This is a genomic window from Alloprevotella sp. oral taxon 473 str. F0040 (assembly GCF_000318095.2).
GTDB lineage: Bacteria > Bacteroidota > Bacteroidia > Bacteroidales > Bacteroidaceae > Alloprevotella.
The window spans coordinates 1-57671 of record NZ_KB290714.1; the positions used below are offsets into that span (position 1 = coordinate 1).

The 57671-nt window shown below is 47.5% G+C and carries 39 protein-coding genes (1 of these 39 running past the window's edge); 14 read left to right on the forward strand and 25 right to left on the reverse strand.

Annotation, left to right across the window (positions count from 1 at the left end):
- Positions 1 to 541: 541 nt before the first annotated feature.
- From HMPREF9999_RS02705 to leuS, 9 genes are all read right to left on the reverse strand, one after another.
- Positions 542 to 1381, reverse strand: a complete 840-nt coding sequence (locus HMPREF9999_RS02705) for a hypothetical protein (protein ID WP_009436782.1) — start codon at positions 1379 to 1381, stop codon at positions 542 to 544.
- Positions 1382 to 1804 (reverse strand): hypothetical protein, encoded by a 423-nt coding sequence (locus HMPREF9999_RS09875; protein WP_009436783.1) that lies wholly within the window; start codon positions 1802 to 1804, stop codon positions 1382 to 1384.
- A gap of 83 nt (positions 1805 to 1887) precedes the next feature.
- Entirely contained in the window at positions 1888 to 2379 is a 492-nt protein-coding gene (locus HMPREF9999_RS02710; protein WP_009436784.1) for a DUF2141 domain-containing protein, read from the reverse strand.
- A gap of 47 nt (positions 2380 to 2426) precedes the next feature.
- On the reverse strand, positions 2427 to 3431 hold the full coding sequence (locus HMPREF9999_RS02715) for a DMT family transporter (protein ID WP_009436785.1): 1005 nt from the start codon (positions 3429 to 3431) through the stop codon (positions 2427 to 2429).
- A 246-nt stretch (positions 3432 to 3677) separates the two neighbouring features.
- A complete protein-coding gene (locus HMPREF9999_RS02720; protein WP_009436786.1) occupies positions 3678 to 3944 on the reverse strand; it encodes an HU family DNA-binding protein in 267 nt (88 codons plus the stop codon).
- Positions 3945 to 4149: 205 nt separating this feature from the next.
- Positions 4150 to 6537 carry a hypothetical protein gene (locus HMPREF9999_RS09880; protein WP_052316470.1) on the reverse strand — a complete coding sequence of 796 codons (2388 nt, stop codon included), beginning with the start codon at positions 6535 to 6537 and terminating at the stop codon, positions 4150 to 4152.
- A gap of 50 nt (positions 6538 to 6587) precedes the next feature.
- A complete protein-coding gene (locus tag HMPREF9999_RS02730) occupies positions 6588 to 7166 on the reverse strand; it encodes a non-canonical purine NTP diphosphatase (RefSeq protein ID WP_009436788.1) in 579 nt (192 codons plus the stop codon).
- Between the two features lie 213 nt (positions 7167 to 7379).
- Positions 7380 to 8393, reverse strand: a complete 1014-nt coding sequence (locus tag HMPREF9999_RS02735) for a YitT family protein (RefSeq protein ID WP_009436789.1) — start codon at positions 8391 to 8393, stop codon at positions 7380 to 7382.
- 208 nt (positions 8394 to 8601) lie between these two features.
- Positions 8602 to 11436, reverse strand: coding sequence for a leucine--tRNA ligase (gene leuS / locus HMPREF9999_RS02740; RefSeq protein WP_009436790.1), 2835 nt, complete (start codon positions 11434 to 11436; stop codon positions 8602 to 8604).
- 561 nt (positions 11437 to 11997) lie between these two features.
- On the opposite strand from leuS, the gene HMPREF9999_RS02750 reads away from it, so the two are divergent.
- From HMPREF9999_RS02750 to HMPREF9999_RS02780, 7 genes are all read left to right on the forward strand, one after another.
- Complete coding sequence (locus tag HMPREF9999_RS02750) at positions 11998 to 14778, forward strand: hypothetical protein (protein WP_009436792.1); 2781 nt, start codon at positions 11998 to 12000, stop codon at positions 14776 to 14778.
- Between the two features lie 1446 nt (positions 14779 to 16224).
- Entirely contained in the window at positions 16225 to 19251 is a 3027-nt protein-coding gene (locus HMPREF9999_RS02755; RefSeq protein ID WP_009436797.1) for a SusC/RagA family TonB-linked outer membrane protein, read from the forward strand.
- 20 nt (positions 19252 to 19271) lie between these two features.
- Positions 19272 to 20714, forward strand: coding sequence for a RagB/SusD family nutrient uptake outer membrane protein (locus tag HMPREF9999_RS02760; RefSeq protein WP_009436798.1), 1443 nt, complete (start codon positions 19272 to 19274; stop codon positions 20712 to 20714).
- A gap of 84 nt (positions 20715 to 20798) precedes the next feature.
- Positions 20799 to 21533 carry a DUF4843 domain-containing protein gene (locus HMPREF9999_RS02765; RefSeq protein ID WP_009436799.1) on the forward strand — a complete coding sequence of 245 codons (735 nt, stop codon included), beginning with the start codon at positions 20799 to 20801 and terminating at the stop codon, positions 21531 to 21533.
- Between the two features lie 5 nt (positions 21534 to 21538).
- The gene (locus tag HMPREF9999_RS02770; RefSeq protein WP_009436800.1) at positions 21539 to 23029 is read left to right on the forward strand and encodes a PKD-like family lipoprotein; all 1491 of its coding nucleotides are present in this window, start codon (positions 21539 to 21541) and stop codon (positions 23027 to 23029) included.
- A 213-nt stretch (positions 23030 to 23242) separates the two neighbouring features.
- Positions 23243 to 25927: a zinc-dependent metalloprotease gene (locus tag HMPREF9999_RS02775; protein WP_198144610.1), complete on the forward strand. Its 2685-nt coding sequence runs from the start codon at positions 23243 to 23245 to the stop codon at positions 25925 to 25927.
- A gap of 9 nt (positions 25928 to 25936) precedes the next feature.
- Positions 25937 to 28630 carry a zinc-dependent metalloprotease gene (locus HMPREF9999_RS02780; protein WP_009436802.1) on the forward strand — a complete coding sequence of 898 codons (2694 nt, stop codon included), beginning with the start codon at positions 25937 to 25939 and terminating at the stop codon, positions 28628 to 28630.
- A gap of 274 nt (positions 28631 to 28904) precedes the next feature.
- Here HMPREF9999_RS02780 and dacB read toward each other — a convergent pair whose 3' ends face one another.
- The 9 genes from dacB to HMPREF9999_RS02825 all read right to left on the reverse strand — a co-directional run bounded on the left by dacB (position 28905) and on the right by HMPREF9999_RS02825 (position 38698).
- Complete coding sequence (dacB, locus tag HMPREF9999_RS02785; protein WP_157049590.1) at positions 28905 to 30212, reverse strand: D-alanyl-D-alanine carboxypeptidase/D-alanyl-D-alanine-endopeptidase; 1308 nt, start codon at positions 30210 to 30212, stop codon at positions 28905 to 28907.
- Between the two features lie 189 nt (positions 30213 to 30401).
- Positions 30402 to 30911 (reverse strand): OmpH family outer membrane protein, encoded by a 510-nt coding sequence (locus tag HMPREF9999_RS02790; RefSeq protein WP_009436805.1) that lies wholly within the window; start codon positions 30909 to 30911, stop codon positions 30402 to 30404.
- Between the two features lie 149 nt (positions 30912 to 31060).
- Positions 31061 to 31579 carry an OmpH family outer membrane protein gene (locus HMPREF9999_RS02795; RefSeq protein ID WP_009436806.1) on the reverse strand — a complete coding sequence of 173 codons (519 nt, stop codon included), beginning with the start codon at positions 31577 to 31579 and terminating at the stop codon, positions 31061 to 31063.
- 173 nt (positions 31580 to 31752) lie between these two features.
- Positions 31753 to 32682 carry a hydrogen peroxide-inducible genes activator gene (locus HMPREF9999_RS02800; RefSeq protein WP_009436807.1) on the reverse strand — a complete coding sequence of 310 codons (930 nt, stop codon included), beginning with the start codon at positions 32680 to 32682 and terminating at the stop codon, positions 31753 to 31755.
- Positions 32683 to 32714: 32 nt separating this feature from the next.
- The gene (locus HMPREF9999_RS09885; protein ID WP_198144611.1) at positions 32715 to 33683 is read right to left on the reverse strand and encodes a glycosyltransferase family 2 protein; all 969 of its coding nucleotides are present in this window, start codon (positions 33681 to 33683) and stop codon (positions 32715 to 32717) included.
- Between the two features lie 175 nt (positions 33684 to 33858).
- Entirely contained in the window at positions 33859 to 34080 is a 222-nt protein-coding gene (locus HMPREF9999_RS02810; RefSeq protein WP_009436809.1) for a DUF2795 domain-containing protein, read from the reverse strand.
- Positions 34081 to 34228: 148 nt separating this feature from the next.
- The gene (locus HMPREF9999_RS09890; protein ID WP_157049591.1) at positions 34229 to 35041 is read right to left on the reverse strand and encodes a hypothetical protein; all 813 of its coding nucleotides are present in this window, start codon (positions 35039 to 35041) and stop codon (positions 34229 to 34231) included.
- 86 nt (positions 35042 to 35127) lie between these two features.
- On the reverse strand, positions 35128 to 36474 hold the full coding sequence (locus HMPREF9999_RS02820) for a transglutaminase domain-containing protein (RefSeq protein WP_009436811.1): 1347 nt from the start codon (positions 36472 to 36474) through the stop codon (positions 35128 to 35130).
- Between the two features lie 76 nt (positions 36475 to 36550).
- Positions 36551 to 38698 carry an HD family phosphohydrolase gene (locus tag HMPREF9999_RS02825; RefSeq protein WP_009436812.1) on the reverse strand — a complete coding sequence of 716 codons (2148 nt, stop codon included), beginning with the start codon at positions 38696 to 38698 and terminating at the stop codon, positions 36551 to 36553.
- A gap of 161 nt (positions 38699 to 38859) precedes the next feature.
- Here HMPREF9999_RS02825 and rpoN point away from each other — a divergent pair, with 161 nt between their 5' ends.
- From rpoN to HMPREF9999_RS02850, 5 genes are all read left to right on the forward strand, one after another.
- Positions 38860 to 40353, forward strand: coding sequence for an RNA polymerase factor sigma-54 (gene rpoN / locus HMPREF9999_RS02830; protein ID WP_009436813.1), 1494 nt, complete (start codon positions 38860 to 38862; stop codon positions 40351 to 40353).
- A gap of 51 nt (positions 40354 to 40404) precedes the next feature.
- Positions 40405 to 41043 carry a hypothetical protein gene (locus HMPREF9999_RS02835; protein WP_009436814.1) on the forward strand — a complete coding sequence of 213 codons (639 nt, stop codon included), beginning with the start codon at positions 40405 to 40407 and terminating at the stop codon, positions 41041 to 41043.
- 105 nt (positions 41044 to 41148) lie between these two features.
- Positions 41149 to 41652 carry a 5-(carboxyamino)imidazole ribonucleotide mutase gene (gene purE, locus HMPREF9999_RS02840; protein WP_009436815.1) on the forward strand — a complete coding sequence of 168 codons (504 nt, stop codon included), beginning with the start codon at positions 41149 to 41151 and terminating at the stop codon, positions 41650 to 41652.
- Positions 41653 to 41795: 143 nt separating this feature from the next.
- A complete protein-coding gene (locus HMPREF9999_RS02845; RefSeq protein WP_009436816.1) occupies positions 41796 to 43664 on the forward strand; it encodes a 4-hydroxy-3-methylbut-2-en-1-yl diphosphate synthase in 1869 nt (622 codons plus the stop codon).
- 85 nt (positions 43665 to 43749) lie between these two features.
- Positions 43750 to 45684 (forward strand): LTA synthase family protein, encoded by a 1935-nt coding sequence (locus HMPREF9999_RS02850; RefSeq protein ID WP_009436817.1) that lies wholly within the window; start codon positions 43750 to 43752, stop codon positions 45682 to 45684.
- Between the two features lie 91 nt (positions 45685 to 45775).
- Here the strand turns inward: HMPREF9999_RS02850 and HMPREF9999_RS09895 are convergent, their stop codons facing one another.
- The 5 genes from HMPREF9999_RS09895 to HMPREF9999_RS02875 form a co-directional block, all read right to left on the reverse strand.
- Entirely contained in the window at positions 45776 to 47737 is a 1962-nt protein-coding gene (locus HMPREF9999_RS09895) for a zinc-dependent metalloprotease family protein (protein ID WP_198144612.1), read from the reverse strand.
- A gap of 66 nt (positions 47738 to 47803) precedes the next feature.
- The gene (locus HMPREF9999_RS02860) at positions 47804 to 48412 is read right to left on the reverse strand and encodes a Crp/Fnr family transcriptional regulator (protein ID WP_009436819.1); all 609 of its coding nucleotides are present in this window, start codon (positions 48410 to 48412) and stop codon (positions 47804 to 47806) included.
- Between the two features lie 27 nt (positions 48413 to 48439).
- Positions 48440 to 49195, reverse strand: a complete 756-nt coding sequence (locus HMPREF9999_RS02865) for a YaaA family protein (RefSeq protein ID WP_009436820.1) — start codon at positions 49193 to 49195, stop codon at positions 48440 to 48442.
- 12 nt (positions 49196 to 49207) lie between these two features.
- Positions 49208 to 49687, reverse strand: coding sequence for an S-ribosylhomocysteine lyase (locus HMPREF9999_RS02870; protein ID WP_009436821.1), 480 nt, complete (start codon positions 49685 to 49687; stop codon positions 49208 to 49210).
- 167 nt (positions 49688 to 49854) lie between these two features.
- A complete protein-coding gene (locus HMPREF9999_RS02875) occupies positions 49855 to 50556 on the reverse strand; it encodes a 5'-methylthioadenosine/adenosylhomocysteine nucleosidase (protein WP_044063066.1) in 702 nt (233 codons plus the stop codon).
- A 181-nt stretch (positions 50557 to 50737) separates the two neighbouring features.
- On the opposite strand from HMPREF9999_RS02875, the gene HMPREF9999_RS02880 reads away from it, so the two are divergent.
- Entirely contained in the window at positions 50738 to 53443 is a 2706-nt protein-coding gene (locus tag HMPREF9999_RS02880) for a YfhO family protein (RefSeq protein ID WP_009436823.1), read from the forward strand.
- Positions 53444 to 53557: 114 nt separating this feature from the next.
- Positions 53558 to 54526, forward strand: coding sequence for a leucine-rich repeat domain-containing protein (locus HMPREF9999_RS02885; RefSeq protein WP_044063007.1), 969 nt, complete (start codon positions 53558 to 53560; stop codon positions 54524 to 54526).
- 1232 nt (positions 54527 to 55758) lie between these two features.
- On the opposite strand, the gene HMPREF9999_RS02890 is transcribed toward HMPREF9999_RS02885, so the two are convergent.
- Together HMPREF9999_RS02890 and HMPREF9999_RS02895 are read right to left on the reverse strand one after the other, a co-directional pair.
- Positions 55759 to 57417: a nucleoside kinase gene (locus HMPREF9999_RS02890; protein ID WP_009436827.1), complete on the reverse strand. Its 1659-nt coding sequence runs from the start codon at positions 57415 to 57417 to the stop codon at positions 55759 to 55761.
- A gap of 233 nt (positions 57418 to 57650) precedes the next feature.
- Positions 57651 to 57671, reverse strand: partial view of a C1 family peptidase gene (locus HMPREF9999_RS02895; protein WP_009436828.1) — the 3' portion only. 1386 nt of this gene lie beyond the right edge of the window; the window shows 21 of its 1407 coding nt (coding positions 1387-1407); its start codon lies beyond the right edge, outside the window; its stop codon occupies positions 57651 to 57653.

Below are 57671 nucleotides of genomic sequence, written 5' to 3' on the forward strand. Positions count from 1 at the left end.
AAGACTTTCTATAAAAAAATCGGAGGAAAATTTTAGATGGCACCATTTTGCTATGTATACTACGCAAGTTCCACCCTTATAGCCCATTTTTCACACCCACCCCACTGGAACGAGATTTTACCCTTTTCTATCCCCTTTGATGGCGTTTGAGGGTGTCTCATGCTATCATCGCGCTTTGCGGTCTCTAAAATGCTCCACTATCGGCAGTTGTTCTCCACCAATTCTCCGCTTCTCTCGGACCTTTCTCAAAAAACGTGGGAGATTTCCCCAAAAACGTTGGAGTTTTTTTCAGTCCCCTCCGAAAGAATATTTCTCACAGCAAATAGAAACACAAATAAAGCAGGAAATGGAAGAGCTGCAAGCTTAGAAGTTCAACCTTTAATTGCGAGAATAGACAACTTTCAAGCATAGACAAAATAATAACGCGCGCGCGTAGAAAATGATTCATACAGCAGTGGCGAAGGTGATAATCCTCCATAAACGAATCGATACACTTGCGAAATAGGCTTGTTTACCCTAGAGCAGACGTAGCTAGGAAGAATTACTTGAATCTTTTGAGCAAGAAACGTGGATGGGCTCGTAAAAACACACCAAAAGAAAAAGTATGACGCAGGGCGGCTGGATCTATGGCACCATTTTTCAACAACAAATGTCCGGCATCAGTAACATAACCATTGGCTTTTGCCCCAAAAACATAGTCGCGAGACAAAGTTCGCACAAATTCCACACTCCAAAAGGCAGTGTTCATGTGAGAAAAACGCGCACCTTCGTTTTTTAGAGAAAGCGTGTTGAAGAAAGGACTACCATAGAGTGTGACAAAATCTTGCGTTTTCCACCATCCGAGTTGAAGTCGGAGAGCATGCCACAGATTGAGCGAACCACTGACCCACATGGCAGCACCATTGTTGAAGGGCCACAGTTTTCCAGCTTGCTGATAGGCGCCAAGTGCGTGCATCTCTAGTGCAGCCTCATTGAAAACACGATGATGCAGAGTTTTTCGTAACTGCAGCCCAACACTAGCATTGCAGAGTGTTTGCACTCCCAAATCCGTATCATCTTGTTCTCCTCCGCGGTGTTGCACCATCATTTGCACTGGCAAATCGAGCGACCATCCATGAGCATGCGGGTGGAGAAGATGCAGGATTTGCGACATGCCCACCGTGAAAGCCTCTTGATGCTTGTCCATCTCGTAGATGAAACTTTGCCAATCAATCCACGCATCCATCTTCCAGTGACGCGTGCGAATGATGGTTTGAAATCCTTTTTCGGGATCAGTGGTGAGTAGAGTCTCGGGGTTATAGAGCGGAAGAATTAGATTATGATTTGCTCCCCCGTAGAGGTCACCCAACACAAGAGTGGCAGCTCCCATCTGCAGTGCCACTCAAAAAAAGGGCAAAGCGTGTGCAAATCCTTGATAAGCATTGCCCTTCCAGGTGACGATGTCGTGAAAGGCATAGTTGGGATAGTAGTTGGTGCCGTCATAGCAGAGTGCGGTGAGTCCCAGCTGCAAATTCAAATTGGGTAGAGGTCGATAAGCGAGATACGGAGTAAGGCGCACTCCAGGGAGGGTGTAGCCTTTGGCAATGTTTCCATCGAACTCGTTGTCTTTGAAGAAAGCAAGAGCATCAACATCAAGATAAAGCGTTTTGATTTCAACGGAGTCTGTGTCGCAACGTGCAGTGAGTTGATGACACAAATCGGTTTCAGCTGTTTGCGCAAGGGCTACTCCGGAGAAAAAGATTCCCCCCAAGAGAAGAAAAAGACCACTCAAGCACGGCAGAGCGAGTGCGGACATGTATTTCATAAATGATACAATAGATGAATCGGCGAATCATCAGGTATTTGAGCGACAACCAATGTGGAATAAGGTACAATGACAAAGGCTGTTCAATGCAAGAGAATCGTAGTGTGGAGATTTCCCTCAAGTCGAAAAGCGCATCTTTTGAAACTAGGTGGACCCATGACAATGCGGGGATTATTGCTAAACCCACCTAATTCGGTGGGAATCCCCATGAAATTACGATCTATTTTTCCATTTCCATTGGCATCTTGATAGATGGTGATAGCATAAGTGCCTGCTGGCAGTGCCACAGAGATTCCATGTTGTTGAGCAGTGGCCGTGGCCACACGCAGCACCTGAAGGGGTTGTTTGCGATAGTGCTCGGGATTATCATAGACAGAAAGGACGATTCTCCCCTTGCTCTCCTTTATCCCACTGAAATGTACAGACAAAGTAGCCTTGGTAGTGGCAGTAGACTGCTGATCTTTGTGATGAAAAGCGAAGCTGATTCCACTAAAGCAGAACAAGAAGAGTAGAAAGGTACAACAAAAAGGCAAAATACGAGAAGACTTCTTGCGGAATAATAAGACTCTGCTCATATAAAAAAGTATTACGTAAGAAATAAAACAGAACGAAGGGTTCAGCACTAAGACTGTTCTTTTGAGGCCGCTTGCAGTTCAGATAAAGACGAAGTAGAGGAGGCTTTGGCACGCTTTTCTGCTTCTAGCAAGTCGCGGCGCGACTTGGAGAGTGTCACAAGAGCTACTCCCGAAAAGATGAGTGCCACGGCCAAGGCGTGGGTGAGCGTGAAGACTGCAAGCCCAAGAATAATACTAACAATGACAGCTACAATGGGCTGCACATAGTTATACATACTTACCACAGTTGGTCGCAACACTTGTTGACCTCGAATCATCAATATATAAGCTAGGAAAGTTCCTCCGACGACGACATAAAGAATTTCGCCGAGCGTGACAGCAGAAAGAGTGCTCCATGGAGTTTGCCACACATGATATGCAGTAAATGGCCAAATGATACAGGTGGCCGAAAGGAACATCCACTTATTCACCGTGAAGATACTGTAGCGTTTAGCCAACCACCCGAACACAGTGAGGTAAATGGTATATGATATCTGAGCCGCAAAACAGAGGAGATCCCCACGAATGTCGCCCATGCTCAAAGTGCCTACCGCAGCACTTCCAGAAGCAGCACGCACGCTCGACATCACCAGCAAGACTGCACCACAGCATCCCAAGGCTACACCCAGTGCTTTGCGCAATGTTATAGGTTCTTTAAGGATTATCGCCGAAAAAATAAGTGCTGAAATGGGCATGGTTGTGGTGACAATACCAGCATTGACAGGCGAAGTGAGGCTAAGCCCAATGGTGAAGCAACACTGATTGCCTACGAGTCCAAAAACTGCAGCAAGGCACAAAAGAGCGATATGTTTTCGGGAAATTGATTCACGAGGTGCAAAGAGAGAGGAAATCCAAAAGAGTATAGCACCTCCCATGACTCGCAGTGAAACGAGCGTGATGCCATCAATGCCATGTTGCATGGCATCTTTGCCCAGTGGCGACATGAGCCCCCAACAGATTGCTGCACCTGCAAGGCTAAAATGAGCTAGAAGAGGAATTCGATTAGTAGACATTGAATGTTAGAGAGTAGACATTAGACATTAGAGAATCGATAATCATGGCTGTAGATCAAACCTCTTCTCTACTTATGCTCAAGATTTGTCTTAGCATTCGCACTATGACAGAGAAACTAACAGAGCGATAAAAATACCACTACTTCTTTCGCCGACTATCTATAAATTAGGAGTCCGTGCGAAGCCAAAAAAAGCACGACACGCCGTATAGGTATGTCGCGCTTATGTGGGGTTTCGAAAGAAGTATTACTTCACTTCGAGAGCAGAACCAGCCTTGAACTTAACCACCTTCTTAGCAGGAATAGTGATCTTTTCTTTAGTAGCGGGGTTGATACCTTGACGTTCAGGACGCTCTGTAACAGAGAAAGTACCGAAACCGAGGAGGGCCACCTTGTCACCTTCCTTAACGGCAGCAGCGATAGCATCGAGAGTAGCTTCTACAGCGGCCTTAGCCTGAGCTTGCGTCAAGTTGGCTTGCTTAGCCACTGCGCTAGAGAGTTCTGTTTTGTTCATATTAGTGATGTATTTAAATGATTATTCAATTCTATAAGAGTGATTTTTCCAGAAATTAGTGTTTCTTTTCCCTGCAAATATATTGTAATATAGTGGGTTGCACAAATAAAATTCTCTTTTTTTGATAGAATCTCCTCAAAAAAGTGGATTTTATCGAGTTTACAGGCTGTTTTACCTATAGAATAAGGTGATTTCCCTCTACGATTTATCGTACAAGAGCCACCTTCGCTACGACACTCTGCGCGCCCCCTTGTGCAGCGACATAGAAATAGTAGACTCCTGATGCTGCCTTCTCGCCTCGGGCTGTTCGTCCATCCCATGTGAAACTTCCTCCAAGACTCATGCCACGCGTAATCAGGCGACCATCCGAGCTCACCACACGAACTTCTGCATCCGCCACAAGACCATCCAGGGTGATATTTCCTACATAATCTGGACGAACAGGGTTAGGATAAACCCGGATATTTGAAGTCTGAAGTGATGTGGCAGGAGCAGAAACACCTGCTTGATAAGAAAGAAGCCCTGCACTAGTACCAATCATCACTTCACCAGAAGATGGATGACATGCTATACTCCATATTTCATTGGAGAAAAGTGGAGAGTTATCTGTTGTAAAATGTTGTTCTACGGTGAGTGCATCTGCTGAAAGAAGATACAAACCATCGTTGAGTGTACCCACCCACTTGCGATTGGCCCCATCCACAGCAATGGCCGAGATGCTCGCTCCAGCCAACAGATAATCTGCTAAATTACTTCCGTCATTACGAGGCACCTTAATTTGAGTGACATAAAAATCTCGATTACTCCAGGTGTTAGGATTGTCCACTCGGAATAAACCTTGATTCGTCCCTAACCAAATGGCACTATCACGGTCTTCCGCAATGGAAGTAGCAAAAGTGAAAATGATTTTTTCCCCATCTTGATTAGAAAAAGAGGAACGGAAAGTAGACACATCATCTCGTGTATTTGTGGGAGTTTTATTATAATCTAAACACAAGAAACCACTATTATAATCCCCTGCAGAGCGACGAGAAAGCATCCACAATCTACCTTTAGAGTCAAACATCGTCTTTTCCAATGTCGGAGCATTATCTAGCGCACTCAGGTATATTTTACCCCAAGTGCCTTGGGGAGTTATAACATGGAGAGCTGTATCTGCACTACTGTTGAGCAAAAAGAGATTACCTTGGGCATCATATATAGCTCCATCAGTACGGACATAATTCTTAAAAGCGTTTTCATTGCGCTTTTCAGCTGAAACAAGGGGAGAATTCGTGTAAGTATATTGCCTACTGATATGATTTCCCTCATAAAGATATAGCCCCGTACGGGAAGTTGTCACTGCATATTGCTGAGAATTCAGAGGATTGCGATCGATGCAAGTGGCATTCTGAAACGCAGTACCCACATATCCTTCTGAAGCAGAGGGGGTGTCTAGAAAGTTCCAAGACTTCCCATCGTAAATTTCAGCCATCTGAGGATAGGATACCCTATCTAGAGGGTCTAGGCGACCACAAGCGACCAACAAATCACCTCCGCGATAACGCATAAAATAGGCTAAATCGTAACGTGGCCCCCACCCACCAAAACGCTGTGAGGCTTTTTCGACAGTCCAATCCACAGCATTAGCTGGACGATGCGCAATTCCTTTATCACTAAATCCTAGCCACCATCCTCCCTGACCATCTGTCTCTGCGCACTGGGCTTCGGCTGGAAGTTGGGTACGAACAAGCGATGTCTGTTCTGTAGGAGATACTAATACGGCTTGCCCTCGCTGAAAGGCCAAAAGCCTACCTTCAGCATCTATGTGCAGGTCATTTCCTCGATACTCTTTGTCAAAGTGCACCCAACCAGCAGAGGGGTTCACCTGCGCAGCCATAGTCTCTAAAGAAGATGTAGAAGGAGCTGAAATACTCCAGAGTCCGGCATTCACACCTTGGTCTGGATCAAGTGCTACAAAGAGGGTTTTACCAGAAGGTGCAATAGCACTCACATGAGCATCGAGAGCCAGAGTCCAAAGCGAGAGGTCATTAAAGTTGCTTCGTCTATTGATTTGACGTAGCTTTCCTCCAAAAGCAGCAAAGATTTGTCCACCCCATTGCACCACATCGAGACATTGTCCCACGGCAAAATGCCCACGCACAAGAGCCTGCCCCACATCTATCCAAAGAAAACCCGCATTGGTGGTGACAAAAGCATCATCATCCTGCACTCGCAAACGCTGGACAACAAGTTCTTGTTGTTGATAATTGGCAAGATGCGGGAGATGCTCCACTGTTCCAGTCTGCAATCTGAGCAAATCTACATTACCATCTGCATAAAGAAGAATCAGAGTACGATGCTTGCGAGACAGCCCAATGTGAGCAATAGACTTGCGAGCAAGACCATGCGACATACGGGTGATGGGAGTGGAAGTGCGGGCCACAAGGTCGCAAACCAGAAGATTCTCACCCATCAGAGCATAGAGATACCGCCCATCACGCACCACCTCCTTCCCATCGTAATAGGAAAGATGAGGTGTCCATCGAGAGAAATCAGCTGCTTGAGCAGTGACACTAAAGCAGAGAAGGAGATAAATGATAAGTTTATACAAATCTTGAAGTATTAAAAACGCAAACTCAAACAAAGTCTGCGAGGTTAGACTTATTGAACAGTAGCTAGGAACTTAAGCAATTGAGCAACTGCTCTTGCTCTGTGAGACAAACTATTTTTCACTTCAACCCCTAATTCAGCAAAGGTCTTGCCTGTCTCCTCTGGAGAAAACACTGGATCATAGCCAAAACCATCGGTTCCTCGACGTTCTGGTGTGATGTAGCCTTCTACTTTTCCTTCAAACAGATATTCTTTTCCATCCAAGATGAGCGCAATAGCCGTACGGAAGGCAGCTTTTCGATTGGTCTTCCCTTCCATCTCGTGCAACAACTTTGTGACGTTGGCCTCAGTATCGTGGCGATCAGAAAAAGCATAGCGTGCCGTATGCACCCCAGGCTGCCCATTGAGAGCCTCCACTTCCAGCCCAGTATCATCCGCAAACACATCAAGTCCATAACGCTCGTGCACAAAACGTGCTTTAAGCAGAGCATTCTCTTCAAGCGTATCGGCCGTTTCGGGAATGTCTTCGTGGCAATTGATATCGGCCAGTGACACAATCTTAAATCTATCTCCCACGACAGCACGAATTTCTTCAAGTTTGTGGACGTTGTTGGTAGCAATAACAAGCATTTTTAGTAAGTTAAGAATTAGAGCTTTGAGACTATCTGTTCATAAAATCTTTTCTACCCTTTATCCTCCGCGAAACCATAAACGGCTCCTATATTATAGAGAAGACATAGTATGAGAAAAAGAGAGAGAAACCTCCATGTTGATAACGGAGATTTCTCCAAAAAAGTGTGTGATGAAGAAGGGGAAACTCTTCTTACATCACACTAATAGAGACTACCGACGTGAATTAGCTTGGTCAGTAGCTACTTTAGCTTTCAACTTTTCCATTTCGGCACGTTGTTTTTGCTCGGCATTAGCCTTTACCTTGATGCGGTCAAAGCCATAACCGAACACGCCACTAGCCAAAGTCTGACTCACGAAAGCATGAGGATCGACAGCAGTAATGATACGGAATATCGTACTCGCCTCGCGTTTCTTTGCCAATACGACAAGCACCTTGCGCTCCTGTTTCGTGTACCACCCTTGTCCATTGAGCACTGTGACACCACGATTGAGGGCATTGATTTCTGAAGCGATTTCCTCGTATTTATTAGAGAAAATGAGGAACTGCACCGATTGTCTACCACTATTCACCACCAGATCTACCATCATCGTGATAATGATGAGCGTGGTGTAGCCATACAAGAGTTTCTCAAGATTGCTATTAGGCAAGAACAGCGAAGCGGTGATAATGCCCACATCAGAAAGTAGAATGAGTGTACCGAGCGACATATCGCGATATTTGTTGATCATCGCAGCAATCACATCAGTACCACCTGTCGAACCATTGCGCAGAAAAACAAGTCCCATGCCCAATCCCATAATACCCGATCCAAACACAGCACTCATGAACGCGTTACTGGTAACGATGGGCAATCCCACAGCTTCATTGAATCCTGCGGGAAAGAACTCAGGTTTAACTTCCCAAAGATAGCGCAGTACGTTTTCTACCCCAGCGAGGAACACAAAAAGCATTGCAATAGCAAAGAAGGTCTTCAGACAAAATTTCCAATCTAGCACCTTCAAAGCCACAGAAAGGAGTATCACGTTGGCTATAAAAAATGTCCATTGTGGTTTGAACCAGCCTGTCGCATAAAACACCAAGGATCCCAGACCTGTGGTTCCTCCTGGGGTGACCTGGTGAGGCACAAGGAAACAATAATAACCGATGGAATAACATAACAATCCAAGAGAGATAATGATCAAATCCTGAATTTCGAGCTTCCAGTTGATTTTAAGATTAGACATTTGATTGAGACATTAGGGGGCACAGCCCCTATTTAGAGGTTAGGTATTAGACCTTAGTAATTAGAGGTTGGAGGTTAGACGTTAGAAATTAGACGTTAGCCTCTAGCATATAGGACGTAAAGATGCAAGATTCTAGAGATTAGACGTCAGACGTTAGAGGTTAGAGCCTACCAGCAGCCCATAACGTCTAACGTCTTCCATCTTATTTCTACTTGACCACAATGTTCACGATACGACCAGGCACTACAATCACCTTCACCACAGTCTTACCTTCGAGGTGCTTCGCACTATGTTCTGACTCGAGTGCTGTTTTTTCGATTTCCTCCTTAGAAGCTTCAGCGGGAAAGTCGAGCGTGAAACGTGTCTTACCATTGAAGGAAATACCCAGTGTCACGGTGTCTTCCTTGATGTGCGCCTCATCAAACTTAGGCCATGTAGCATCACACACCGTGGTGGTGTGACCCAGTGCGTGCCACAACTCTTCTGCCACGTGAGGAGCGAAGGGAGCGAGCAGCACCACGAGCGACTGAAGCACTTCCTTAGCGGAGCACTTCTGTTGCGCCAATTCGCCCACAGCAATCATGAAGGCAGGCACAGACGTGTTGTAAGAGAACACCTCGATGTCATCGGTCACCTTCTTGATGAGTTTGTGAAGGGTCTTGAGGTTTTCCTTGGTAGGAGCTACATCAGTAGGCAAGAACTGCTCGTCTTTGTAGAAGAGATTCCACAACTTTCTAAGGAAACGGAAGCAGCCATCGATACCATTGCTATCCCAAGGCTTACTTTGGTTGATGGGGCCCAGGAACATTTCATAAAGTCGCAACGTATCTGCACCATATTTCTCAACGATGAGGTCAGGATTCACCACATTAAACATCGACTTCGACATCTTTTCCACTGCCCAACCACAGATATACTTTCCATCTTCGAGGATGAACTCTGCATCTTTATATTCAGGGCGCCATGCCTTGAAGGCTTCAACATCAAGCACATCGGCAGAAACGATATTCACATCCACGTGCAGAGGAGTCACCTCGTAGTTGTCCTTCAAACCAAGACTCACAAAGGTGTTCGTGTCCTTGATGCGATAGACAAAGTTGGAACGACCTTGGATCATACCTTGGTTCACCAACTTCTGATAAGGCTCATCTTTGGGACAAACTCCAAGGTCGAAGAGGAACTTATTCCAGAATCGTGAATAGATCAAGTGACCAGTAGCATGTTCTGAACCACCCACATAGAGATCCACCTGTTGCCAATAGTTGACAGCGGCCTCACCTACCAATGCTTCATTGTTGTGGGGATCCATATAGCGGAGATAGTAGGCAGAAGATCCTGCGAAACCAGGCATCGTGCTGAGTTCAAGCGGGAACACCGTCTTGTGGTCGATGCGGCTATTGTCAGTAACGCAGCGATTCTCCTCGTCCCACGCCCAGTGTGTGGCATTGCCAAGAGGAGGTTCACCCGTTTCAGTGGGTAAGAACCTTGTCACTTCAGGCAATTCGATGGGGAGACAGTCTTCTGGCACGAGATAAGGCATCTCGTTTTTATAGTACACGGGGAAAGGCTCACCCCAATAACGTTGGCGAGAGAAGATGGCATCGCGCAAGCGATAGTTGGTCTTCACACGGCCCAACTTATGTTCGGTCACGAAAGCCTTCGTTTTAGCAATCGCTTCTGTCACGGTCAATCCATTGAGCGAGAAACCATGGAGGGCTGTTTCGCCCGCCTTGGGAGAATTCGTCACAATACCTTCCTTAGCATCAAAGCTCTCTTCGCTCACATCGGCACCTTCGATAAGGGGCACGATGGGAAGATCGAAATGACGAGCAAAAGCATAGTCGCGACTATCGTGAGCAGGCACTGCCATGATAGCACCGGTGCCGTATCCAGCGAGCACATAGTCTGACACCCAGATAGGTATTTCAGCTCCAGTGAAAGGGTTCACTGCATACGCCCCAGAGAACACACCGCTCACCTTGCGATCGCTGATGCGCTCACGCTCCGTGCGCTTAGCCGTGGCTGCCACGTAAGCATCCACTTCGGCACGCTGAGCATCGGTGGTGAGTTGTGCCACGAGTTCACTCTCAGGAGCAAGCACCATGAAGGTCACACCAAAAATCGTGTCGGCACGTGTGGTGAAGATGGTGAAACTGTGGTCACTGTCTTTCACACGGAACTCCATTTCCGTACCTTGCGAACGACCAATCCAGTTGCGTTGTGTTTCCTTGAGCGAATCGCTCCAGTCAAGGTGCTCTAAGCTGTCGAGCATGCGACCTGCATAAGCACTCACGCGCAAGCACCATTGCTTCATCTTCTGTTGCACAACGGGGTGTCCACCACGTTCAGACACACCGTCCACCACTTCATCATTAGCCAACACCGTGCCAAGCGCAGGACACCAGTTCACCATCGTCTCACCGATGTAGGCAATGCGATAGTTCATCAAAGCCTGCTGCTGCTCCACTTCATTCATGGCTTTCCATTCAGCAGCCGTGAAGTGCAGAGCTTCAGTCTCAGCCACATTCAGCCCTTCTGTGCCGTTGGCTTCAAAATGTTCGATCAATTCGCTGATAGGACGTGCCTTTTGTGCGGCATTGTCATAGAAAGATTGGAACATTCTGCCAAATGCCCACTGTGTCCATTTGTAGTAATCAGGTTCGCACGTGCGCACCTCACGACTCCAGTCGAAGGAGAAACCGATTTTGTCGAGCTGCTCTCGATAGCGCGTGATATTCTGCTGAGTGGTCACTGCAGGGTGCTGTCCCGTTTGGATAGCATATTGTTCAGCAGGCAATCCATAGGCATCATAGCCCATAGGATTGAGCACATTGAAGCCGCACAAACGTTTGTAGCGGGCATAGATGTCGGAAGCAATGTAACCAAGGGGATGCCCCACATGAAGTCCCGCTCCAGAAGGATAAGGAAACATATTGAGCACATAGTATTTTGGGCGATCACTCCCCGTTTGCGCGTGGTAGGTACCTTCTTGCGCCCAGGTTTCGCGCCATCTTTTTTCAATGTCTCTGAAGTTATATTCCATGTCAGTGGTGGATTGTATATGCTTTTAGGATTACAAGAATCATCCTATCTCCTACATTTTCAAATAATTACATATTTTTCAGCAGGAGCAAAGGGCAGCTAGCAGACCTATTCCGCCCAAGTTAAGAACGATCTTCCTGCAAAGTTACGCGAACGACAAAGAAAAAACAAGAAAAGCCGTATGTTTTTTCCTCCCACTTCTTTTTATATACATGTAGAGTAGACCTGCAATTATCATTATTCTCTTATCAAACTCATATTCTTTATAGAAACCCACTGCAATACAACAAAATATTGTAATTTTGCTATTAGAAAGTATGAGCACTACTTCTTCAGAAGATTTCTGATTTTCAACAACTAACAAATGTAAACAATATTCCCTTAAGGCTACCTCACAAATATTTATTAAGCATACAATAAGAAAATCCTCATACAACATTGGGATAACATGCTTTCAGGACTCTAGAGATTAATGAAAAGCCTTAACACAAAGATTGTCTCTAGTATTAACAGAACTATACACAGTATATCTTTTTATCCATCAGAATATCTTAGTAGAAACATGAAACATACTATTGTCACCAGAATTATATGGCTAGTTATCTTTCTAAGTTATCAAAGCTTTATACTTTCCGCACAATGTCCTAGTGATGTAATATTCACAGCAACCATCACTCATTCAGTTGGCCCTAGCGATGGTGCGTTCAACATCAACACTAAGGTTGTAGGAAGTAATGACAACATGGTTACTTATGTTTTTGAGACAATACCCCTCACACAAGGTGCTTCTCACCCAGCCCCTACAGATAATCCTGTGATTAACAACTTGGCACCTGGAACCTATAACTTACTCATGAAAGCCACTTGTGTCAATGACAACTCTAGAATAATTAGCAAAACACTTACGAACCTTGTAGTGAAGGGTAGTTATATTCTACCCAGCATCACAGAAAGCAAACTAAAACGAGGGTCATTCTCGGCTTGCCCCTTGGGCATTCTTGCAGTCAATGTCAAGAATGGAGGTTCCACTTTTACGTGTACACTTAAGGATGCTCCAGCTGGCGTTTCTTTAGGCATAACACCTTTCACTATAAAACCAGGCGCGAATGGTTCAAAAGAACTTGTGCTTAATGGATATTACCCCGCCGGCACTTATAAGCTAGATATCCGAGACCAATATGGGAAAGGGCGCGAACTAAACATCACTTTGGCACAACTCACTGTAGACAACTTACCCACCATTGTTCCACCTGCCACTTGGGTGCATGAACGATTTACCCCTGGTTCAGATTGCAATCACATCTTCTTTAACTACTTAGGTCTCTATGATGCACAGTTTTCCAACGAAGACTTCAAAAAGTATTATGACCAAGAAGAGTTTGAAATAGCCATTGCTCCCACTGGAGAAGTCCCTAACCGTTGGCAAACAGTTATCGTTCCTTCTCCTTACCACCCTGCACAACTTTTTGACATAACGCCCTACACAATAGGAGAGCTTCACACAAAAGGTGTGTCTGTCTTCGCTCGTTTAAAAAACTGCCCTAACGTCTTCAACGAATGTAAGATCAAACTCCGCAAACCAGAATTCCAACACGAAGGTTCTCAAGATCAATGTGAAAAATATGGATGGAGAATTTACGAAGCCAAGTTCCAATTTAATAGTCTTTGGTGCTTCCCTGTAACCCTCACCTTACGCGAAAAGAACAAAACGGGAAATGTGGTAGGAACCTATACCATCAATTCTGCGAAGGACAATGTAACAATGCTCGTTGATTATAACAAACAGTGGTATGTCCAAGCCACTGATGGCACCAATACGTGGGAAGCAACAACAACTCCCGAGAGGTTTGTCGATTATGAAAAACTTCCTCGCCAAACGTTCTGCGACCATTGGCGGAAGTTCTATAACCTCAACACCTTTTCGGCTTGTGTGCCTCTCATCGTGAAAATCGAACGCGAAAGCGATGGGCACGCCCAGAGCGTGCAGGTCATTAAAAAGGCGACTGATTTCAATTACTTTGGAACAACAAACAATAACAGCAATGACAAGGCGTCCAACCCTCTTGAATATGGGGTAGATTATCGGCTCAAGGTCTACAAAGCCGATGGCACAACCCTCCTATGGTCTGCACCCACCACCTTCCATCAAGACGCCCGGAGCGATAAATTCGAATTCCGCCGCTGGAACCCCAGCTCATGCGGTAAACACATGGGCAGTCTGTTTCTCCGATTTGGAGAAAATGGACTAGAACCCCCTCTACGAGATGCTAAAGGAGAAATCATGGTGTCTTACCGCATACTAGACAGTAAAGGCAAAGAAATACCAGGCACCTTCAATACGTATAAATCTTATACTGGTACTTACTTTAGCACCACAACGACTCCAATGCCTCCAGGCACCTACACCCTCGAGGAGACCAACCTCTCCCTACCCATAGGAGATCCTTGTCGTGTACGTTTTCTCAGTGCCAAATGGGAAGGTCTCTATGATGTGCAAAACTTCACTTACACTTCAACTACAGAATGTGGAATCCTACGTCTCAAACCTCAAGGTAAGATTATGGACAAAGGCGTTCTTCTTGACGGGAATAAAAAGACCAGATTCTCCATTCTTTCTGGTGTAGCAGGAGGCTATACTCCCAAATTTCTCGTAAAAGAAGGAGATATCATCGAGCTTACTAAACCAGGAAACTACGTTCTTGGGATAGGTGATGATCGAGTAAGCCCCACCTGCTATCTCGACACCCTCCATGTGCATATTGAACCTCTCAATTTTGAAATCTCACGTCCCCATTTGAAGGCTTATAGTTGTATGAACTCGTCATCTTCTGTGGGACATATTGAAGTAAAGGGCATAAAAGGCAAAGAACCCATCACTTATGAACTTCGCAAAATGGATGGGGTCACTGTTGTAAAATCGGCTCCAGACGATATATCCTCCGATGGAGTAGCTCACTTTGTAGCTGGCGTCACAGGCGATCAATTCATGGTCTATGCGAAGGATGCTTGTGGGCAATACTTTCTTGAACCTGTCACTGTTGTGAGTGCTCGTAGCATGCTCCTCCTTCCTACGAGCTACATCCGTGCCTGCCCTAATAGCACCATTCACCTTCAATCAACTTACGAATTGGACACCTACGAATGGAGAGCTCCTGATGGCACAATCATCTCCACCGACCACAGCTTTGACATCGTTGATGCCCAACCATCTCAAAGCGGACGCTATCATTTTACCACCAAACTTCGGAATTGTGATTACAAACTTGAAGCAGACGTTGATGTGCAGATATTTCCTTGTGTAGTGTTAGTCAACCCTCACCTCATTTCACCCGTCATCCCTTAATTAAAGAGAACATTTTTACAGAAGAATAAGAAGAAACTCAAGCATATTGATTGAGTATTTACTGACCACTCTCCTTTATACGCATAGCCCCCTATTATATACTGGGTTGAAATGGGCCAAAAGAGAGAAAATCCGCGTTAAATGATGTCAAACCGCTCCATTTTTCTGCATTTTTACTCGAAAGTCGGATGCTACAGCGCACACAGTCTTCGAACAGACCTCTCTGACTTTTCTCAAATCAGTGGAAAAACTGGCCTTCCCCTGCTTCCATGCCCTTCTCTTCTACAAGCCATGATTCCAGTGTCTCATGGAGTATGTTTCTCACGCGTGCGCGTCGCACGCGCCTTCCCTGGGATTTTGACTTTTTCTCTTTCACAACCTTCACAAAAGTCGACAACAACTTATCTTGTTCCCCTTCCGCAAGTCACTCATACGTGATGTGACTTGCGGAAGGCAAAAGCAGCATTTTTCGATACAAAACTCACCATTCTGTTAAAAATTGTCCGAAAAACACGTGTTATTCTCTGTAATACAACTCATTACAGACAAATCGGTGAAGGTTGTGAAAGCAAAAACATCAACTTTGCTGTACGTACGCGCGCGAGAAGGAGTCAAACCCCAGGTGATTAACATTCATTTAACCAATGATAACTCAGACACGACTGGAGAAACAATCTCACCGAAAACTCTTCACCATTTGCAGTCGTTAAGAAGCATCCTCCTAAGCAATGCATCCATGTGCTACACATTGTTCGAAAAAAGTAGGTGAAATGCCAACGAAATGTCGCAGATTTTGGTGCAAAAAGTCCGAGTTTCTCTCAAATATCTCCGAGATTTTCTGAAAAAACTCGGAGATATTTTCGTAAAAATCCGACAAAACTTTGCCAAAACTTAGAAATAGATTGCATCAAAGTATCACCATTTAGTGTAGAATAAAGCCCCAAAACACGGAATACATGAAAGGGTAAAACAGAAACTTTGTAGCAAAAAGTGCTCTTTAGGCTTAGCAGAAATAAAGACAAAACACAACAGAGACTGACAAAAGCAAGAAAATGAATGAAAATCGAAGAAAAATACGTCTATCACTTTGTTGTTTAATTAGATTACACTATATTTGCAAAATCCCCCCTTAGCATCTGCACACTTAGAGCAAAGCATCTAAAAAGTGCTGTACGCTGGCCAGACGAGAGCGTCTGTGACGACTGGCATAAAGCTCAGCGTGATGGCTATTTGGTTATAGAAATATGGTGCACCACAGAAGCCCTTGTTGTCAAGCCATCTAAATTTGGGGGTATCACAGAACCAACCCCGTGCTGCCCATCTACCGGCAGCCTCATTTCGATGATTTGCGCTGCATGGAAAGGTTCTCCTCTCCATTCAAAAATGGATGATGCAAACATCGCTCAACACTAGACAATATACCTATCACCCATCCAACTTAAGCACATGAGGTTAGTATTAATTCCACTAAGCACCCTGCTGGCTGGCGTTAGCTTGACAGCAAGCGCGGCACATGCCCTGCCCCCTATGCCTGTGGCACAGACTGCGCAGCAAAATGACCCAACGGGTAAAGTCATCAAAGGCCGTGTCATTGATGGCAAGGGCGAGCCCCTCGTTGGTGCAACGATCAAACTCAAAGGTGGCAACGGTGTGTACTTCACCGACCACAATGGTAATTTTGAGATCATCACCAAAAAGAATCGTGAAGAAATCACCGTGACCTATATCGGACACGTCACCCAAACACTCTTTGTGTTCCCTGGCAACGATACTACGATTCCTTTGGCAGCTGACAACACCTCACTCAGTGAAGTCGTGGTCACTGGCTTCGTGAACAAATCTAAGGTGAGCTTTACTGGTTCGCAAACTACGGTGCAAAAAGACCAACTGCTCTCGATGGGTACTAAAAACGTGTTGGAGAGCTTGCAGAGCTTTGTGCCTGGCCTTGTGATTGCAGAGAACAACTTGGCGGGCTCTAACCCCAACAGTCGTCCAGAACTCAGCATCCGCGGTCGCGCCACTTTCGATGGTTCGGCCAACATGCCCCTCTTTGTCGTAGACGGCACAGAGGTGAGTGCAGACTATGTGTATGACATGGACATGAACGACATCGAATCGGTGACGGTGCTCAAAGATGCTTCAGCATCTGCCCTCTACGGTTCTAAGGCTTCGGCAGGTGTGATTGTGATCACCACCAAAACGATGAAGCCTGGTCGTCTGCGCCTCAACTATAGCGGCACCTATCGTCTGTCCACTCCCGACCTAACGGACTATCGCATGCTTAATGCTGCACAAAAGTTGGAATTCGAGCGTTTGGCAGGTCTTTACACGGACAATAACGACAGAGAACGTCAATATCGTCTCGACGCTGAATACAATCGTTTAGCTCAAATCGTGCGTAGCGGAGTCAACACCGACTGGTTGGCAAAGCCCCTGCGCAATGGTTTCTCACAAAACCACAGCTTGAGTATCGATGGTGGTGACGACTATGCACGCTACAACCTCGGATTGCGCTATGCCACTGACGATGGTGTGATGATAGGTTCTAAGCGCGACCGCCTCTCACTCTTCTTCAAGTTCTCTTACAACAAGCCTGGTGCGTTCTCTGTGAACAACTCTACCACTTTGATGACGGTAGACTCTGAAGATTCGCCCTATGGTTCGTTCTCAGACTACACGCAGCAGAACCCCTACGAGTCGCCTTACAACGAGGATGGTTCGTTGCGTAAGAACTTGTCAAACTTTATCAATAACCCTCTTTACGAAGCGCAAGCTGGCAATTTCAAGAAGTCGGAAAATGTGAACATCCTCAACACGACGACGTTGCAGGTATGGTTCTCCGATGCTTTCCGCCTCAATGGTGACTTCTCCTTCACCAAGGACATGACCACGAGCAATCGCTTCACTTCTCCCCTCTCTTTCAGTGAACTCAGAAAGACCGATATGTCGCAACGCGGTAGCTTGACCGAGAGTCACAGCAACCTAGTGCGCTATGCTGGTAAGTTGATGTTGTCGTACAACAAGAATATGTTTGGCAAACTCTTCACGAGTGCCACCGCTGGTTCGACCATCGAAGCCAACAATGGTGACAACACTTCCTACACTTCCATTGGTTACTACTCTGCCAACCTTTCTCACCCCTCTTTCGCAGCAGCTTATCAGGAAGGAAAGCCTAGCGGTTCGGACAACATCTACCGCACTGTGGGCTTCTTTGCCAACCTCAACTCAATTTGGGACAACAAGTACTTCCTTGACTTGATCTACCGCTACGAAGGTTCGTCTAAGTTTGGTAAGAACACTCGCTTCGCTCCTTTCTGGAGTGTGGGTGCTGGTTGGAACATTCACAACGAATCGTTCCTCCAAGGCAAGGCCATCGAACTGCTCAAACTCCGTGCGAGCATCGGTTACTTGGGTAACATCTCGTTTGAGCCTTACCAAGCTATCACCTCATATAACTACGCTTCCGGCTACAACTATGTGAAGGGTATCGGTGCGATTCCTAAGACCATCGGTAATCCCGACCTGCGCTGGGAACGTACGCTCACCTCTAACGTGGGTATCGACCTCACCATGTTCAAGGGACGTTGGGATTTGACTTTCGACGCTTATGTCAAGAACACCGACGACTTGCTCGTCAATGTGACCAAAGCTCCTTCTGTGGGTGTGACTACTGCGCGCGAAAACCTCGGTGCCATCGAGAATAAGGGTGTGGAACTCCGCACTCGCGTGATGCCCATCAAGAACAAGAACTTGCAATGGTCGATTTCTGCCACTTACGCTTACAACAAGAGTAAGATTAAGCAAATCAGTAATGCACTGATGAGCAAGAATGAGGAAAACCGCAACGCAACGGGCACGGCTCCTCTTCCCATCTACGAAGAAGGTGGTTCGCTTACAGCAATTAAGGTAGTGCCTTCTGCAGGTATCGATCCTGCCACTGGTCGTGAAATCTACATCAAGCGCGATGGCACTTACACCTTCGACTATGATGCTCGCGACAAGGTGACCTTTGGCGACGAAGCTCCTTGGGCTCAAGGTAGCTTGAGTTCTTACCTCACCTACAAGCAATGGTCGGCCTCTGCTTCATTTGGCTACTCTCTCGGTGGCTTGGTCTACAACCAAACTCTCGCAAGCCGCGTGGAAGGTGCAGATCCTAAGTACAACGCAGACGAGCGCGTGTTTAACGACCGCTGGAAGAAGCCTGGTAACTATGCCAAGTATCGCAACATCGCAGACTACTCCACTCCACAACAGACGAGCCGTTTCGTTCAAGTGAACAATTACCTCACACTCCAATCTCTCTCGGTGGCTTATGAATTTACACCTTGGCAGATTCGCAAACTTGGTTTGACCCGTTTGCGCTTGGAATTGCTCACCAACGACCTCTTCTATCTCTCTTCTATCAAACGCGAGCGCGGACTTGACTATCCTTATGCCCGCAGCGTGGAAATGTCAGTGAGATTCTCATTCTAACCCCTTTGCCCATTACTGCAATGAAGAAATCACTCATCAACTCAATATGTGTGGCAGCCTTCGCGCTGTCGGCAACATCTTGCAACGACTTCTTGGACGTGCAGCCTAAAGGCACGCTCACGGAAGATGTACAGTTTAATAGCGCACAGGGTTTCTATGACGCTATGTATGGCGTATATAGTAAGATGGCTACCGCCAACCTTTACGGTGAAAACCTCTCCTACGGATTCACCGACAAGATTGGTCAACTCTTTGGAAAGCTCAATGTCAACGATAAGGACAACGAGATTCTTAAATACGACTATCAGAATGCAAAGGTGCGCCCCATCATCGACAACATTTGGAATTCACAATATGAAGGCATCTCGTATGTCAATAATATCATCAAGAACGTAGAGGCAACTTCTTTGCACGACAGCCACCTCCAATTGGTACGTGGCGAAGCCTATGGCTTGCGTGCCTTCCTCCACTTCGACTTGGTGCGCCTCTTCTGTCCTGACTATGTGACGAATCCTAACGCACAATATGGTGTGCCTTATGCCGACACTTACAATTTAGCTAACAAGACCGTACCAACGTTGAAGGGCACTTATGAGCGCATCCTCCAAGATCTCAACACCGCTGAGAACATCTTGGCCAATGATACCGTGGTGACTCCCATCGTCGATGTACTCAACGACTACAACCACGGACGTGCCCGCCAATTTAACCTCTATGCTGTGTATGCCACCAAGGCGCGTGTGTATTACACCATGGGCGACAACGAGAATGCCGCAAAGTATGCGAAAAAGGTGATCGATGCGAAAAATAACTTCTCACTCACCGAGTCTCGCGATTTTGCCAATGTTCGCCGTTTCCCTGCCGACAAGGAGATGATTTTTGGTCTCAACAATAGAAATCTGTCTCAAAGCATCTACAACATCTTCGTGGGTGTGACCCAAAGAAGTGGTGTCTTTACAGAAGGACGCCGAGATGTGGAAACTCTCTACGAAACGAAGACCTTCACTTCCAACAACATCGATGTAAGATACGCTGCTTTCTACCGCATGGAAGTAGGTGCCTCTATCTTCTTGCGCTTTGTCGCCAACGAATCTGAAATCCGCACTAACGCACTTCAAGGCTTGACCTTGATTCGTCTGCCCGAGATGTACTACATCCTTGCAGAGTCTTTGTATGACACTGATGCCACTGCTGCCAAAGCTGCTTTGGACGAAGTGCGCAAGAGCCGCGGTCTTCTACCCGTGGCCGATGCCAAACTCTTGACCAAAGATGCTTTCTTGCAAGAAATGCTCAATGAGCGCATGCGCGAAATGCCTGGTGAAGGTCAGGTGTTCTTCGCATTGAAGCACTACAACAAGCCTTTCAAGGCACTGGATGGCAGAACAACTATCGAACCTTCTACCGCACGCTTTGTCTTACCAAGACCAGATCGTGAAACAGAATTCGGTAATAAGCAACAATAATCGGTTTTTCATGGCAGTAGAATCAGTGCTCGACGCACTGACTTCTGCTATGAGCAACAAACCAGTTGATAAAAACATACGAACATGAAGCACTTTTTCCAGATATTGCTACTGCCTTTGCTCGCAGCCGGGGTATTAGGTTCATGTCAAAGCATCGTTTACGACGAAGAATACAGCAAAGATGGGTTCTACCACTCCCAAAACGCGGTATATTTCCATTATCCAGAGGCACAAGACACCGTGAGATTCTACTCTTTTGGTGCGCTCCCTGTTGAGACTCAAGAATATGTGATGAAGATTCCCGTGCGCCTCGCAGGTGTGCCCCAAAAGCAAGCACAAAAGTTTAAGCTGATGGTGGATCCTTCATCAACCATGAAAGAGGGCGTGCACTACAAATCACTTAATCTCGAACAAGAGATTCCCGCTGACTCGGTGAATACCGTGGTGCCTGTGACTTTGCTCCGCAGTGGTCTTTCTCCTGACAAGGATACGCTCAAACTTGTCCTCCGTTTGGTAGAAACATCCGATTTGGCCTTGAAATTCCCCAATGCTCAAAAGGTGGAGATACAAGCCACTAACGTGCTCACCGCACCTATCTACTGGCAATACTTTGAAGTTTACTTTGGAAGATTCGAACGTCGCAAATATCTTATGATGTTAGCGAACTACCACTCTAACGAAGCTGAGTTATGGGAAGCTATGTCAAGAGACAGCAACCAGTTCTTCTTGAACTTCATGAAAGTGTATCGCATCTTGAAAGACGATCCTACTTACGACAAATCATATCTCCCTGCCAATCCCTATAACCCCTACAAATAAAGCTCATGAAAAGATTTAATCAACTATGCTTCTTCTCGCTGGCTGCTACAAGTATGCTGGGGGTATCTTCATGTATTTCAGACGACTCAGTAGGCGTTGTCAACCAATTGTCTTACCTCACAGTGAACAAGACATTGGCGGAAGAATACAAAGCCGACCGTTGGGATACACTTCACATTGCTGCGCCAGAGGTGCAACAAAGCAATGCGAACAAGCCACTTTCCTATCGTTGGGAAATCAATGGTGAGGTGGTGTCTACCGAAAAGGATTTGGCCTACGAATGTAAAGACTATACGAAGGATAAGAACAATCCTTTCCTCTGCCGCTTGACAATTTCAAACGAAGACGGAAGCTACTACAAGACCTTCAAACTCCACGTGCAATATCGCTATCGCACTGGCGTATATGTCCTTGCAGAAGACAATGGTAAGGCTATCATCAGCTACATTCGCCCTGATAGCGAAAAGCCTGTCGTAGAGCGCGACTTGCTCAGCAAGAACAATGCTGAAGTCACTTTCAGTGGTGCTCCCACAGCAGCCACCATCATCGACTATTATGGTAAAAACGATATTTTCTTTGCTGCGGGTTCTCCCAGCCAAGTGTATCGTTTGGATGGCAACACCATGCAGTTGGTCTCTACAGCTAAGGCAGCAGGCACGGTGTCTTACCTCTATCCTAACAAACTTGGTGCACTGAACAATGAGCAGTCAGGCGGAAAGCTCTCTGTCATCGAAGACGGAGAAATCTCTGACATCAAAACTTCAGACCTTTCTTTGGTAATCACAAGTGCTACATCTCGCGATATCGCAAAGGTTATCCCCAAGAGTAACTTGGCTCCTGCTGTATTCTCTTGGGCAGACATCGGTATTGATAACTATACAGGTCTTGCACTCTACGATAACTCTCAAGGTTTCGTGACTTATTCTCCCGATGCAAAGGTTTCCACCAAGGACAATCTCCAAAAGACGAAGCTCACCTACCCCGAACAATTCACAGGACTCCAGCTGCTTGGCATGGTGCCTGTAAGCAAGAACCACGATGTAGCTCTCTTCTTGCAAGATGCTGCCGCTGGTAAATACTATCACGTATGGCTCTACCCAGGAAGCTACAACGACCGTGTGAAGCGTCAGAATTCAGAACCAGAACTCAAGCAAGCGAAGATTGAAGTGCCTGCTTCTGCTGGATTTAACGCGAAAACGAAGTTTGTGGCAGCACAGTCTACCAACCTCGTTTACTACTCTTCTGGCAATAAGGTCTATGCTTACAGCGTATTGTCAAAGGGTAATTTCCCCACCACACCTGACTTCACTTGTGGAGAAGGCGAAGAAGTGGCAGCCATGGTGCTCAATGCCGATGAAAGCGAGCTCATCGTAGCTACTAACTCCACCACTTCCAAGCAAGGCAATGTGTATTCCTTCAATTTGCACGACAAGAAACAAAGCTGGAAATACCAGAATGCCACTGGCAATGTGGTTTCTTTGATGTTCAGAAAGTAAACAGCAGCCCAAGACTGAAATTGTTGAATCCGACATTAAACAAGAGCGTAAGACGACTTACACTTTTATAGCATCAACAATGTACACTCTGTCTATACACTATACTATCACACCTCATCAAGAAAGTGGCTTTTGCTACTTTCTTGCAGGGGTGGAGATTTTGCGTTAATGCCCCTCTATAATTCTTATCCACTAAACAAGACATATCAAGCGATGAGGAAAAATCTTATTCCCCTCTTATTTGGAGCTGCGTTTGCCGTGGTAGGTGCTTTTCAGTCGATGACGGCAATGGCCGACAACAAGAAGCCCGCCTCCGACAGCACTGCTGTTGTCACAGCCACAGACAAAAAGCCCGAAGCTCACAAGCCTTCTAAGAAAGAGAAGAAAAAGAGCAAGTATGCTAAGTTCTTTGAAAATAAAAAGTACGATTCTGCCAAAGGTAAGTTCATCTCCTTGTACAAGACCGATGGTAAGGTGTACTTTGAACTTCCTCTAAAGTATCTGGGTCGCGAAATGCTCCTCGGAGCCACTATCTCTTCGGTGTCCGATCCCACCTATCTCAGCACAGGACTCAAAAACAGCACCCCTCTCTATCTCCGCTTTGAACTCCAAGACAGTAGCATCGTGGCAAAAGTGCCCAACTCTAACTACTTCAAACATGGACTCACGGAGCGCGAAAAGAATGTGCTCGCCCTTAACTACCGCGATCCTTCTTTCCAATCCTTCAAAATCGAATGCTACACACCAGATAGCACCGCAGTGCTTATCGATGCAACCTCACTCGTGGGACGTGCAAACCCATTGCTCAACGTAGTACCTGCGAAATCTGGCAACTTCACTCTCCGCTCTACTCCTACTTCGGAGCTCACCTTTGTGAAGCAACTCAAAGCCTTTGACAACAACGTGAGTGTGAAGGTGGAACTCAACTACAAGATGAGTGCCTCCATCATGAACATCTACTACCTCATGAAGGATGTTCCCACCACAGTAGATGTCACCTACTCTCTCCTCCTCTTGCCCGAACACAAGATGACTCCACGCATCGCAGACGCTCGCGTGGGCATCTTCTCCTCTCCCAAGTTCGACATCAACGGCAGTGATGACCACACCCGCAGTGTCTATCTCGCTCACCGCTGGCGTCTTGTCCCCAAGGATCGCACCGCCTATCTCAATGGTAAGCTCACCGAACCCGTTCAACCCATTGTTTACTACCTTGATCCAACCTTCCCCGAGGCTTGGAAACCAGCTTTGCGCGAAGGTGTGCTCCGCTGGAACAAGGCTTTCGAAAAGGCTGGCTTCAAAAATGCAGTGCAAGTGAAGGACTTCCCCAAAGATGATCCTCAATTTGACCCCGACAACTTGGCCTACTCTTGCATTCGCTATATCCCAAATACAGAAGCAAATGCTTATGGTCCATCTTGGGTAGACCCTTCTACCGGTGAAATCATCAATGCCTCGGTAATTGTTTACAACAATGTGGAAGATCTTCTCCATAAGTGGCGCTTCGTGCAAACAGCTAATGTAGATAAGGCAGTGCGTGGCAATCGTTTGCCTGCCAACTTACTCAACGAATCTCTCGCCTATGTGGTGAGCCACGAAGTAGGTCACACCCTCGGTCTTGAGCACAACATGGCTGCTTCTGCCGCCTTCCCCACCGACTCTTTGCGCTCGCGCACCTTCACCCAGAAGTATGGCACCACGCCTTCTATCATGGACTATGCGCGCTACAACTACATCGCTCAACCTGGCGACCGCGGTGTTTCCCTCTCTCCTCCCACACTTGGTGTCTACGACCACTACGCCATTGAGTGGAACTACCGATTCTTCCCTCAATATGACGGAAATCTGGATAAGGAAACTGAAGCTATCGAAGCATGGACAGACCAAAAGTCTAAACAACCCTATCTTCGCTTCATGCGCCAGCAAGTGCGCCTCATCGATCCTACCGTGGTTGCTGAAGACCTCGGCAACGATCCTCTCAAGGCTACGCAATATGGTATGAAGAACCTCGAGGGTATCCAAAAGAATCTCTCTAAATGGATCACCAACGACGAAGATTCTCGCAAAAAGACCGCTCTCAATCTTGCCATTGCTCAACAGTATCATCAGTATTTCAAAAATGTGTTGAATCTCGTGGGTGGTACGATTGTAAACGTCAGCAAGGAAAACTCTGGCATTCCTCGTTATCAAGTGTTGCCTAAGGCTCGCCAACGTCAAGCCTTCCTTTGGGCACTCAATGAAACGAAGACTTTCACTCGCCATGCCGACCGCGCGGCAGAACGCAAGGAATACATGAGCGTGAGCTACTATGATCAACTCTTGGAATTCCTCATCAAGGATCTCTTCGACGTTCGTGCACGTGTCATCATTGCACAGCACCTCGACAGCAAGAGCTACACCCTGGGCGAATTCTTCGACGATCTCTACCAAAACGTCTTCGCTTCTACTCTCGCTGGCCGCACGCCTAGCCACATTGAGCAATTGATGGAACAAACCTTCCTCAACCAAGCCACAAACATCGTGACTGGTGGTCCTGAAAAGGCAATTCCTTCACTCCCCGCTGGTCTTCGTGGCTACAACAATGACGCTGCTGGTGCTTACTTCTCAGTCATCGAGCGTCTCGGCTATGCTCCTGCTGGCTTGAAAGATCAGTTGCTCAGTGCTCCCCTCCAAGTAGAGGAAGAGCAAGATGCTCACTTCGGCAACCCTGCTGCTAATCCTTACCCCACCGTAAGCGTGAGCATGCTCGATAAGTCCGACATCTACTATCAAGTGGCCATCACGAAGCTTCAGCCCATCCTTCAACGTCGTGTAGCTTCTACCACTTCTCCCACTCTCAAAGCCCACTATCAGCTCCTTCTTGCCAAGATTGACAAGGCACTTGGAGTGAAGAAATAAGATGATCTTATGAAGAAAATCCTATACGGCACGCTTTTCCTCTCCCTCGCGCTGGTTGCTGCAGCACCAGCCGAGGCAGGAATCTTCAGTTTTCTCCACAAGAAAAAGAAGACCGAGAAGAAAGCAGAGCCCAAGAAAACACCTTATGAGAAGATTCTCACCGATCGCCCCATCCAAACGGCATCGGGCCCTCTCATGAAGCTCCACAAGTCTGATGGCAAACTCTATTTAGATATCCCTAAAGCCAACCTTGGCAAAGACTTCCTTATCGGAGCCACCATCGCTTCTATCTCCAATCCTAGCTTAGGCAACGTGGGATTCCGCAACAGCAACCCTGTACACTTCCGCTTTGTTCAGAAAGACAGCACTGTCGTGATGGACATCGTTAACACAGAGTTGCTCACCACCACCGAGCCTAGCAAGGAAATGGCAGCTAGCATCCAACAGAACTATAGAAACCTCAGTTTCCTTAGCTTCCCAATCAAGGGATGGAGCAAGGACAGTGCAAGTGTGCTCATCGATGCTAGTTCTTTCTTCCTCAAAGACAACCGTTTCTTCCCCGTCATTGAGGGATCTAGCAGCGGTATCGAGGTGCAAGAAGAGCAACGCGACGATTTGACTCACATCAAAACCTTGAAGAGTTTCAAGAACAATGTGAGCATCCTCGTGGAACGTAGCTACAAAGCTACCATTTCCGCTGGTCCTGCTTCACGCACCATCACCAACTATCCCGTCACTGCTGGCATCAACTTCACCATCCTCGCCCTTCCAGAGAAGCCCATGACGCCTCGTCTTTCCGACACGCGCGTTGGCATCTTCCTCACCTCCAAAAACGTGCTTCATGAAGGCCGCATCGAACCTGCCACCTTCGCACGTCGCTGGCGCGTTGAGCCCAAGGATGAAGCAGCTTTTGCGGCAGGACAGTTGGTAGAGCCCAAGAAACCCATCGTATATTACGTGGATTCAGCTTTCCCTCCTGTGTGGCGCAAAGCCATTGACGTAGGCGTGGTTCGTTGGAATGATGCTTTCGAGAAAATCGGTTTCAAAAATGTGGTACAAGTGCGTGACTATCCCACTGACGACCCAGAATTTGACCCCGACAATCTCGAATACACCTGCATTCGTTTCGTTCCCACCGCAGTACAAAATGCGATGGGTCCCTCATGGAGTGACCCACGTTCGGGTGAAATCATCAATGGATCGACCTTCATCTATCGCGGTGTAAACAGCATCCTTGCCAACTGGCGTTTCATCCAAACGGCACAGATTGACGAAAGTGTCCGCACCAAGAAGATGCCCGAAGCTGCTTTGCAAAAATCACTCGAGTATGTGTTGGCACACGAAATCGGTCACACCCTCGGATTTATGCACAACATGGGAGCTTCTTTCTCCTATCCTGTAGATTCTCTCCGCTCCAAGTCGTTCACAGATAAGTATGGCACTACGCCTTCTATCATGGACTATGCACGCCACAACTACGTGGCACAAGTGGGCGACCCTGTGACCAACCTCGATCCTCCTCCCATCGGTCTTTACGACTACTATGCGGTGGAATGGGCTTACAAGTATTTCCCCGAACTCAAGGGTGATTTCGTAGCTGAGAACAAAGAGTTGTGCAAGCTCATCGAGAAGCATGCTCACGATCTTCGCTATCGTTATGGTCTGCAACAAGACAATCCCATCCTCGATCCCTCAAGCCTCACCGAAGACTTAGGTGATGATCCCATCAAAGCTGGAGATTATGGCATGAAGAACCTCAAGTTCATCATCTCACATCTCACAGACTGGATCCAAGATGACGAATCTAGCGAGCGCAAAACGAGCCTCTACAGAGAGGCCCTCAGCCAGGCATATCGCTATGTCAATAATGTACACGTGAATGTAGCAGGTATCTATCTTCAACAATCTAGCGAAAGCTCTGGCATCCCTCGCTATCGTGTGGTTCCTCGCGATAAGCAGCGCGCTTCGGCTCAGTGGCTTCTGAAGCAAGCTCGTGATTTCTCACAGCTGAGCAACCGCAAGTTAGAAGCAATTTTGCCCTATGCGTCCAATCGCCCATTTGATTTGATTGTCAACAACCTACAGTCAATGGCTATCAATCAGGCTTCACGTTTGGCACTCAGTGCCTATCTCGACTCTACCTCCTACACACCAGCCGAATATGCTGAAGATGTTTTCAACAATGTCTTTGAGAAAACCCTCGCTGGTCAGGAGAACCTCACTGAACAAGAGCTAAGTTTCCAATCACTCTACGTCAAGTATATGAGTGGTAATGTCGAAAATGTGACTCGCCCTACGGCAATGCAAGTGGGTCTTAGTGCAAATGGCAAAGCAGCCTTCGAAGCAAGTCTGAAAGGTGGCCTAGATGCTGCTCCCCTCTCTCCCGAGGCTTTGCGTCATCAACTCCTTGCCACAAATGGTCACATGCACGATAGTTCTATCGAAGAAGCTGCAAGCCTCTGTGGTTCTTGCACTCAAGGCAACACCACGGCTCAAGTTGGATTCCTCAACTTCGGTAAGGGTTATGGTGAGCAAGCCGACCTTTGGGGCAATATGGTCAATCGCTCTTCTGTAGTGCTGTATGGATATGCCGTAAAGACTCTCGAACTTCTCGAGAAGGCTGCCAAGACTACTAAAAACCCCGAAGTTCGTGCACACTATCAAACCTTGCACACTCGCTTGAAGAAGAAGTTTGATCTCTAATGCTCCACAGCCTTTAGGCTGCCTCTCCCAAGGCTGTTACCGATGCTCCAACGCACCCTTCAACAGCTCATAACACAAAAGCGGACACCTCCATCGAATGTGATGAAGGTGTCCGCCATTTTTTTGCACGGATCGGAGGTTTAAGCGCGGGTTTATGCGTTGTTGACAAGAGTCTAAGCAAAGCACACGTCATAGCCCTCAGTTACTATAATAACACTGTGACAATCGACGATTAAGATGTCTACGTCTGTCGAAGAATCACTCTAGCACAAGCTCAGCAGCAAGTAGGAGCAGCCGTCTCGTCTTCGTTCATGGGTTCAGCATCGGGCTGAACATCGGGGCGAATGTGAGGAGTATCGAAGCCTTCAGTCAAAGCCCGGCACACAGCATCTTGGAAGCTACGACCTTCAGCTGCTGTGCGCACCCCTTGATTCACGATAGCAAAGCACAGTCTGTGCCCATTAGCTGCCATAGCATAGCCCGTGAGTGAACTCACTCCTTCCACGGTGCCGGTTTTAGCCCGCACATTATCTTGCGCAGTAGTACGACGACAGCGAGACTTCAGCGTGCCGTCACGTCCCATGATGGGGAGCGCAATGGTAAGATGCGTGAACGTCTCTTCATTCTGTGCGGCATGCCGCAACACCGCTACGAGTAGCAAAGGCGACACATAGTTATATAGAGAGAGCCCACTGCCATCAGCTACTAGATAATCAGAAGGCTGTAACCCACAATCGGCAATAAGTTGATGCACCTGTGCAGCTGCATCCTTATAGGTGGCATAAGCACGCTTAGAAGTAGCCGCGAGCTGATAGAACATGGCCTCTGCACAGAGGTTATCTGAATCTTTGAGCATCGGCCGCAGCACTTGGTCAATGCTGTGTTTGCGTTCCACCAGCAATTGTGCACCACTGGGTAGCACACCACGATGGATGTTCCCTTCTAGCGTGATGCCAGCACGCTGCAATTGCTCAATGAAATGGTCACCCCAACTATCATTACCACGATAGAGCAATGGAGTGAGTGGTTTGTTCTTGTCGTCCCAACACCAACCCCATCCCAGATTAGTGGTGTCTTTCAGCGACACATCAAGGATGATGTCGCCAGTAATCCTACGGATGCCACGTTGTCGGAGCACTTCCACAAAAGCCCTAAGATCATCTCTCCCAAAGAGGGGATCGAATCCTCCACGTGCCACAAGCGAACCTTGGAGCAAGCTATCCGCGGGTGCTGCAGTGGCATAGAGCTGTGTGGCAAACTGATAGTCTCCTCCCAACCTATCCAGAGCAGCTACCGCTGTGACAACCTTCATGCTCGAAGCAGGGCGCATGCGCTGCTGATGTCCATGAGCATAAATCAGCGAATCTGTGGTGAGATCATAGACACACAGCCCAAGTTGGCTGCGCTCCATCAGAGGCAATCGCACAAGCGAATCTAAGCGATGGCAGATGAGATGGCTAAACGCGCTCGTAGAACGATCAGCAGTGGTCATAACGCTAGCGGTCTGCGCATGACTCATAAGAGCCGTAGGCAAGCATAGACAGCAAAGCGCGACAATCCCCAAAGAGAGAAGACGAAACATGGGCAATACTTAGGATAAAGCAGCTAAGAAGAAATAAATGTGCAAGAAAAAGCATCTGAACCATCGGGCGCGTCTATGAAAAACGCCAGAGAGTTCAGATGCTAAAGATGGGAAACCAAGGCTGTATGATGCAGCAGTCTTGCTGATGTGCAATCATCACAAGCATGGCCTATCCGACGTTCTCAGGATTTACTTAATGCCGAGCTGCGACTTGATTTGCGCAGTGATGTCGGTAGAGAGAGCTTCGTTGATGTGAATCATGCCTTGTGCAGCACTTTTGTCGATAGCAAACACGTATTGACCTGTTTTGATAACAGAGTTGATAGCTGCATTCACCTTATCGAGCACGGGTTGCAAACGCTTTTGTTGCTCTTGACGGAAGGCTTGTTCGTTATCTTGAGCTGTTTGTTGAACACGTTGTCGAAGATCTTGAAGTTCCTTCTCCTTGCGAGCACGAATGTTAGCAGGAGTCTTGTCAGTCACTTCAGCTTGATACTTCTCAAACTTAGTTTGGAGCTCCTTATCCATAGCCTCAAGGTCAGTTTGATATTGCTTTCCAATCGCTTCGAGTTCGGTTTGCACCTTCTTGAATTCAGAGTAGTTGGTCACGATGTCTTGTGAGTTGTAGTGTGCCACTTTTTGGGCGAGGAGGCTCAAAGGAGCCACCATGAGGAGCATGAGGAGGATTTTCTTGAACATATTGTTGTTTTTTGATGTTTCTAAAAGGGGGTTACGCTAAGCCTTAGCAATGTAAAAAAGAACTGTCGGACGATGGAATTCTTAGGTCTAGCTCTTTCACAACAGCCTAATTGCTACTGCCCTACGATATTTGGGCAAAATTACGACATTTAGTTGGAATAGCCTAATTTCGCTAGCACTTCGTTACTAATATCTATGGCAGGAGAAGCAAAGATGATGCCTGCACCTTCACTTGCTCGATCCAAAATAAGCTGGAAACCTTTGGCTTGTGCCACTGCCTTCACCGCATTGTACACTTCGTCTTGGATGGGTTGAAGCAGCGCAGTACGCTTCTTGTGCAATTCTCCCTCAGGGCCAAAATAGCGTTTTTTGAGGTCGGCAGCATCTTTTTCCTTTTTCACGATGGCATCTTCACGAGTTTTCTTCTGCGATTCAGAAAGAAATACTGCTTCGTTCTGATAGTTGCGATAGAGTGTCTTTGCTTCGGTGTCAAGAGCTTCGACTTCTGCTTGCCACTTCTTGGAGATTTGATTGAGCTGTTCGCCTGCACGCTCATAGGCAGGGATATTGTGCATGATATATTCCATGTCAATGAGGGCGAATTTCTGAGCTGCCGCTCCTACACTAGTGGTGAGGGCAATAAAGAGGAGAAGGAGGAATTTCTTCATACGAGGGAAAGTTTGATGAACTATCTAAAAATACTGAATCAGGTCAACCACCTTTGCCATGCAAAAAGTTAGCGACCATTGACCCGACAAATATAATGATTCTCTGTCGGATTGACAAAGAAAGCAGAGAATATGTGGTGATTCTTTTTACTTTTGTAACGAGAATTGCCCTTTTAATTGACGTGTTTCTGCACTTTGGTCAAATGGTGCATTTCAGAAGGCACAGATTGTCGAATAGCATCGACAAGAATCTGGTGAATAGAATGGCGCACGAAATCAGGACTCGTGAGCAACACCACCTCACGAGTGGGCACAGGCACTGCGAAAGGACGAACTAGTTCGCGCTGCTCGGGTGAAAGTTGAAAGGTACAAAGCTCTGGAATAAAGGTAACTCCGACTCCATTTTCCACCATGCGCATGAAAGTTTCTATGCTCCCCAAGTGATAGGAACGCTGACTGCGACGTCCCGACTTGAGTTGGCAAAACTGCACGAGCTGATCACGAAAACAATGCCCTTCATCCAACAACCACAGCGGCACTTCTCTCAAATCACTGGTCTTCACAGAAGGCAGATGGGAAAGTGGCGTGTCGTGGGCTGCATAGACAAAATACTGTTCGAAGAATAAGGTGGTGCTGAGAAAGTCGTCCAAACCTTCCATATCCGCCAAGATACCTGCATCAACTTCCCCATTCGTGATGGCCGCTTTGATAGAACTAGTCTTCATCTCCGTGATGTGCAATTCAACATCGGGATATCGGCGTGAGAACTCGGGATAGAAACGAGGGATTAGGTAAGGAGCTATTGTGGGAAGAACAGCGATAGAAAAAGTTCCTCTTGGGCTATTTTGTGCCTCATCGACACATGATTTAAGCCGTTGAGCTTGCACAAGTGTCTGACGAGCTTCTGCCACAATCGTTTCTCCCACAGGCGTAAGCGCAATAGGCTTGATGCGACGATTAAAGATTTTCACTCCCAGTTCCTCTTCTAGCTTTTGCACCATCGAACTGAGCGTGGGCTGTGTGACATCACAGGCTTCAGCGGCTTTGAGAAAATGGCGATGCTCTGCCACCGCCACCACATATTCTAGTTGTTGAAGCGTCATATATATATAGGTTATTCATTAGACTTTGGACTTTAGCATCGGGCTAAAAGGCGAGCGATGCGCCATGCTCCACGGCCTCCCCAACGCACATAGTGGCGAAGTAGGGAAGAAAAGAGGCTATGTCGCTTGGGACACTGTGGCAGCTGACTGCCCATCGCACAGAGTAATTGTTGTGCGGCTCGAGGATTACCCTCACACAGAAGTTGGCCAGCCACAATGTTCGTGCGATAGAGCAAGGCGGTGAAGGCATGTCGGAGTGGAGGTGCACTGAATCGGTCGGAGTGCTCTTGCAAAGTTCGGGCTATGCTCACCAAAGCTAGGGTGAGCTGCTCAGCTCGATCACTCAAACAACTCCCTGTGATGCTATCTGGGTGCTGGAAGATTTGATGAAACACTCCTTCACACCATGCTGGCTGTGGAGATGCCAGTAGCAGGCGTAGGCCAATTTCGTAGTCGTTCCACATCGGGAGATGCTCATTCCATCCTTTAATGCGACGTAACAGTGATGTTTGTGCCACAAAACTTTGGGTGGAGATACAAGCTCCTAAGATATGATCCACTAGGGTAGGCTGAGATGTGCCCCAACGAACGATGCGTTTCGGAAAGGAAGCCGAGGTGTTTGGTGCAAACACCATCTGCGTGCGAGCTATGACCCACTCTTTCTCTTGCGCCTGGGCACAACCCAGCATCCGCTCTAAAAAGTCGGGCGACATCAAGTCGTCGGAATCAAAGAAACTCACCCACTCTGTGGTGACCGCTTGTAGTCCTCTGTTGCGAGCCGCAGATGCACCACGACATGGTTCAGAGAGCAAGAGCAGTTCACAGTGAGGTTTTTGCTGCTGCATCCATGCTTCCACCACTGCTTTGGACTGGTCCGTAGAGCCATTGTCCACCACGATGACCTGCGCAGGTCGCAATGTCTGCGCAAGTATGGAATCGAGCGTGGCAAGAATGCAATGTGCGCGATTAAACACGGGCACAACCACAGCTACTCTAGGCAAAAGTGGGGAGAGGGACATGGGATAAACTTGGGCACTAGCAAAATAATATGAGTAGATCTCATGATTAGCTCAATAACAAGTGCGTGAGTGAACCTGCCATGGAGCATGACTTTAAAAATAGCTCTTAAAATGAAACGATAGCGAAAGCCAATGGCTTCCGCTATCGTGCGATAATTTAATATTCGTCTTCGTTGAAGAGGAAGTCTTCCTTAGTGGGATAATCGGGCCAAACATCTTCGATGGTCTCAAAAACCTCACCTTCATCTTCAAGTTCGTTGAGATTTTCTACCACTTCCATGGGCGCGCCCGAACGCATAGCATAGTCGATGAGTTCTTCCTTGGTGGCTGGCCAAGGCGCGTCTTCGAGTTTTGAAGCCAATTCCAAAGTCCAATACATATCTGTCGAGATTGATGAAATAATTTAGAGCGCAAAGTTAGCAAAACTTTCCGTATATCCAAATTTTTGTGCAGCTATTTTCATCAGTGCATTCGTTTCTGATGAACAGGCCTCACATTATCGGATTAACAGGCTGCGAAAACCTCTACTAGAAATAATTGACAACATAGTGCTGGCGTTGAAGTTTGGGATAGCAAAAGGCTACTCCGAAGCGGTGCAGGTCGAAAGACACCGTGGTATAGTCCAACTGCTGGAGCGACTGCCAAGCCGTGGTGCGCTCCTCATTGGCATGAGGCAGAAACAAGACAAAAACAGACTGGGGCGACAATGCCGAATGCGGGGCTTTAACATCCATGGGGGAAGGGGAGATTTCGGCCGATGCAACACAAGTAGCGGAGTTATGCTCAGCACTCTCCGAGATAAGCAAAGAAATGTCCGACATTTTCTCAAAACTCTCGGACTTTTTTGGAAATATCTCCGAGTTTTTTTCTAAACTCTCCGAGATTTTCGGACACAAGTGGGAGAAATGTGCTTGACTTGGGCTTGCAGCTGCCATCCACAGCACGAAGTCGAAGCGATACTGCGCCAGTAGGCCTTGCTTAAAAGCCTGATCCACCGCCGCCTCATCGGCGAAATGAACTATCGTGGCAGAAGGGCGCGCGGCTTTGAGGTAATGGATTTCTCGCTCCACCCTTTCTCCTACAACTAAGATGCAAGTGGCCTTAATGTGATTAGCCATGCGGAAGAGCAAACGAGCATCTTTCACGGAGAGAACTCCTGGCCACACCTCATGATGCTTGGATAGGTGGGCATAGGCATAGTATTGCGCCTTCTGATTGTACACCACGTCGGTGATCCACTCAAAAGCAAAGGGCGAATGCACACCGTAGCCTCGGCGTTGACGAAAACGACGAAACCACCGCAAGATGCGAGGAATCAGGCAATAGGAAGGCAACATCATGGAATAAACAGAGAATAGAGAGCAAAAATAAAGGCAGGTTCTACCAATGCCTAAAAGGGAATTCGTAGAACGTGCCTAACAGAATATCAACGACGAACACGACGAATGCCGGTAAAGTCGCCACGCACTAGCTGAACGTCTTTGGAGCGTTCTGCAAATGCACCTTCTTGCACTTCACAGTCTTCAGGAAGATAGATGGTACGGAGCTTGGGGCAACGCTCAAAAGCATAGGCCTCGATGACTTTCGTGCCTGGTAGCACATAGACAGACTCTAGTTCGGCACAGCCAGTCACCGTATTTTTCTCCAAACGTGGCATAGGCAGGAGTTTTAGGCTCTTCTTCTGAGTGGGCACATATATCAACTCGTCAATAACACGCTCCTTATTCTTGAGATGACAACGATAGACCGCTCCATCCTCACTACATAGTTTCTTATTGTTGGGCGAAACGTGCACGGCTTCTACTTGATTGCCAAAACGAGAAAGGCCTACCAAGCCTTGTCCGAGCGAGACGATGTTGTCGCCTAGATAGATTTGCTTGACTTCATCGGGCAACATCTTGTGAGGATTAAAGCTCGTGATGCGGAAAGACTTGTGACGCTTCGCATCATACTCATAGCTGTAAGGCACGGTGAGTATGGATTGGCGAGATTTCACCTCAGCGACGTTGAGATGCACCTCGTGAAAGTCAAGGACGAATCCATCTTTCTCAAAGGCGGCAGGCGAAATCCAAGTAGTCTGCAAGTCGGCAGCATAAGCATCTGCTGGCTTCATGGGATAGAAATTGCCGTTGGTGGGATCTTCAATAATCCATTCTCCATCTACCAAAGCAGCAGCCCATGCATGGCCACCATAGTAGTAGGTACCTTTACCGCCAAATAGATTACCATTGAGGCTCACCGAGGGGATGCCTTGCGAGATGGCCATCACACGAAGCAGATTGGCATAACCTTGACACACACAAAGCTTGTTGCGGAATACTAAGTAAGGAGAATTGGAGTCTTTGCCACCTGCAAGCTCTGCGCCTTTTCCATCCTTGTCATAGTTGATATTCTTCACCAAATAGTCATGAATGCGACGAAGAGCTTCCTTCTGATTCTTTGCCCCTTGAGTGATTTCGCTAGTTTTGACTTTGATTTCTTCAAACTGCTCCGCGGTGAGTTCGGGATAGTCCGAAAGCGTCAGTGCCACCTTGGGATCCATCACCGATAAAATTTTGTTGGCTGCTGCTGTACCATTGGTCGTAGAGATATTGGATAGAATCTCACTCTTATCGGGTGTGGCGAAATGTGCAGGATCATAGTCAAGACTTGTGGGCGAAGCCACATTTTGCGCCGTCAGTGGGTGGGACAACTCGGTGTCGATGGGACTTTCAGCAGTGCAACTGGCTAAAGCATACAGCGCGATTGCACCAAGGATGATGTGCTTATACATGAATTGAAGGGGTAAGATATTTGCTGCTAGCTAGCATGGGAGCTAATTGAAAAATCTGAATAACAAGCGTAGATTTCTAATCTACCTCCCGACTCGTGGGGAATAGTCCACGATGTGTCATGGGAATGATGGGCGATTCCGATTTTAGTTCGGGATAAGAGATGCGGTCGTGATAGATGGTTTTTAGGCTCTCTATCAAGGTGACCTTAGCTTGCGAGAGATCACGGAAGGTGATGGGACATTGATCGAAAGCCCCATTGGCCACCTGATCATCAATGATGCGATGAACCAACTGGGAAATAGCCTCTTCGGTGTGCTCTTTTAGACTACGAGAAGCAGCTTCGACCGAGTCGGCCATCATGATGATGGCTTGTTCGAGGGTGGTAGGATTTGGCCCTGGATAGCGATAGTCTGCTTCATCCACATGTTCGGCACCATATTTATTGACGGCTTGCACATAGAAATAACGCACTAGCGAGCGACCATGATGTGTCAGGATGATATCGCGAATGGATTTAGGCAAACGATATTTCTCGGCTAGCCGCACTCCTTCGGTGACGTGTTCAATGATGATTCGCGCAGAATCTTGTTCGGACAACATATCATGTGGATTGAGTGCACCTTGATTCTCAGTGAAAAAACCAGGATTGAGCATCTTCCCTATATCATGATACAAAGCACTGGTACGCACCAAGAGCACATTCCCCCCAATCTTATCGGCCACTTCTGCAGCAAGGTTGCCCACCTGCATCGAATGAACAAAGGTGCCTTGCGCCAACTTGGCCAAACGACGAAGCATGGGGTTGTTGATATTGCTCAACTCAATGAGCGTGACTGCTGAGGTGAATCCAAACATGCGCTCAATGAGGTAGAGCAACGGATAGGTAAAAAGTAAGGCTACACCACTAAGACCAATGTCGCGATAACGCTCAAGGTTAAGTCCAAATATGATTTGTTCCAAACCAGTATCACGACTAAAAGTGTTGAGTGTTGCTAGCTCGTGGAAGAAGACAAAAAGTGAGGTGCCTATGGTGACGATGGCCGCTGTGCGGAGAATCTGCGAACGCTCATAAAGTTCGCTCAAAGAGTAGACAGCAAGCAGCCCAGCCAAAAGCTGAACAGGCATGAAAATGACATCGTTGTGTCCCGAGAGCGACACAATCACCACTGTGGTGAGATGCGCCATAAATGCCGTACGTGAATCGGTGAAGATGCGCAACACGATGGGCACCATGACGAAGGGAATGATGTAGATAGGTGCCAAATTGATGCTCTGCACAAGCGAAGCTATGATGCAAAAGATGGTGATGAGCGAAAAGATGAGATAAATCTTGTGAGAAGAAGCCAGATAGGCATGACGAAAGAGTCTGAGATAGAGTATCATCACGCCGATGCAGGTGATGATTAAGCCCAACCGACCAATGTAAAAAAGCAAAACATTCTTCTGGCTATCATTGCGCAGATTGAGTTCATCGTTGAAAGACTCTACTTCCAACTGATGTTGGCGCGTCACAATGTCACCGCGGTCTATGATTTTAGCTCCTGCTGGTTTGAGATAATCTATAGTGGTGATTTCTCCAAGAGCTTCTTGGAGAGCACTTGCACTCTTTTCTTTGTTCAGACTAAGATTGATGTTGAGATAATTGTCGAGTTGATCCACAAGAGCATTGTCTCGATCTTGACTTTTGTCTGAAAGGAGATACTCGCGTGCACTATTTTTAGTGAGCAAAAGCCTGCTCTCACGAAGTGTCGACGTAGTGCCCACCACAATTTGCACCTGCGCATATTCGTCCTGCTGCACCTTGTTCATATCCTCACTCGAGATAATGCCTGCATGATACACTTCTTTCAGCTTATTGACCGCATGTTGTATCTCGCTAGCACTGAAATATCCGAGTTTTCCTGAGCGACAATCGCGCTCAAAGCGTTCAATTTGAGTTTGAGCCACAGAGGGCATAAGATCAAAGTAGGGTTTGAAGGCTCTGCGGGTGCTATCTTTCTCCTGTTGAATGCGCTCTGCTCCCTTTTTCACCGGAAGCTCAAAGGGGGCAATCAGACGTGGATAAGGCCAAGGTTTGTTGATATCTACTTCATATCTCGTCACATCGGTCTTAGGCAAGGCTACGAAAATGACCACCACGCTGATAAGTGCTGTGATGGTGACATTTAGCCATGTCTTTTTACGAAGTTCTATAGTTTGAGAAAGAAAATTGAGCAAGCGCATAGGTTATGATATAAAGCCACATGGCGATGTATGGGCAAAGTTACTACTATTTTTCGAAGAATTAGAGCCTCTATCGCAAAAAACTTAGTAAATTTGCAGTACATCCAAGCATTGTATTTTTACAGTGTCTTCATGTTTCTCTCTCAAGCACATATTTCTCTATGTCACAACGCCAAGGACTGCAACAAAATCAACAACAGCAACAGGTGCAAAACACCTCTAGCGCACAAGTTTTGCTCTCTACCATCGTAGAGATGCCCTTGGCCGATTTTGAAACTCGCTTGCAAAACGAGCTCCTAGACAATGAAGCCCTAGAAGTAAGTGAGCACGACAGCGCAGACGAGGCAGACTTTATGGGAAACGAAGCTGATGATGGGCTCAACGATAGCGAGAGAGAAAACGCACGCTTAGAAGATGAACTTGGAGACTACCGCACGCTTGACGATGTGCCCGACACCTTGAGAGAAGCCTACAACAACCGAGGAGAAGACAATGGACGTGAACGACAAATCAGCAGTGAAGATTCGTCGTATGATGAACTTTATCGACAGATTGGTGAACTCCCTCTCTCCGAACATGAGATGGCGATTATGGTGTATCTCGTGGGTTCGCTCGATGAAAACGGATTTCTCTCTAAAGATGATGAGACCCTCTGCGATGAATTGGCTTTTAAGGAGTATATTGACACGACTCCCGAAGAAATCAATCGACTAGCCAAGCTCTTGCAACAGTTTGAGCCGAAAGGGATCGGGGCTAGAAATCTGAGAGAATGCCTCTTACTCCAATTGGCTCCCGATGCGCCAGCACGAATTGTGGTGGATCGATACTTCGATGATTTGATGCACTCCAGATGGCCTCGGATTGCCACCAAACTTTCTCTTTCTGACGAGGACGTGGAACGCATTCGCCATGACATCAGCCGCCTTAATCCACGCCCAGGTAGTGTGCTCTCAGAGGGCATCAACACTTCTGCTCCCACAGTGGTTCCAGACTTTCGGGTCACCTTGGACAGCGATGGCACACCCATTGTGCAACAACAGCGTGGACAATTGCCAGACCTTCGCGTAAGTCCAGCCTTTGCAGAAACCCTGGTGATGCACCGCATGGCCAAAGATCGCGCTACACAAGAAGGAAAAGCCTTACAGCTTTCCCGCAGTCAAGAAGAAGCCCTGGTCTATGCACGACAAAAGGTGAATGCTGCTCAATCTTTCATCGAGAGTGTGCGCCGTAGGCACTACACCCTACAAGCAGTCATGGAAGCGATTGTGGAACTACAGCATGACTTCTTTGTCAATGACGACGACGAAAGCCAGATTCGCCCCATGGTGCTCAAAGACATTGCCGAGCGCGCACACATTGATGTGAGCACCGTGTCACGTGCCATCAACTCGAAATATGTGGAAACCGACTACGGCACCTACCCTTTGCGCCATTTCTTCTCCACACAGTTCACCTCTGCTGACGGAGAAACCGTAGCCGCTCGCAAGGTAAAAGCAGCGATCCAGGAAATCATTGCCGAGGAAGACAAACGTAAGCCTCTCTCTGACGAAGCGGTGGCCACTCTACTTGCCGAAAGAGGGCTAAAAGTGGCACGACGCACTGTCTCCAAATATCGCGAACAGCTAGGCATTGCCAAAGCTGGATTGCGCAGATAATGGTTGCTACCTCCACTACACTACTATTCTTGCTATAGACTTTTCTCTGATATGTCTACCCCTCAACAATCTCTGCGCAACAAATATGCGTTGCTCACAGCCAAAACCATCTCGTGGCTATTTCATCCCTTCTACCTTCCCACGGTGGCAGTCACCCTCTTGTTGGTATTTAGCTATCTCAACCAGCTTCCCAATGCCTACCGCTTCGCTTTTGCAGGTATTGTGATCCTCTTCACCTGGGTATTCCCCCTCATTGCCATCCGCATGTATCGCGCCATCAATGGATGGACAAGCCACCAAATGAGCTTGCGCGAACGCAGATTTGTGCCTTATATCATCAACATCATTTGCTATAGCATTCTCTTTGCGCTGATGCGATTCTTTCGCATGCCCTATTTTCTCTCCACCATCATCATTTCAGGGCTACTCATTCAGATTGTCTGCGCACTGATTAACTTGAAAATCAAAATTTCTACTCATGCTGCGGCATCGGGAGGCGTGATTGGCATGCTCATGGCCTTCTCGCGGGTGTTTCACTTCGATGCTACCTTCTGGATTTGTTGGGCTATTCTCCTCTCAGGTGCTGTGTGTAGTAGTAGAATGATTCTGAAGATGCACAACTATAGCGAACTACTCTTCGGAGTCATCGTGGGTTTCTTCTGTGGTTTGGGCATCGTCTTTTTCCTCTAACCAAGAAATGCCCTGTAAAGGCAACTCTTCGCTCAAACTCCTCAGCGTATTTTGCACTTTCTTCGACATTTTATCCCCCCAACCCTATAATTTCACTATATTCCTATGCAACCACTTGTAAGCATCATCATGGGTAGCACCAGCGACCTTCCAGTGATGGAAAAAGCTGCTCAACTTCTCGACGAACTTGAGATTCCTTTTGAAATCAATGCGCTCTCTGCCCATCGCACTCCTGCTGAGGTTGAGAAGTTTGCACGCGAAGCCAAAGGTCGCGGTCTCCGAGTTATCATCGCTGCAGCTGGCATGGCTGCCGCTCTTCCAGGTGTGATAGCCGCCAACACCACGCTACCCGTTGTCGGAGTGCCCATCAAAGGAATGCTCGACGGCTTGGATGCCCTCCTCTCCATCGTTCAAATGCCTCCTGGCATCCCAGTAGCTACAGTGGGTGTCAACGGATCACTCAATGCTGCTCTCTTGGCAGTGCAAATGATTGCCCTTTCTGATGAAACTGTGGCGCAAAAACTTGCAGCCTATAAGGAAGGATTGAAAAAGAAAATCGTGAAAGCCAACGAAGAACTCGCGGCTATACAATATAAATATAAGTGCTAAGCACGCTTAGTTGGGCGATACATCACGCCACCTTCTAAGCACGACCTCTTGATACTCTTTATCAGACTCTGGTGTCTTCTTTTTGAGTCACCAGAGTCTGCCTACATAGACACAACAATTTACTATACTTCTTTTCGACACTCATGAATTTGTTTAACTACTCCCCCCGAAGTAGCCACGCTGTGAAGGTGGGGAACACGATAATAGGTGATGGAAATCCCCTGCGCCTGCAGAGCATGACCACTACTCTGACCACAGACACGGAAGCTAGTGTGGAACAGTGCATCCGCATCATTGAGGCTGGGGCAGACCTCGTGCGCTTGACCACACAAGGGCTGCGCGAAGCGGAAAACCTTCGCAACATTCGCGCTGAACTCGACCGCAGAGGCTACCACACTCCTCTGGTGGCTGATGTGCACTTTAACCCTAAAGTGGCTGATTTAGCGGCTACCATTATTGAAAAAGTCCGCATCAACCCGGGCAACTATGTAGATCCAGCGCGCACTTTCAAGAGTGTAGAATATACTGACGAAGAATATGCTGCAGAACTCCAACGTCTAGAAACGCGCTTCAAGAAGTTGCTCGAGATCTGCCGCGAAAACGGCACTGCCATCCGCATCGGCGTGAATCATGGCTCGCTCTCCGACCGCATCATGTGCCACTATGGCGACACCCCTGCTGGCATCGTAGAGAGCTGCATGGAGTTTCTCCGTATTTGCATGCGCGAGAACTTCTTCGATGTGGTCATCTCCATCAAGGCCTCCAACACGGTGGTCATGGTGCAAAGCATGCGTTTGCTGGTAGATGCCATGAAGCGCGAGGGTATGTCTTTTCCCCTCCATCTCGGAGTCACCGAAGCTGGAGAAGGTGAAGATGGTCGCATCAAGAGCGCAGTTGGCATTGGTGCACTCCTAGCAGACGGCATCGGCGATACCATCCGTGTATCACTCTCCGAAGCTCCCGAACAAGAGATTCCCGTGGCTTATAAGCTGGCATCTTATGTGCTAGAGTCTCGCTCGGGTCATGCCCATATCCCAGCCCTTCCTTGCGCAGAATTCAACTGGCTCGAACCACAACGTCGTCCCACCTGCTCGGTGCTCAACATCGGGGGTAAGCACACCCCTGTGGTAGTATCTTACCAAGCTGACTCATCCTTACCTCAGCCTTCACATAGCAACGGCACTCCTCGGGCTGACTATGCCTATTTTGGTGGCAACCTGCCCCAAGACTGGAAATCGCGCGTGCCTGCTGCCATCGTAGACGCACCTAACTGGACTGGAGAAGAAGGCACTTATCCTGCTTACGTGCCCCAATATCTCATGTTTGTGTCGGGCAATCCTGCTCCGCTCAAGTTCCTGTTCTTAAGCTATGCCCAACTCAACGATGAAGTAAAGGCTTGCCTCCGTGCGCACAGCGAGATGGTAGTCATCGCGCAGAGCAATCATGCCAATCGTGCCGGAGAACTTCGTGCTCTCGTGCACGAAATGTGGAGAGAACGCCTCACCAACCCCGTCATCTTCTGCCAACAATATGGCGACACAGTGAAGGAGGACTTCCAAATCAAGGCGGCAGCCGACATGGGACTGCTCATGATGGATGGTTTGACCGATGGTGTGATGCTGGCTTCTCGATTGGCAGAACGCGATGAAACCGCCTTTGGCGTGCTGCAAGCTGGTCGCTTGCGCCAGACCAAAACGGAATACATCTCTTGCCCAGGCTGCGGCCGCACCCTCTATGATCTCCAAGAAACGATAGCACGCATCAAAGCATCTACCTCTCACCTCAAAGGCTTGAAACTCGGCATCATGGGCTGCATCGTGAATGGTCCTGGAGAAATGGCGGATGCTGACTATGGATATGTGGGAGCAGGTCCAGGCAAGGTGAGTCTTTATCGCGGAAAGGTCTGCGTGGAACGCAACATTCCCACCGCCGAAGCTGTAGATCGTTTGTTATCTCTCATTGAAAGTGACAAAGCAACTCAAAACGAAGGGACATCTTCACCAGAATCCTAGTCCTTTTGCACATTAAATAAGGTGGACAACTCCCTAAGAAGTGTTGTCCACCTCTATTCTATCCATCTCAATAGTTCGTTTCGTGATGAAACACCTCCGACTTCCGCATTTCAGTATCTCTCAATATGGTGTACTCCTATGGCGTCTCCTTCTTGCCTTTGCGATGCTCACTCTAGCACGAGTGATTTTTCTTTGGCACAATGCAGACTTACTCCATCTTGAAGACCTTTCCTCCACACTTCTCGCCTTTCGAGGTGGGGTGCGCTTTGACTTGGCAGCATTAGTCTACCTCAATGCCCTCATGCTCTTATTGCATTTCCTACCTCAACGATGGACCAGTCAGAGATGGGGACAGCATTTATTGCGATGGACTTATCTTCTTCCCAACATTTTAGGCTTGATGGCCAACATGACCGACGTGGTCTACTTCCGATTCACGCTCAATCGCACCACGATGGCCGTATTTCATGAGTTTTCCAACGAAAATCCTCTTCGCTTCTTGGGATTTCTTTGGGACTTCCTCCCCATCACTCTCCTCTCGTTGGGCATCATCGCTGTGTGGATGATTCTAGACCATCTGCCTCGGGTCAAAGTGCTTCATTGGCAAGCACGCAAAGAAGCCTTGGTGTCTAGCAGCTTGCTCGTGGTGGCAGCTGTATTGTCCATGGGCTGTGTCCGTGGCACATTTAGCGACCTCCGTCCACTAGCCCCACATAACGCTTCTCTTTATTGTAACGAGCCACAACAACAGGCTCTTGTCCTCAACACCCCTTTCACCCTACTGCGAACGGCAGGCAAAACAGCCATGCCCATTCACACTTACTTCTCTGAGGAAGAAGCCCAACGCTACTTTTCTTCCGAGCGCACCCCTACCACTGATGGTGCTTGGAGCGGGCATTTCAAAGGACGAAATATCGTGATGATCATCTGGGAAAGTATGGCCAAAGAATGGGTAGGAAGCTTAAATCGTCAAATACCTAATTATCCCACTTACACACCTTTCATTGACTCTCTGCTGGTTCATTCCTTTGTATTGACCGACGCTTATGCTTGCGGCACACAATCGGTCGATGCCATGCCTGCACTCTTCGGATCTATCACGCGGCCAGGCCAACCCTTTGTCACTTCGCCTTACGCAGGAAACGGATTGACAGCACTCCCCGAATTCTTGAAGCGCGCAGGGTACTACACCGCCTTCTTTCACAATGCGCAGAATGGTTCGATGGGCTTTGATGCCTTCTCCCGAAAGATGGGTTTCGATGCCTATTTCGGTATGGACGAATACAACAACCCGAAAGATTTCGATGGAGGTTGGGGGATTTGGGACGAAGAGTTTTTGCAATACTTCGCACACAAACTCAGCACCTTCCAACAACCCTTCTTTGCTACTGAATTTACCATCAGTTCGCACCACCCTTTCCACCTTCCTAAACGCTATGAGAAAGTGTTTCCCCGTGACGAAGTGCCTTATCACGCCTTGATTCGCTACACGGATATGTCGCTGCGCAAGTTTTTCCAGACGGCACGCACGCAACCGTGGTTTCGCAACACGCTCTTCATCATCACCGCCGACCATGCCGTAGCAGGCATCAGACCTGAATATAACAACTCGGTAGGTCGTTTTAGCATCCCCTTCCTCTTCTACGATGCTCGCGAAGAATGGGTGGGCACCTCGGACAACACTTTCCAGCAAGCCGACTTCCTCCCTACTCTCCTCGACCTCCTCGATTTGCAACAGCCCAAAATGATCAGTTTCGGGCACAATGTATTCTCTCCCTCTGCCCCACATTTTGCCGTCAGTTCGATTGGTCAGATGTATCAAATGATAGATGGCGAATGGGTGCTCCACTTTGATGGAGAGAAGGTGCTAGGTTTTTACAACAAAACGAAGGATCCCCGACTCAAGTACGACCTTTCTGCCCAGCAGCTCCCAGAAATGCAACGCATGCTGCTTACGCTCAAAGCCTACCTGCAAGACTTCACGCACCGCATGAAGGACAACCGACTGCGACTACGCTGAAAGAAATCTAAAGTTGCGATACAACAAAAGGCAGTGCCAAAACGTCTGTTTTGGCACTGCCTTGTTTTTTGCAAGAATGCAAAGATAAGGGTTAGTTAGCAGGTGACACTTTCTGCACTACGGCACGCCCCTTTGCAGTAATGCGTATGAGGAGGGAGGACTGTCCACGAGGAATACGGAAGGAGCAAGAAGTCTGTTTTATCACAGTCTGTTGCAACTCGCGTCCTTCGAGGGATATCACCTCTACTTTAGCACCTTCTGGAGCAGCAACGTGGAGAATGTCACCTTCCCAACCACAAGAATAGTTGAAGGAGGTTGCGGTAGACACTCCTGCAACTCCACTCTTAATGGGAGCATCTTGCAAGATTTTCACATGCTCCACGACTTTGCGGTCGGACTGAGGGAGATAGAAGTGACAGTCCAACACGGCATTGCGTGGTTTATCCTCTTCATTGGGTTCAACAATCAGTTGAATCTTTGTCTTTCCCTGACCTTGCCACAAAGTACTACTGAACCACATTGCAGATGTTTGGAGAGAAAACTCTGCAGGTGCATCAATCGTGAGTACGACGATAGTGTCTTTTGCAGAAACATGGATGTCATTGGGAGAAATCCTCCATTTTTCTTCAACCTTAGGTGGATTAACTGGCTCTACTGGTTTAGGATTGGGCTTAATGGGATCCACCGGTTTGGGGTCAGGCTTCGTGGGCTCAACTGGCTTGGGGTCAGGCTTCGCGGGCTCCACTGGCTTGGGATCGGGCTTGACAGGATCTACCGGCTTAGGCTCAGGTTTGACGGGATCCACTGGCTTGGGATCGGGCTTGACGGGATTAACTGGCTTGGGATCGGGCTTGACGGGATCTACTGGCTTGGGATCGGGCTTGACAGGATCTACCGGTTTGGGGTCAGGCTTAGGCTCGGGTTGATCAGAGGAAAGCTCTGTGCCTTGTTGAACCACGGTGTAGTTAACAAAGGTAGATTCGTCATCGCCAATGAGTTCAAAACGAAGATGTCCCACTCGCGATTCCTTCTGCGGATTGTCTGCGACCGAGAGTCTAAAAGTTTTACTGTTGTATCCCGACTTCAAATCGGTAGTGAGCCATGCAGCATCACTGGTCACCAAATAGGTAGCCGTGGTGGTCATCTTCACTTCTAGGGTTTGTGCGCGATGATCGGGACGCCACTCTGCAGGAGCAAAACTGATTTGTGTGTTGCCTTCGCTAAACTGAGCAACGATAGGCATACGCTCGCGCAGCATGCGCACATTATCTTCCGTGGCAGAGCCCAAAACTACACCTTTCCACACACTTTTAGGCCCAGAGAAAATAGGTACTTGTCCTCCCACATGATCATGTGGTCCAGCCATCACCGTGCGATATTCGGGACGACTCGCCCCGACTGCATACTCATGCTTGCCTGCATCCACCTGTTGTCGCGAGTGCTGACAACCGATGTTGTGCGCGGCTTCGTGCGCCGCCGTATAATTGACTGCTGCCATAGAAGCACGTACGGAGGAGAAACCAGCATCTATACTCTTTGCCTCCTGAGTCGCCAATCCCGAAGCTCCATCGTTGACGGGTTCGGAAAGCAAAACCACAAGGTCGGCTTTTGCAGCATCTCGCTGACGGCGTACTTCGGCATGGGCAGAAACCAATCCCAAACCTTGGTTGATGCTCTGCGCTTTTTCGGCAATCTCCATGTAGCCTGCCAAACGAAAACGCCCTTCTACATGAGAATTGCGCAACACAGCATTGATAGATTCTACCACCTCTTGGGCATATTTAGCCATACCTCCTCGTTGCGTTGCTACAGCTTTGCCCGAAGGATCATAGACCACAAAATAATCGATAATGGGCACACTGGTCTGAGCTTGGGTAGAAGCAGTGCGCCACGAAGAAGGTAGCGAATGATAAAAAGAGGTAGCATGCACCTTTTCCACTGCACCAATGGTAGGACTTAGGATTAAAGTACAAAGAAGGAATAGGAAACTCAATTTCTGTTTCACCACCGCATAAGAATGGTGTTTAGAAAAGAAAGATTGCAGACTTTTCATGTCAATCATCATAGGTCATATTTTACCGAAAAGAGAAGGAGTGATGGACTATAAACCTCAAATTGGTTACGTCAAAATCCACCCTTCCCCTGTCTTTACTACTACTCCATCAGTTTGCAAATCCCCCAAAACGCGAGAAAGCGAAGGTCGCAGCACTCCCAAGGCTTGGGCTGCAGCTTGCACACTCTCCAGAGGTTGATGTTCGCGCAGGTAGTCTAGCACACGGGAACGCAGATTTTGCAAAGCAAAAGCACGGAGTTTCTTACTCAAGAACTGCGTACGGTCAGAGATATCGCTGATGAATCGACGCATCACCTTAGGTTGTGCAATCATAAAGTCAAAAAAAGCCTCCTTGTTCACAATACAAATTTGGCATTCAGTAATCGCTTCCACTGAAACAGGAAAAGTGTTTTCTGTGCCAAACACAAAAGCTGAAGCCAAAAGCATAGGAGCTTCCAAGAGATCAAGCGTAAAATCGCGTCCTTCCTGTGCCATCTGCGTACGCACCATCCCATCCGTCAAAAGGAAAATAGAACGAACCGACGTGCCTTGTGCCACAATGCGGTTGCCTGGAGCAAAAGTTTCAAAACGATGCGGCACTTGTGCAAGCCACGTCTCGAGTTGCTCTGGGGTACAATCAGAAAATAGAGGAATCTGCTGAAGTGCACTATACATAGAGGTAAAGAGTTTAAGGAGAGCGTGTTAAAGAATCGCCCAAGCAGGTCGTAATTCAGTGGAATCAGGTAGCAAGGCGAATCCTTCATATTCAAAGGATTGCCAGTCTTCTGTAGCAGTGACTCGGTTCGTGATGAGATGACGTGCCAAAGCGCCACGCATCATTTTGGTATACACCACGATTGTCTTCAGCTTACCATTCGCCATCACTTGGAAAGTAGGCATGATCACCTTCACTTCCTTTGTCACGCGCTTCCAGTCGAAAAGCTGTTTCATCTCGCCACTGCCCAAAAAGAAGAGCACTCCATCGTCTGCTTTCACCGCATCGATGAGCACATCTGTGAGACGCGTGCGCCAAAACTGAAACATGGTCTGTCCGTCATGCTCGGGCAACACCACATTTCCCTCAAGGCGATAGTTTTTGATACCATCGAGCGGACGTAGCAGTCCATAAAGAAAAGACGTCATCCAAAAGTGCTGCTGGGCATAAGCTAGATCTTCGGGCGAGAATTCTGCAGCTCGCAGGTGACGATACGCCATTCCTGTGTAAGACAGCACAGCTGCCTGGGGAGTGAGTGCAGGAAAGTCCGTGTATCTCTGCTTATTGAGAGCTGCAAGCTGCGGATTGATTTTGAGCAACTGCGACAATTCTTCCGTAGACAGTTCGCTCATCTGTTCTGCACAGTGTTCGGCCTCAGCCAAAAACAGAGGAGTCGTGAGCGAAGGCAAAGATACTGAAGGGCTATCCGTCATATCTTTCGCAGGCGAAAGTAAGATTTGCATAATCTCTAAAGTTTAGTCAGGATATACCAAACGCTCGGGAGTCATCTTTGTAAGCACCTCATCGAGATACTTACGAGCTTCCCAACGCGCCATGTTGAGATCCATGAGCTGATAGTTGCCGCAGTCGCGAGGTGTGGCACCAGGCACTTCGCCCTCAAAGTTAGCAATGAATTCGTAGGTTTCTACCAATAGTGGCAAAACCTGTTCAGAGGTAAGATCCCCACGAAGGATGAGATAATTACCAGTCAAACAACCCATTGGTCCCCAATAAATCACACGCTCTGCCCATGTGGGGTGGTTGCGCAAGAAAGTGGCTGCCAAATGCTCCATGGTGTGGATGGCATTGACGTGCAGTGCGGGTTCACGATTGGGAGCTTTCATGCGTACATCAAAAGTGGTCACAATTTCTCCGCCCACTGCATCTTGGCGACTCACATACACTCCGCGATGGAGCGTGAGATGATTCACCGTAAAAGAAGGTATCTTTTTCATTGTCAAAATAGTTTGAGAATAGACGTTAGAAGTTAGACGTTAGAAATTAGAGGGTAGAAATTAGAAGTCCTTGAGATTTTCTAGTTCTTCTAGAGTATCTAGTTCTTCTCGTTTGCTAGAATATCTAGTCCAATAGCGTTAGCCCTCTAACGTCTAACATCTAATGTCTAACCTCTAATTCCTAAAATAAAATGTTTTGTGATGTCGAAAGAGCGATGCGCCATTTCCGACCAGAAGTTCTCATATTGTGCCCAGTGTTCGTCCACACCAGGAGTGTCGCTGATGATGCGGAAGCTCACAAATGGCACCTTTTCGAGGTGGCACACTTGAGCGATGGCCGCACTCTCCATGTCAACTGCCAGACCATCGGGGAATTGCGCTTTTATGCCTGCCAAAATCGCATGATCGGTGATAAATTTATCGCCTGTGCAAATCAATCCTGTGTGGATTTTCGTCTGTATCGAAGCATCTGCCGCCATCTCACGTGCCACCTCCAAGAGAGGCTCAGCACCGGCAAAGCGTGCAGGCAGCCCTTGCACCTGACCATAGAGGTTGCCTTCGCCACACCACACATCGTGATAGGTGGTTTCTGCTCCCACGACGACATCCATCACACCCAATTTCGCATCGATGCCACCAGCACATCCCGAATTGATGATGGCTTCTGGAGCAAAACGTGCGATAAGTTGAGTAGCTCCTACGGCAGCATTGACTTTACCAATACCACACTGCATGAGCACAATCTCGTGATGCGCTAATTTACCCGTGGTATAGGTGCGGCCATCCACCAAAATATCTTCGCGCTGCTCTAGCAAAGCCGCTATTTGCGCGTGTTCTTCAGACATGGCCGTGATAATTCCTAATTTCATGAAGTTCTTGTCGTTTATTTCTCTTGCAAAGATAGTGTGTTTTGTCCACTTTTCCGTAACTTTGCGCATATAAGTATAGATAGGTTCATCTTTTCCTTCCTTCTCAACTGTCCCACAACTGGTCTTTAGGAAGATGATGCTCTCACAATCCTATTGATAATACCCATTTTCAAAGAACTATATGAAACAATTCTTCTTGCGCTATCGCTTAGATTTGCTCTTCGTTTTGGGCTTCATGCTCTTGAGTTGGGCATATTTCTTCACCCCGCTCAAAGAACACCTCGTACTGGGTGGACACGACACTGTGGCTGGTATGTGGCAAAGCCGCGAACAAGCCCCTCTGCTTGATGCCACAGGCGAAAAAAGCTGGTGGAGCAACGGCATCTTCTCTGGAATGCCCAACTATCAGATTTCTCCTTCCTATGGTTCTTCGACTCTGTTGGGATGGGTGGGTCGTCTCATCACGCTCCTCTCCACAGGGCCACTGAGTTTTGTGTTTCTCTATCTCTTTGGGTTCTACATCTTGATGCGCTCGTTGAAACAGCGTCCATTAGTTTCCGCCTTCGGTGCTGTAGCTTGGGCATTTTCGAGCTATTTCTTCATCATCATTGCCGCTGGTCACTTATGGAAAGTCGCTACCCTTGGCTTCATCCCTCCCACCATCGCCGGTTTGGTGCTCGCCTATCGCGGCAAATATCTTTGGGGAGCTTTAGTCACTGCCCTATTCACAGGGTTACAGCTCTATAGCAACCACCCACAGATGACCTACTATTTCCTCTTTGTGATGCTCTTCTTGGTCATCGCTTATGGTGTAGAAGCTGCACGCCAAGGCACCTGGGCGCAATGGCTCAAAGCTTCGGGAGCAGTCATTGTGGGGGGACTCATGGGATTGATGATGAATCTGCCCAATATGTACCACACTTGGCAATATGCTAAAGAATCGATGCGCGGCAAGAGCGAACTCACCTTCAACCCCGCCAAGATGTCAAAGCAGTCTTCCGCTGCTGCACAAGGCGCAGCAAGTGGTGCCGACAGTGCTGAGGGCACTGACCGCGCCACCAATGGACTCGACCGCGACTACATCACGCAGTGGAGCTATGGCATCGATGAAACTCTCACCCTCATGATTGCCAACTTCAAAGGCGGCGGTTCGGCTAGTATCCAACAACTGGACAATGCCGATCAGCTCAATGGCTACGAAGAAACCCTACAACATGCAGGTCAATTGCAACAAGCCATGGGCGAAAATGCAGGTTCATTACCAGGCATCAATCAATATTGGGGCAACCAGCCCTTCACCGTTGGTCCTGTGTATGTCGGTGCCATCATCTGCTTCTTGTTCCTCCTCAGCCTTGGTTTTGTGCGCGGCCCTATGAAATGGGGGCTCCTCGCTGCGACCTTCCTTTCACTCCTCTTCGCTTGGGGCAAAAACCTAATGCCAGTGACAGATTTCTTCATCGATCACTTGCCGATGTATGCTAAGTTCCGTACGGTATCTTCCGCTTTAGTAATAGCAGAATTCACCATTCCTTTGCTCGCCATTTTAGCCTTAGCAGAAGTGATTCGTCGCCCTGATGAACTCTTCAAGACGCGTCGCGGACAATACTCTTTCCTCTTTGCTAGCCTCTTCTCTGCTGGTTTGTGTCTACTCTTGGCAGTAGCTCCTAGTATGAGCAATCTCTTGGCAGAAAGCGACAAAGAAATTTTCACCCAACTGCAATCTATGGGTGTTCCTGCCGATTTCGTTTCTGGTTATCGCGCTGCAGTGACCACACTCCACGGCTCCGTTCTTTCGGCCGATGCATGGCGCTCATTCTTCCTCATCGCCATTGCAATGACCTTAGTGGCCATCTATGCCCGCTATCCTCAAAAGCTCCCTGCTCCCCTCATGGTAGGTGCACTCCTCGTGCTCACACTCGGTGATATGTGGACGGTCAATAAGCGTTATCTCAACACCGACAGTTTCTCCGAACCTCAAGCCATGGAGGAAGGACTGAAGAAGACGCCTGCCGACGAAACGATTCTCCAAGACAAATCTTTGGATTATCGCGTGCTCAATCTCGGCAATGGTGGTAGTCCTTTCAACGAAACTAGCAACCAAACAGCTTATTGGCATAAATCTGTCGGAGGTTATCACGCTGCTAAGCTCCATCGCTATCAAGATATCATCGATGCCTATCTCAACGCGGAATGCGTGGCACTCAACAAAGCCATTCAACAGCGTTACAGTGCCCTCTTAGCCGACAGTAATCATTTGGCGGCACGTGGCATCACCTCGCAGGCTGATCTCGTAAAAGCTGTGAGTCAAGAACTGCGCACCGACTCTGTGTCGCCTGTGCTCAACATGCTCAACACGAAGTGGGTGATTCTGGCTGGTGGACAGTTTGCCGTGGAAAATCTTAGCACCAATGGCAACGCATGGTTTGTAGACCGCCTAGACTTCGTGCCCAATGCCGATGCAGAACTCAAGGCTCTCGCTAAGACCGACTTGAAACACGCTGCTGTGGCGGACGAACGTTTCAAAACTGACCTCGCTACCTCCACTTTGGGCAACGGAACAGTGAAGCTCACGCACTATCAACCCAACGAACTCCGCTATGCTGTGCAGAGTGAAAAAGGAGGTGTAGTTGCTCTTTCCGAAATCTATTATCCTGGTTGGACAGCTACGCTCGATGGTCAGGAAATCCCCGTGGCACGTGTGAACTATGTACTGCGTGCGGTGAAAGTGCCTGCAGGCCAACACACGCTCGTGCTCACTTTCCGTCCAGTTTCAGTGAAAACCACGGAGATTATCGCTTATCTCACACTCGCTCTCTTAGCCCTCGGCTTCGCCTTTGCACTGTGGCAGAGCTTCCGTTCGCAAAAGGGTAATCCTACCCAGGCCTAATCCATTCTCTCTATCACACTAATATCAATGCCCACCCTAAATGCTTCTCACATTTCAAAAGGGGGAGCTAAAGAATAGAATCAGGCATGGATATTCCCCCTAACAAGACTTCTTATGCGCACTTTTTTTATTTCTCGCTTCCTATGGATGCTAATAGGAGTTTCGCTGCTCACACTTGGTGCTTGTCGCAAAGACAAACCCATTAATGAGTTTCCCGACCCTGGTAGCATTCTGTCTCCAGATATTATCATCGAAAACGGAGTCCTCAAGAAGTGGCCCAACTATGATGTTCCTGTTTCAGGCTCTATCACCATTCCTGACTATGTGACCTCTATAGCGGATGGTGTTTTCAGCAATTACAAAGATTTGAAGCACGTCAAGTTTCCTGCTGGTCTCAAATCTATCGGTGCGCGTGCCTTCCAAGGATGCAGTGCGCTCAACAATGTTGTGCTTCCCGAACAATTACAAAGCATCGAGGAAAAAGCCTTTATGAACTGTACTCGAATGACCAATATCAGTTTTGGCACAAAAATAACCTCTATGGCAGCTAGTGTTTTTGAAAACTGCACTGCATTACAGCAAATCACACTTTCTTCCTCTATAAAAACAATGGGAGAACGTACGTTTTGGGGGTGCAAGGCTCTCTCTAAAGTGACACTTCCAGCACAAATGACAACACTGCCCAAGAGTACGTTTTCGTATTGCTCCCAACTGGCAGATGTAACACTTCCTCCTCATCTACAAACCATAGAAGGTGCAGCTTTCTGGCAATGCAGTAACCTGAAACAAATAGAACTCCCAACCACTTTGCAAAGCATTGGTTCTGCCTCTTTTGATGGTTGTAGTTCACTCATGTCTATTACTTTTCCTGCAAGTCTTCAACAACTAGGAGAGAGCATTTTTCATGGTTGCGATCACTTAGACAATCTCACTTGCCTAGCTCCTAATCCCCCTACGTTCACACAGAATGCTACAGATCCCTTGAGTTATTATCGGCAGCTTACGGTCCCTTCAGGCAGCAAGGGGCGTTATGAAGTGGCGCAAGGATGGAAACGATGCAAACCTATTGTAGAAATACAATAGATATGCATTGATTGTAATGCAACCTACCAGTCGCTTCTTACTACTCTTATCAATCTTTCTAAGAACTCTATCTGAAGAGTATAGCTAAAAGCCTCTTACATGTTACAGGTATTCATTCGTAATTATCGATGAATACCTGCTTTTTTGACAACATCGCGACACAGATCTGGTTGAGCTCAAGAGAAGAAAAAACTACAAGTTAAAAAGAATAAATCAAGATTTCTCGCGCACGCGTACGCGCGCGCACCCTGCAATTTACACTTTTTGCTTTCACAACCTTCACCATTTTCCGCTTAACATTATCTATTACAGCAATATACAGCATATTTATAACATCTTTTTTGAGAATTACTCAGAAACCGTGGAAAGGGAAGCAAAAATATAGATTATTCAATCAGAAAAATAGAATTATCGTACACTAAACTTGGAGCAAATTCTAGAATTCTCTGAGCGCAGTATAAAAAAGTCGAAGATTTCTCATAAAATCTCCGACTTTTTCTTCGTATAACTCCTTGATTCTTATATAGAAATAGAATAGAGAAACAAACATCCTGTGAAGGTTGTGAAAGCAAAAAGTGCAAATTTCCTGACATGCGCGCGCGTACGCGAGGGTTATCACAATTTTCTACTGACCCTCTTCTGGCAAATAGAAAATCAGCAAGCCACTATAAACACAATGCCTCGAATCACAAAGCCTCGTGAGAGGAGAATATAAGATATAAAGAGTTCTGGTTTCTAAGAAAGGTTATCACTGCTAGAAAATGACAACTGGAAATGGCAAAAAAAGGATTCTTCAAAAATTATCTTCACTTTTTCGTCGTTTTTTCACTCTTTGCCTCTATTTCAACCCCTATTATATGTAGGGGGATCGTTGAAAGAACAAGAAGGAAAAGAGGAAAAGAGCTTCACACCAAATAATAGAAAAAACTTCGAGGATTGTTGCGATTAAATCTTTGAAGTATGCTAAATATAACTCGTTGAAGTAGCCAATATGGCACAAAAAAATGGGATACCACTGTACCCCAACCTTGTTAACCTTAAATCTAATACTATGAAAAACACATTGCAAAGATACCATTTTCTTCGCAACTCTGCAAGAGTTTTACCTAATTATTTTATGAAACAATCCGTTTTTCGTTCATTATTGGGTATTATAGCTTCAAATAAAAGAAAAATCGCACAATTAAATTGAGCGATTTTTCTGATTCCAACTGGATTTTCTGCAGAATGTTTCAATAGTTGAAAGTGCTGCTACCCATAAATTCTCGCAGGAGAGAGGTCGGAGGCACAGCATCGAGAGGCATGGGAGTGAAATAGGAGATAAACTTGCGAAGGCGATAGGCTTCGGAGTATTCTTCAGCACTTTCAGGCACCATCTCAAGGAGGGGTAGGGCTTGCGCACGGAGAGCAGCAAGTTCGTAGATGAGGGCGGTGTTGAACATGGTGTCTGCTTGTTCTTGGAAGGGGAAAATCCATTTCTCTTCGCCAGCCGTGACGGATGCGCAACGACGGATGACCTCTTGAGGATGATAGCCACGATATTTATAGTCGCGACAGATGCGGCGCAGCAATCGGCTATCGCTGGTAGGAATATAGTTGTGGTCGTCGAGCATGATAGTGGTCAGCGCAGAAGCATAGATTTTATACTTGGCTTCGGCAGGAATTTTCTCACTCATGCGAGGGTTGAGGGCGTGGTTGCCTTCGAGGATGAGAATGGTCTCGGGCTCTAGGCGCAGGAATTTTCCACTAGGACGACTCTTGCCAGAGGGGAAGTCGAAGAGGGGCAATTCCACTTCTAAACCGGCAAGCAGTTGCGACATCTGATTGTTGAAGAGTGGCAAGTCTACTGCTTCGATGGTCTCAAAGTCGTAATCGCCATTTTCATCGAGGGGAGTTGCTTCGCGATCCACAAAGTAGTTGTCGAGCGAGATGCTCACAGGACGTTTGCCACAGGCACGAAGCTGCACCGACAACCGTTTGCTGAAGGTAGTCTTTCCTGAAGAAGAAGGACCTGCAATGAGCACCACTTTAATGTGGTCATGAGCCGCGATATGATCGGCTATCTTTGCGATTTGCTTCTCTTGCAAGGCTTCGGCCACATTGACTAAATCGTTGGTGGCTCCCGCACGAATGGCCTTGTTGAGCTCCCCCACTGTAGTGCATCCGAGGATTTCTTGCCGACTGTGCTGCTCTTGAAAGACATCGAACATCTTGCTTTGTTCGGTCATGGGGCGCAGTTGGCTGGGCTGTTTGGGATCAGGCACGCGGATGAGGAGTCCTTCGCCATAGGTGACGAGGTCAAACAGAGTGAGTTGTCCTGTGCGGAGGAGAAGTGCGCTGTAGAAATAGTCGACGGTATCGTCGAGTATGTAGTAATGAGTGTAGAGATCACCGATGCTCTCGAGCAACTGCACCTTGCGTGTGAGCCCTTGACTGCGAAAGACTTCTATTGCCTCCGTGGTGTGTGCTGTGACGCGACGGAAGGGGATATCCGCTTCTACAATTTCTGCCATGCGCTGACGCAGTTGCACTGCAATCTCAGGCGTTACACCACCTTCTACTTCAAGATGGCAATAGTAACCTCCTGCCACAGGAGTGCCGATGCGGAGGTTAGAGCCGGGGAAGAGGTCGCGAGTGGCTTTGTAAAGCACAAAAAAGAGGCTGCGCGTGTAAGTGCGCAAACCTGAGAGAGAGGTAAGTGTGAGAAATTCGAGGTCGCGCGAATCGTTGATGGTGTAGTGCAAGCCTTCCACACGATTATTGACCTTGCAGCTTGTAACACAGCAAGGGTGCTCGAGTCCCAAACTAGCATATACTTCTTCCAAGGTAGCACCTTTAGGCACTTCGTGATACTGCCCTGTATTTTTACAGAAGATTTTAATGAGTTTCATTAGAAGTTAGGGGTCACAGACCCTTTTTGCTCGGCTTCGGCTTTACTTGCCTCGACCATTTAGAGATTAGACGTTAGAGATTAGGGCTTAAGACGTTAGAAAACTATGCGATCTGATGCTTCTAGACGATTATACCCCATGCGGTCTATGGATAGAAATAAACGTTAGAAAGTAGTGTCTGTCGTCTGAAATTTAGGGACAGATGCTACTTCCTAACGTCTATAAAATTAAGATTACTCTTCTCCCTTAAAGAG

Bases quoted from the DNA above. Each gene is read 5' to 3' on its own strand.
- HMPREF9999_RS09875 (WP_009436783.1), bottom strand. From the start codon at position 1,804: ATGAAATACATGTCCGCACTCGCTCTGCCGTGCTTGAGTGGTCTTTTT.
- HMPREF9999_RS02710 (WP_009436784.1), bottom strand. From the start codon at position 2,379: ATGAGCAGAGTCTTATTATTCCGCAAGAAGTCTTCTCGTATTTTGCCT.
- HMPREF9999_RS02715 (WP_009436785.1), bottom strand. From the start codon at position 3,431: ATGTCTACTAATCGAATTCCTCTTCTAGCTCATTTTAGCCTTGCAGGT.
- HMPREF9999_RS02720 (WP_009436786.1), bottom strand. From the start codon at position 3,944: ATGAACAAAACAGAACTCTCTAGCGCAGTGGCTAAGCAAGCCAACTTG.
- HMPREF9999_RS02730 (WP_009436788.1), bottom strand. From the start codon at position 7,166: ATGCTTGTTATTGCTACCAACAACGTCCACAAACTTGAAGAAATTCGT.
- HMPREF9999_RS02735 (WP_009436789.1), bottom strand. From the start codon at position 8,393: ATGTCTAATCTTAAAATCAACTGGAAGCTCGAAATTCAGGATTTGATC.
- leuS (WP_009436790.1), bottom strand. From the start codon at position 11,436: ATGGAATATAACTTCAGAGACATTGAAAAAAGATGGCGCGAAACCTGG.
- HMPREF9999_RS02750 (WP_009436792.1), top strand. From the start codon at position 11,998: ATGAAACATACTATTGTCACCAGAATTATATGGCTAGTTATCTTTCTA.
- HMPREF9999_RS02755 (WP_009436797.1), top strand. From the start codon at position 16,225: ATGAGGTTAGTATTAATTCCACTAAGCACCCTGCTGGCTGGCGTTAGC.
- HMPREF9999_RS02760 (WP_009436798.1), top strand. From the start codon at position 19,272: ATGAAGAAATCACTCATCAACTCAATATGTGTGGCAGCCTTCGCGCTG.
- HMPREF9999_RS02765 (WP_009436799.1), top strand. From the start codon at position 20,799: ATGAAGCACTTTTTCCAGATATTGCTACTGCCTTTGCTCGCAGCCGGG.
- HMPREF9999_RS02770 (WP_009436800.1), top strand. From the start codon at position 21,539: ATGAAAAGATTTAATCAACTATGCTTCTTCTCGCTGGCTGCTACAAGT.
- HMPREF9999_RS02775 (WP_198144610.1), top strand. From the start codon at position 23,243: ATGAGGAAAAATCTTATTCCCCTCTTATTTGGAGCTGCGTTTGCCGTG.
- HMPREF9999_RS02780 (WP_009436802.1), top strand. From the start codon at position 25,937: ATGAAGAAAATCCTATACGGCACGCTTTTCCTCTCCCTCGCGCTGGTT.
- dacB (WP_157049590.1), bottom strand. From the start codon at position 30,212: ATGTTTCGTCTTCTCTCTTTGGGGATTGTCGCGCTTTGCTGTCTATGC.
- HMPREF9999_RS02790 (WP_009436805.1), bottom strand. From the start codon at position 30,911: ATGTTCAAGAAAATCCTCCTCATGCTCCTCATGGTGGCTCCTTTGAGC.
- HMPREF9999_RS02795 (WP_009436806.1), bottom strand. From the start codon at position 31,579: ATGAAGAAATTCCTCCTTCTCCTCTTTATTGCCCTCACCACTAGTGTA.
- HMPREF9999_RS02800 (WP_009436807.1), bottom strand. From the start codon at position 32,682: ATGACGCTTCAACAACTAGAATATGTGGTGGCGGTGGCAGAGCATCGC.
- HMPREF9999_RS02810 (WP_009436809.1), bottom strand. From the start codon at position 34,080: ATGTATTGGACTTTGGAATTGGCTTCAAAACTCGAAGACGCGCCTTGG.
- HMPREF9999_RS09890 (WP_157049591.1), bottom strand. From the start codon at position 35,041: ATGATGTTGCCTTCCTATTGCCTGATTCCTCGCATCTTGCGGTGGTTT.
- HMPREF9999_RS02820 (WP_009436811.1), bottom strand. From the start codon at position 36,474: ATGTATAAGCACATCATCCTTGGTGCAATCGCGCTGTATGCTTTAGCC.
- HMPREF9999_RS02825 (WP_009436812.1), bottom strand. From the start codon at position 38,698: ATGCGCTTGCTCAATTTTCTTTCTCAAACTATAGAACTTCGTAAAAAG.
- rpoN (WP_009436813.1), top strand. From the start codon at position 38,860: ATGTCACAACGCCAAGGACTGCAACAAAATCAACAACAGCAACAGGTG.
- HMPREF9999_RS02835 (WP_009436814.1), top strand. From the start codon at position 40,405: ATGTCTACCCCTCAACAATCTCTGCGCAACAAATATGCGTTGCTCACA.
- purE (WP_009436815.1), top strand. From the start codon at position 41,149: ATGCAACCACTTGTAAGCATCATCATGGGTAGCACCAGCGACCTTCCA.
- HMPREF9999_RS02845 (WP_009436816.1), top strand. From the start codon at position 41,796: ATGAATTTGTTTAACTACTCCCCCCGAAGTAGCCACGCTGTGAAGGTG.
- HMPREF9999_RS02850 (WP_009436817.1), top strand. From the start codon at position 43,750: ATGAAACACCTCCGACTTCCGCATTTCAGTATCTCTCAATATGGTGTA.
- HMPREF9999_RS09895 (WP_198144612.1), bottom strand. From the start codon at position 47,737: ATGAAAAGTCTGCAATCTTTCTTTTCTAAACACCATTCTTATGCGGTG.
- HMPREF9999_RS02860 (WP_009436819.1), bottom strand. From the start codon at position 48,412: ATGTATAGTGCACTTCAGCAGATTCCTCTATTTTCTGATTGTACCCCA.
- HMPREF9999_RS02865 (WP_009436820.1), bottom strand. From the start codon at position 49,195: ATGCAAATCTTACTTTCGCCTGCGAAAGATATGACGGATAGCCCTTCA.
- HMPREF9999_RS02870 (WP_009436821.1), bottom strand. From the start codon at position 49,687: ATGAAAAAGATACCTTCTTTTACGGTGAATCATCTCACGCTCCATCGC.
- HMPREF9999_RS02875 (WP_044063066.1), bottom strand. From the start codon at position 50,556: ATGAAATTAGGAATTATCACGGCCATGTCTGAAGAACACGCGCAAATA.
- HMPREF9999_RS02880 (WP_009436823.1), top strand. From the start codon at position 50,738: ATGAAACAATTCTTCTTGCGCTATCGCTTAGATTTGCTCTTCGTTTTG.
- HMPREF9999_RS02885 (WP_044063007.1), top strand. From the start codon at position 53,558: ATGCGCACTTTTTTTATTTCTCGCTTCCTATGGATGCTAATAGGAGTT.
- HMPREF9999_RS02890 (WP_009436827.1), bottom strand. From the start codon at position 57,417: ATGAAACTCATTAAAATCTTCTGTAAAAATACAGGGCAGTATCACGAA.